Annotated in this window: 54 protein-coding genes and 1 riboswitch (2 of these 55 only partly in view); of the genes, 25 read left to right on the forward strand and 29 right to left on the reverse strand. The window is 51.3% G+C overall.

Features of this window, described 5'->3' with window-relative positions; genetic code table 11:
- From E5354_RS09030 to E5354_RS09045, 4 genes are all read right to left on the reverse strand, one after another.
- Window positions 1-357 carry the beginning of an efflux RND transporter permease subunit gene (locus E5354_RS09030; RefSeq protein ID WP_123396374.1) on the reverse strand. 2,778 nt of this gene lie to the left of the window's left edge, so 357 of the gene's 3,135 nt are visible here — the first part of the coding sequence; the start codon lies at window positions 355-357; its stop codon lies beyond the left edge, outside the window.
- Window positions 358-366: 9 nt separating this feature from the next.
- Window positions 367-1,557, reverse strand: coding sequence for an efflux RND transporter periplasmic adaptor subunit (locus E5354_RS09035; protein WP_123396375.1), 1,191 nt, complete (start codon window positions 1,555-1,557; stop codon window positions 367-369).
- Window positions 1,558-1,662: 105 nt separating this feature from the next.
- Window positions 1,663-2,424: a pilus assembly protein N-terminal domain-containing protein gene (locus E5354_RS09040; RefSeq protein ID WP_135947249.1), complete on the reverse strand. Its 762-nt coding sequence runs from the start codon at window positions 2,422-2,424 to the stop codon at window positions 1,663-1,665.
- Window positions 2,425-2,649: 225 nt separating this feature from the next.
- The gene (locus E5354_RS09045; protein ID WP_123396526.1) at window positions 2,650-2,859 is read right to left on the reverse strand and encodes a winged helix-turn-helix domain-containing protein; all 210 of its coding nucleotides are present in this window, start codon (window positions 2,857-2,859) and stop codon (window positions 2,650-2,652) included.
- A 209-nt stretch (window positions 2,860-3,068) separates the two neighbouring features.
- Here E5354_RS09045 and E5354_RS09050 point away from each other — a divergent pair, with 209 nt between their 5' ends.
- The 5 genes from E5354_RS09050 to metH all read left to right on the forward strand — a co-directional run bounded on the left by E5354_RS09050 (window position 3,069) and on the right by metH (window position 9,821).
- Window positions 3,069-3,482 carry a secondary thiamine-phosphate synthase enzyme YjbQ gene (locus E5354_RS09050; RefSeq protein WP_123396377.1) on the forward strand — a complete coding sequence of 138 codons (414 nt, stop codon included), beginning with the start codon at window positions 3,069-3,071 and terminating at the stop codon, window positions 3,480-3,482.
- 16 nt (window positions 3,483-3,498) lie between these two features.
- Window positions 3,499-4,434: a ribosome small subunit-dependent GTPase A gene (rsgA, locus tag E5354_RS09055; RefSeq protein ID WP_135947250.1), complete on the forward strand. Its 936-nt coding sequence runs from the start codon at window positions 3,499-3,501 to the stop codon at window positions 4,432-4,434.
- Window positions 4,435-4,697: 263 nt separating this feature from the next.
- On the forward strand, window positions 4,698-5,618 hold the full coding sequence (locus tag E5354_RS09060) for a ribonuclease Z (RefSeq protein WP_135947251.1): 921 nt from the start codon (window positions 4,698-4,700) through the stop codon (window positions 5,616-5,618).
- The gene (locus E5354_RS09065) at window positions 5,615-6,064 is read left to right on the forward strand and encodes a nucleoside deaminase (RefSeq protein WP_135947252.1); all 450 of its coding nucleotides are present in this window, start codon (window positions 5,615-5,617) and stop codon (window positions 6,062-6,064) included. Before E5354_RS09060 ends, E5354_RS09065 begins: the two co-directional genes overlap by 4 nt.
- Before the next feature lie 55 nt (window positions 6,065-6,119).
- Complete coding sequence (gene metH, locus E5354_RS09070; RefSeq protein ID WP_135947253.1) at window positions 6,120-9,821, forward strand: methionine synthase; 3,702 nt, start codon at window positions 6,120-6,122, stop codon at window positions 9,819-9,821.
- A 15-nt stretch (window positions 9,822-9,836) separates the two neighbouring features.
- Here the strand turns inward: metH and E5354_RS09075 are convergent, their stop codons facing one another.
- From E5354_RS09075 to E5354_RS09085, 3 genes are all read right to left on the reverse strand, one after another.
- Window positions 9,837-10,202, reverse strand: a complete 366-nt coding sequence (locus E5354_RS09075) for a hypothetical protein (RefSeq protein WP_135947371.1) — start codon at window positions 10,200-10,202, stop codon at window positions 9,837-9,839.
- A gap of 111 nt (window positions 10,203-10,313) precedes the next feature.
- A complete protein-coding gene (locus tag E5354_RS09080; RefSeq protein WP_168353868.1) occupies window positions 10,314-11,045 on the reverse strand; it encodes an N-acetylmuramidase family protein in 732 nt (243 codons plus the stop codon).
- A 112-nt stretch (window positions 11,046-11,157) separates the two neighbouring features.
- Window positions 11,158-12,618 (reverse strand): aminoacyl-histidine dipeptidase, encoded by a 1,461-nt coding sequence (locus tag E5354_RS09085; protein ID WP_135947255.1) that lies wholly within the window; start codon window positions 12,616-12,618, stop codon window positions 11,158-11,160.
- 172 nt (window positions 12,619-12,790) lie between these two features.
- Here E5354_RS09085 and E5354_RS14200 point away from each other — a divergent pair, with 172 nt between their 5' ends.
- From E5354_RS14200 to E5354_RS09115, 7 genes are all read left to right on the forward strand, one after another.
- Window positions 12,791-12,961 (forward strand): hypothetical protein, encoded by a 171-nt coding sequence (locus E5354_RS14200; protein ID WP_168353869.1) that lies wholly within the window; start codon window positions 12,791-12,793, stop codon window positions 12,959-12,961.
- A 37-nt stretch (window positions 12,962-12,998) separates the two neighbouring features.
- Window positions 12,999-13,595, forward strand: coding sequence for an OmpH family outer membrane protein (locus E5354_RS09090; RefSeq protein ID WP_168184347.1), 597 nt, complete (start codon window positions 12,999-13,001; stop codon window positions 13,593-13,595).
- A gap of 194 nt (window positions 13,596-13,789) precedes the next feature.
- A complete protein-coding gene (gene dut / locus E5354_RS09095) occupies window positions 13,790-14,224 on the forward strand; it encodes a dUTP diphosphatase (RefSeq protein WP_123396528.1) in 435 nt (144 codons plus the stop codon).
- 17 nt (window positions 14,225-14,241) lie between these two features.
- Window positions 14,242-15,996, forward strand: coding sequence for a tetratricopeptide repeat protein (locus E5354_RS09100; RefSeq protein WP_135947256.1), 1,755 nt, complete (start codon window positions 14,242-14,244; stop codon window positions 15,994-15,996).
- Between the two features lie 9 nt (window positions 15,997-16,005).
- A complete protein-coding gene (locus E5354_RS09105) occupies window positions 16,006-16,839 on the forward strand; it encodes a DUF4292 domain-containing protein (protein WP_135947257.1) in 834 nt (277 codons plus the stop codon).
- Between the two features lie 38 nt (window positions 16,840-16,877).
- Window positions 16,878-18,269 (forward strand): peptidoglycan DD-metalloendopeptidase family protein, encoded by a 1,392-nt coding sequence (locus E5354_RS09110; protein ID WP_168353870.1) that lies wholly within the window; start codon window positions 16,878-16,880, stop codon window positions 18,267-18,269.
- On the forward strand, window positions 18,266-19,717 hold the full coding sequence (locus E5354_RS09115) for an oligosaccharide flippase family protein (protein ID WP_135947259.1): 1,452 nt from the start codon (window positions 18,266-18,268) through the stop codon (window positions 19,715-19,717). The genes E5354_RS09110 and E5354_RS09115 overlap by 4 nt, the downstream gene beginning before the upstream one ends.
- A 64-nt stretch (window positions 19,718-19,781) precedes the next feature.
- On the opposite strand, the gene E5354_RS09120 is transcribed toward E5354_RS09115, so the two are convergent.
- Entirely contained in the window at window positions 19,782-22,031 is a 2,250-nt protein-coding gene (locus E5354_RS09120) for a polyribonucleotide nucleotidyltransferase (protein ID WP_135947260.1), read from the reverse strand.
- A 197-nt stretch (window positions 22,032-22,228) separates the two neighbouring features.
- Between E5354_RS09120 and dgt the strand changes: the two genes are divergently transcribed.
- Together dgt and E5354_RS09130 are read left to right on the forward strand one after the other, a co-directional pair.
- Window positions 22,229-23,569 (forward strand): dGTP triphosphohydrolase, encoded by a 1,341-nt coding sequence (gene dgt, locus E5354_RS09125; protein WP_135947261.1) that lies wholly within the window; start codon window positions 22,229-22,231, stop codon window positions 23,567-23,569.
- Window positions 23,570-23,620: 51 nt separating this feature from the next.
- Complete coding sequence (locus tag E5354_RS09130) at window positions 23,621-24,877, forward strand: TPM domain-containing protein (RefSeq protein ID WP_135947262.1); 1,257 nt, start codon at window positions 23,621-23,623, stop codon at window positions 24,875-24,877.
- Between the two features lie 14 nt (window positions 24,878-24,891).
- On the opposite strand, the gene E5354_RS09135 is transcribed toward E5354_RS09130, so the two are convergent.
- The 17 genes from E5354_RS09135 to E5354_RS09215 all read right to left on the reverse strand — a co-directional run bounded on the left by E5354_RS09135 (window position 24,892) and on the right by E5354_RS09215 (window position 44,599).
- Window positions 24,892-25,230 carry a DUF4491 family protein gene (locus E5354_RS09135; protein ID WP_135947263.1) on the reverse strand — a complete coding sequence of 113 codons (339 nt, stop codon included), beginning with the start codon at window positions 25,228-25,230 and terminating at the stop codon, window positions 24,892-24,894.
- Between the two features lie 92 nt (window positions 25,231-25,322).
- Window positions 25,323-27,104: a 30S ribosomal protein S1 gene (gene rpsA, locus E5354_RS09140; RefSeq protein ID WP_123396396.1), complete on the reverse strand. Its 1,782-nt coding sequence runs from the start codon at window positions 27,102-27,104 to the stop codon at window positions 25,323-25,325.
- Between the two features lie 129 nt (window positions 27,105-27,233).
- Entirely contained in the window at window positions 27,234-28,157 is a 924-nt protein-coding gene (locus tag E5354_RS09145; RefSeq protein WP_135947264.1) for a ketopantoate reductase family protein, read from the reverse strand.
- Between the two features lie 2 nt (window positions 28,158-28,159).
- Window positions 28,160-28,555, reverse strand: coding sequence for an HIT family protein (locus E5354_RS09150; RefSeq protein ID WP_123396398.1), 396 nt, complete (start codon window positions 28,553-28,555; stop codon window positions 28,160-28,162).
- A gap of 6 nt (window positions 28,556-28,561) precedes the next feature.
- Window positions 28,562-29,032, reverse strand: coding sequence for a transcription elongation factor GreA (gene greA / locus E5354_RS09155; protein WP_123396399.1), 471 nt, complete (start codon window positions 29,030-29,032; stop codon window positions 28,562-28,564).
- Window positions 29,033-29,138: 106 nt separating this feature from the next.
- On the reverse strand, window positions 29,139-30,119 hold the full coding sequence (locus E5354_RS09160; RefSeq protein ID WP_135947265.1) for a glycosyltransferase family A protein: 981 nt from the start codon (window positions 30,117-30,119) through the stop codon (window positions 29,139-29,141).
- Window positions 30,109-31,116 carry a glycosyltransferase family 2 protein gene (locus E5354_RS09165; RefSeq protein WP_168353871.1) on the reverse strand — a complete coding sequence of 336 codons (1,008 nt, stop codon included), beginning with the start codon at window positions 31,114-31,116 and terminating at the stop codon, window positions 30,109-30,111. Before E5354_RS09165 ends, E5354_RS09160 begins: the two co-directional genes overlap by 11 nt.
- A 2-nt stretch (window positions 31,117-31,118) precedes the next feature.
- A complete protein-coding gene (locus tag E5354_RS09170; RefSeq protein WP_135947267.1) occupies window positions 31,119-32,384 on the reverse strand; it encodes a glycosyltransferase in 1,266 nt (421 codons plus the stop codon).
- A 9-nt stretch (window positions 32,385-32,393) separates the two neighbouring features.
- Window positions 32,394-33,485, reverse strand: coding sequence for a DUF4369 domain-containing protein (locus E5354_RS09175; RefSeq protein ID WP_135947268.1), 1,092 nt, complete (start codon window positions 33,483-33,485; stop codon window positions 32,394-32,396).
- A 51-nt stretch (window positions 33,486-33,536) separates the two neighbouring features.
- Entirely contained in the window at window positions 33,537-35,501 is a 1,965-nt protein-coding gene (locus E5354_RS09180) for a DUF4954 family protein (protein ID WP_135947269.1), read from the reverse strand.
- A gap of 37 nt (window positions 35,502-35,538) precedes the next feature.
- Complete coding sequence (hflX, locus tag E5354_RS09185; protein WP_135947270.1) at window positions 35,539-36,792, reverse strand: GTPase HflX; 1,254 nt, start codon at window positions 36,790-36,792, stop codon at window positions 35,539-35,541.
- A 38-nt stretch (window positions 36,793-36,830) separates the two neighbouring features.
- The gene (locus E5354_RS09190) at window positions 36,831-38,426 is read right to left on the reverse strand and encodes a S41 family peptidase (RefSeq protein ID WP_135947271.1); all 1,596 of its coding nucleotides are present in this window, start codon (window positions 38,424-38,426) and stop codon (window positions 36,831-36,833) included.
- Between the two features lie 11 nt (window positions 38,427-38,437).
- Entirely contained in the window at window positions 38,438-38,914 is a 477-nt protein-coding gene (gene coaD, locus E5354_RS09195; protein ID WP_123396407.1) for a pantetheine-phosphate adenylyltransferase, read from the reverse strand.
- Window positions 38,895-40,847: a DNA topoisomerase IV subunit B gene (locus E5354_RS09200; protein ID WP_135947272.1), complete on the reverse strand. Its 1,953-nt coding sequence runs from the start codon at window positions 40,845-40,847 to the stop codon at window positions 38,895-38,897. Before E5354_RS09200 ends, coaD begins: the two co-directional genes overlap by 20 nt.
- Window positions 40,848-41,076: 229 nt before the next feature.
- On the reverse strand, window positions 41,077-42,075 hold the full coding sequence (locus E5354_RS09205) for a class II fructose-bisphosphate aldolase (RefSeq protein WP_123396409.1): 999 nt from the start codon (window positions 42,073-42,075) through the stop codon (window positions 41,077-41,079).
- A 234-nt stretch (window positions 42,076-42,309) separates the two neighbouring features.
- Window positions 42,310-42,480 carry a DUF362 domain-containing protein gene (locus E5354_RS09210; RefSeq protein ID WP_016562641.1) on the reverse strand — a complete coding sequence of 57 codons (171 nt, stop codon included), beginning with the start codon at window positions 42,478-42,480 and terminating at the stop codon, window positions 42,310-42,312.
- 121 nt (window positions 42,481-42,601) lie between these two features.
- A complete protein-coding gene (locus E5354_RS09215; protein ID WP_135947273.1) occupies window positions 42,602-44,599 on the reverse strand; it encodes a protein-disulfide reductase DsbD family protein in 1,998 nt (665 codons plus the stop codon).
- 109 nt (window positions 44,600-44,708) lie between these two features.
- On the opposite strand from E5354_RS09215, the gene E5354_RS09220 reads away from it, so the two are divergent.
- The 6 genes from E5354_RS09220 (at window position 44,709) to rpmA (ending at window position 47,680) form a co-directional block, all read left to right on the forward strand.
- Window positions 44,709-45,482 carry a glycosyltransferase family 2 protein gene (locus E5354_RS09220; protein ID WP_135947274.1) on the forward strand — a complete coding sequence of 258 codons (774 nt, stop codon included), beginning with the start codon at window positions 44,709-44,711 and terminating at the stop codon, window positions 45,480-45,482.
- 25 nt (window positions 45,483-45,507) lie between these two features.
- Window positions 45,508-46,068, forward strand: a complete 561-nt coding sequence (locus tag E5354_RS09225; RefSeq protein ID WP_123396413.1) for a CD225/dispanin family protein — start codon at window positions 45,508-45,510, stop codon at window positions 46,066-46,068.
- On the forward strand, window positions 46,065-46,364 hold the full coding sequence (locus E5354_RS09230; RefSeq protein WP_135947275.1) for a DUF4286 family protein: 300 nt from the start codon (window positions 46,065-46,067) through the stop codon (window positions 46,362-46,364). Before E5354_RS09225 ends, E5354_RS09230 begins: the two co-directional genes overlap by 4 nt.
- A 2-nt stretch (window positions 46,365-46,366) precedes the next feature.
- Complete coding sequence (gene ruvC, locus E5354_RS09235) at window positions 46,367-46,945, forward strand: crossover junction endodeoxyribonuclease RuvC (protein WP_123396415.1); 579 nt, start codon at window positions 46,367-46,369, stop codon at window positions 46,943-46,945.
- 130 nt (window positions 46,946-47,075) lie between these two features.
- Window positions 47,076-47,396 (forward strand): 50S ribosomal protein L21, encoded by a 321-nt coding sequence (gene rplU, locus E5354_RS09240; RefSeq protein WP_123396416.1) that lies wholly within the window; start codon window positions 47,076-47,078, stop codon window positions 47,394-47,396.
- 20 nt (window positions 47,397-47,416) lie between these two features.
- Window positions 47,417-47,680: a 50S ribosomal protein L27 gene (gene rpmA / locus E5354_RS09245; RefSeq protein WP_123396417.1), complete on the forward strand. Its 264-nt coding sequence runs from the start codon at window positions 47,417-47,419 to the stop codon at window positions 47,678-47,680.
- Window positions 47,681-47,895: 215 nt separating this feature from the next.
- Here the strand turns inward: rpmA and E5354_RS09250 are convergent, their stop codons facing one another.
- Complete coding sequence (locus E5354_RS09250) at window positions 47,896-49,269, reverse strand: SLC45 family MFS transporter (RefSeq protein ID WP_135947276.1); 1,374 nt, start codon at window positions 49,267-49,269, stop codon at window positions 47,896-47,898.
- 290 nt (window positions 49,270-49,559) lie between these two features.
- Between E5354_RS09250 and E5354_RS09255 the strand changes: the two genes are divergently transcribed.
- Together E5354_RS09255 and radA are read left to right on the forward strand one after the other, a co-directional pair.
- Complete coding sequence (locus tag E5354_RS09255; protein ID WP_135947277.1) at window positions 49,560-50,324, forward strand: TrmH family RNA methyltransferase; 765 nt, start codon at window positions 49,560-49,562, stop codon at window positions 50,322-50,324.
- 5 nt (window positions 50,325-50,329) lie between these two features.
- Window positions 50,330-51,700 carry a DNA repair protein RadA gene (gene radA, locus E5354_RS09260; protein ID WP_135947278.1) on the forward strand — a complete coding sequence of 457 codons (1,371 nt, stop codon included), beginning with the start codon at window positions 50,330-50,332 and terminating at the stop codon, window positions 51,698-51,700.
- Window positions 51,701-51,712: 12 nt separating this feature from the next.
- On the opposite strand, the gene E5354_RS09265 is transcribed toward radA, so the two are convergent.
- From E5354_RS09265 to E5354_RS09275, 3 genes are all read right to left on the reverse strand, one after another.
- The gene (locus tag E5354_RS09265; protein ID WP_135947279.1) at window positions 51,713-51,931 is read right to left on the reverse strand and encodes a YtxH domain-containing protein; all 219 of its coding nucleotides are present in this window, start codon (window positions 51,929-51,931) and stop codon (window positions 51,713-51,715) included.
- A gap of 37 nt (window positions 51,932-51,968) precedes the next feature.
- Window positions 51,969-52,220, reverse strand: coding sequence for a GlsB/YeaQ/YmgE family stress response membrane protein (locus E5354_RS09270; RefSeq protein WP_123396422.1), 252 nt, complete (start codon window positions 52,218-52,220; stop codon window positions 51,969-51,971).
- A gap of 225 nt (window positions 52,221-52,445) precedes the next feature.
- Window positions 52,446-54,092, reverse strand: a complete 1,647-nt coding sequence (locus E5354_RS09275) for a diphosphate--fructose-6-phosphate 1-phosphotransferase (RefSeq protein ID WP_135947280.1) — start codon at window positions 54,090-54,092, stop codon at window positions 52,446-52,448.
- A 257-nt stretch (window positions 54,093-54,349) separates the two neighbouring features.
- Between E5354_RS09275 and E5354_RS09280 the strand changes: the two genes are divergently transcribed.
- From E5354_RS09280 to glmM, 3 genes are read left to right on the forward strand one after another with little or no spacing between them, the layout of a single operon-like run.
- Window positions 54,350-55,378, forward strand: a complete 1,029-nt coding sequence (locus E5354_RS09280; protein WP_123396424.1) for a DHH family phosphoesterase — start codon at window positions 54,350-54,352, stop codon at window positions 55,376-55,378.
- A 33-nt stretch (window positions 55,379-55,411) separates the two neighbouring features.
- A complete protein-coding gene (locus tag E5354_RS09285; RefSeq protein WP_135947281.1) occupies window positions 55,412-55,990 on the forward strand; it encodes a DUF4827 family protein in 579 nt (192 codons plus the stop codon).
- A gap of 38 nt (window positions 55,991-56,028) precedes the next feature.
- Window positions 56,029-57,414 carry a phosphoglucosamine mutase gene (gene glmM, locus E5354_RS09290; protein WP_135947282.1) on the forward strand — a complete coding sequence of 462 codons (1,386 nt, stop codon included), beginning with the start codon at window positions 56,029-56,031 and terminating at the stop codon, window positions 57,412-57,414.
- A gap of 89 nt (window positions 57,415-57,503) precedes the next feature.
- Window positions 57,504-57,671: riboswitch (cobalamin riboswitch) on the forward strand; it runs 39 nt beyond the window's last position.

The following is a 57,671-nucleotide window of genomic DNA, read 5'->3' on the forward strand; positions in this document are numbered from 1 at the left end:
GAGTCGCGATTCGGCGAGTTTTATGCGGTTCTGTATCTCGACGGCGGCAAGATCGGGATTGGCTGAGATGTCAAATGTCACTGTTGCCGAGAAGCCTCCCGAGTTGGAACTTGACGACTCCATGTAGAGCATTCCCGGCGTACCGTTCAGCTCCTGTTCGATAGGTGTGGCCACGGCCTGTGACACCGTCAGTGCGCTCGCTCCGGGATATGACGCGCTTATCTTGACCACGGGGGGCGTTATTTGCGGATATTGGTCGATGGGAAGCATTGTCAATCCTATTATTCCTATTATAACAATTAGGATTGACAGAACCATCGAAAAGACAGGTCGGTCAATAAAGAAGCTTACTTTCATAGGCTTTTGTTATTCGGTGGCTGTGGGAAGTGAATCGTTGTTTTTTGTTGTAGCCTGATGTTCGGCGGGAACGGTGCCTACACGCACCTTCATGCCCGGCGACAGCTTGTGATGGCCCTCTACTACTATATTTTCATTAGGAACAACACCGCGTTCTACTACAACGTTGTTCTCAAATTCGGGGCCTACTTCGATGAAACGTTTCTCAACGGTAGAGTCGCGACGCATCACATACACGTAGGCTCCACCTTTTTCAATCGTTACCGCCTTGCGGGGTACCACTGTGGCATGCTCGCGCACATCGAGCAGAAGCTTTACTTTGGTGAACTGTCCCGGAAGTATGGTGCGCTCGGGGTTGGGCATCTCGGCTCTCACCGAGAATGTTCCGGTATTGGGGTCTACCTGCGGTTCTGCAAAATCAACAAGTCCCTTGTGGAGATAAACTGTGTTGTCAGCAAGCGTTATCGTTACGTAGGGCTGCCATGAACGTGACGCATCCTGTTGCCCAAGGTCTACGTTACGTTCCTTGCTTTTCAGATAGTCGAGGGCTGTCATGCTGAAGTCGATAAGCACGGTGTCGCTTTTTACTATTGTTGCAAGAAGCGATTTTGCACCGGGGCCCACAAGAGTTCCAAGGTCGGCATTACGTTCGCTGATGTGACCCGACAGTGGGGAGCGCACCGTAGTGTAGCCAAGTTCAAGCTCGGCTTGGGCGAGGTCGGCTTTGCTCATCGATACTGATGCTTTTGCCGTTTCGTAGGCGGCTATTGCGTTATCGAGGTCGAGTTGACTTGCCGCATTCTGCTCATAGAGAGGCCTGATTCTGTCGAGGTCGCGCTTGGCTTTCTGTTCTTGTGACTCGTCCTTTTTCAACTGCGCACGTGCTTTGTCAACCTTGGCCTTGTATTGGTCTTGGTTGATGATGAACAGTACTTGGTTCTTGTCTACGTATGTGCCTTCTTCAAAGAGCATTCGTTCAAGATAACCTTCGACACGTGCCCTCACCTCTACGAATTGTTGTGCACGCACACGACCCACATATTCTCCGTATATTTCAACATCGTCTTCCTGTGATGGCTCGACAGCCACTACCGGGAGTGTTGTTTCGTTTTTTTTGCAACTTTCAAATGTAAGTGAAAACAAAGCGAGCAGCAGGATTAAATTGCGTCCGGCTGTTAGCGGCTTGGTAAATAACGCCATAAAAGACAAGATAAATAGTCAAAAAATAAAATCCCTCATAGTTATTAGGTTCTACAGGCAAGGCGGTTCACAGCCTTTGCCTGTAGAATCAGCTTATACTGTGGTTTATATGCCGAATACACTCGGTGGCAATACGTAAACGGGTGAGAATATTGCCCGAATGTATTTTGAGGATGCTTCGACCTCCGACATCATGAGATACTGGCCGTCGCTTGATGCGTTGTCATTCTTGAAATCCTTCAATGTTTCAGGATCGAGATAACGTTGCAGAATGCTCAACAGTCCGAGCGGAGTTGAGTCAAGCGAGAATTTTACGCTCTTTGACTGGCCTTGGTCCAGAAAATTCATTGTGATGTAGGGGCGGCCGCTTTCAACCGAGAAGCTGTAGGTGCCTTTTGCATATATCTTATCCAAAGAGCTATTGCGCTCAACTACATAGAATTTATAGTCTGAGCCTTCCTTTGCAAGGAATATGCCGTTGCCCGCATTGAAGATAGAATAACCGCTTTGGTTGTCCGTTACGACAAATGCAAGATTCATCGGCACTACATTCACTTTAAGTGTCTTGTTGACGGCGGGGGTGACTCCGTTGTCGCTTACGGCGATGGAGGTGCGTCCCACGGCCTTGCCGGTTACCACAAGACCTTTAAGCTGGCTTATTGATGCTTCAAGAAGGTAGGGATTGGCTACCTTCACCGACAAGTCGTTGGTTCCGCCGGTAAACGGTATGCCCTCGTTGACTCCCACTCTTACCGAATATTCATCACCGTAGAATGTGAGAGGAGTGTCGTCATCGCTGTTGCATCCTGTAAAAAGTACACAGCACAGGAGTAACGCAAAGCCTAAAATCGATTTAGTAATGTTCATAATGTTGTTTTATTGTAACGAAATTTGAGATGTGAAAAAAAATCGGACAAAGTTAATCAAAATCGCTTATAAAACCGGTCTATGTGCCGAATTTAAAGTGATTTAACATAAGTGATGACATCGCAAATTACAATATAACCGATGTGGGAGAAGAGGTTAAAAGAAGGCGATTGGCCCTTACGGTCAATCGCCTTCTGATAAGGGTTTATAATGGATATAAATTCATTATTGAGCAAGTGAAACAATAAGGTCTTTCTCGTCTTCGCCCTCGGCGATGAGGATTTTACCTTCACGTGCGAGCCAGCCTAAGGCTGCATAGAGCTCTTTGTCTTTCAGCTTGGTTATCTTCTTAATCTGCTTCAAGCCAAGAGCGTCTGCTTCATTAAGTGCATTCCATACGGAACCGGCATTAGTGCCAATAGTGTCAATGTTCATTGTTGGGTTTATTTTAATGTTAGACATAATGTTATTTCTCAATAGCGGTTACAAAATTACATATATTTTGCAATTTATAACTCAACTTATTAACAAATTCAACTTATAAAAGTTCTCGATAGTGTAATTTTGAATATAATGAGTCGAACTATCAATCGCTATGATGCGTTTTTGGTAGCAGTTGGAAATTTTGTTACCTTTGCGGCATTATGATTGAACAAACGGAATTTGCACTTGCTCCGCGGCGTCGCGGAATTCATCTCGTGACGGGCGATATACTGCGTCAGCTCCCGGCGCTGCCGCGGAAGGGATTGTTGAATCTGCTCGTAAAGCACACTTCGGCCGCTCTTGCGCTGAATGAAAACGCCGATCCCGATGTGCGTCACGACTTGAATGAGATTTTCAACAGGCTCGTGCCTGAGAACGCTCCTTATTATCTTCACACTCTTGAGGGCGATGACGACATGCCCGCTCATGCCAAGTCGGTGATTGTGGGTGCGTCACTCACGATTCCTATAACCGACGGACGGTTGAATCTCGGGACATGGCAGGGCATATATCTGTGTGAGTTTCGCGATTACGGAGGTTCCCGTAAAATTGTCGCTACGGTCATGGGTGAATAGACATTAATATTTTTATATGGACGGTTTGGTTATTAAAAATACCGGAAGTTGGTATGTGGTTCACACCGATAACGGTGAGGATGTAAATTGTAAGATAAAAGGTAATTTCCGTCTGAAGGGAATCCGTACAACCAATCCTGTAGCTGTGGGCGACCGCGTGACAATATCGGTAAATCCCGACGGTAACGCTTTCATAACTGCCATACAGCCCCGTAAAAACTATATAATAAGGCGTGCAAGCAACCTGTCAAAGGAGTCGCACATAATAGCGGCCAATCTTGATTGTGCGTTTCTTGTCGTAACGCTTGCTCATCCTGTCACCTCTACTACGTTTATCGACCGTTTCCTTGCAACTGCCGAAGCCTACAGGGTACCTGCCGTGTTACTTATAAATAAGGTGGACTTGCTCACCGATGACGACGATAAGGAGTATTGCGAGGCCGTGGCATCGCTATACCGCACGATAGGTTATGATGTGTTGGAGATATCGGCCCTTACCGGTGAAGGCATGACCGAATTGCGAGAGCGTTTGAAGGATAAGATATCGCTATTCTCGGGAAATTCGGGAGTGGGGAAGTCTACGATAATAAATGCGTTGTTGCCCGACCTTGAATTGAGGACCGGTTCGATTTCCGACATGCACGATACGGGTATGCACACCACCACGTTTTCCGAGATGTTTCCGCTCCCTGAAGGCGGATGGATTATCGATACTCCGGGAATAAAGGGATTCGGTACCATTGACTTTGACAAGCATGAGATTGCCCACTTTTTCCCCGAAATATTCAAGATTTCAGCAGAGTGCAAATATGGCGACTGCACTCACACCCACGAGCCGGGATGTGCGGTGCTTAAAGCGCTTGACCAACACTACATTTCGCAGTCGCGTTATGCGTCCTATCTGAGCATTCTCGACGATACCAATCCCGACAAATATCGCAAGCCGTTTTGACATTAGGGCTACCCTATATAAAGACCGATGCGATCATCTCACGACGACCGCACCGCTTGTAAACCTTAAAAATCTAATCCTATGAAAAAACTGATTCAAAAGTAAGTTATAATTCAATTATATCCAAACCGAGAGTTAACTTTTTATCGTAAATTAACCTTAATAATGTTAACATGAACTTGTCGATGGCAAAATGAGTCCTTCAAGGTGTTCCTTTTTTACATTTGCATCGAAATTTCAATAAAAACATTAACTTTGTGAGTATGGCTAAATTTCAGATAAATTATTTAGGATGCGGTTCAGCAACGCCTACACTGAGGCATCTGCCGAGTTGCCAGGTGGTGGACTTTCGCGACAATCTTTTTATGATCGATTGTGGCGAAGGGGCGCAATTGTCGATGCGTCGTCAACGCCTTAAGTTCTCGCGGTTGTCCCACATCTTCATCTCGCATCTTCACGGTGACCATTGCCTCGGATTGCCAGGCCTTGTGTCGACACTGGCGCTTACCGGGCGTGAGGGAGGCGACATAACGATACATACATTCAAGGAGGGTGTCGAGATTTTCAAGACCATGCTTGACTTTTTCTGTCGTGAAACTCCATTCACGATTCACTATAATGTCATCAATCCGCGCGGCAATGAAGTGCTGTTTGAGAATGACTCCATTGTCGTGAGGTCGTTTCCGCTATATCATCGCGTGCCGTGCTCGGGATTTGTGTTTGCCGAGAAGCCGAAGCTGCGTCATCTGCGCGGCGACATGGTGCGGTTCTATAATGTGCCGATACGCCAATATCAGGCTATAAAGGGCGGTGCCGACTTCGTTACCGACGACGGTCGCGTGATACCCAATGAATGGCTCACATTGCCGGCCGATGCTGCGGTAAGTTACGCTTATTGTTCCGACACAGTCTACGACGAGCGCGTGGCGGCTGCAGTCGAGGGTGTCGACACTATATATCACGAGGCGACATATACCGACGAGTATGCCGACAAGGCTCGCTCAAGAGGTCACTCTACTGCTGCGGAGGCTGCACGCATAGCTCGGCTTGCAGGTGCCAACCGCCTTGTGCTCGGACACTTTTCCAAGCGTTACATTGACGAGGCGAAGCATCTTGAAGAGGCCAAAGAGATATTTCCAAACACTATAATTGCTTATGAGGGCATGTCCCTCGATTTGTTATGATTGTAAATGATGAGGATCGCCATTTCATGAAAGTGGCTATTGACGAGGCTCGCAGGGCTTACGAGGAGGATGAGGTGCCCATTGGTGCCGTGGTGGTGAGCAAGGGCCGCATAATAGGACGAGGTCACAATCTCACCGAGAAATTGAACGATGTCACGGCCCATGCCGAGATGCAGGCCATTACGGCTGCCGCCAATTATCTTGGCGGGAAATATCTTGACGACTGCACGCTCTATGTCACGGTAGAGCCTTGCATCATGTGTGCCGGAGCGATAGGCTGGAGTCAGCTGAAGCGTATTGTCTACGGTGCTCCCGATGCCAAGCGAGGGTTCTCCACATTCACGTCACGCACTCCGTTTCACCCCAAGTCGGTGGTCGTTTCGGGTGTAATGGAGGAAGAGTGCGCCGAGATTATGCGCTCGTTTTTCTCGCGTAAGCGCAAATGAATTTTTGCCGTGAATGTTTTTATGCGTAATTTTACGCCTATAAAGTCTTGTTATAATGTTAGGAATAGAGTCTTTGTCTTATAAGGAGAGCTCCGTTAAGTTGATGGAGGCCGCAGGCCGTGAAGTGTTGGTGCTGGATGGTGCCATGGGTACGATGATTCAGCGTTACGGCTTGTCGGAAAATGATTTCAGGGGTGAACGTTACGCCGCTTCCGATGCTCTGTTGAAGGGCTGCAATGACGCGCTTGTGCTGACGCGCCCCGATGTTATTAAGGATATACATCGCAAATACCTTGAGGCGGGGGCTATGATTATAGAAACCGACTCGTTCAATGCCAATGCTGTGTCGCTTGGCGATTACGGACTTCAGCACGATGTGACGGCACTTAATCATGCCGCGGCGAAAATAGCGCGTGAGGCCGCCGATGAATACATGACGCAGCATCCCGGAGCGATGCGTTGGGTGGCCGGAAGCATAGGCCCCACGAGCAAGTCGCTTACTATGGGGCAGGGTATCGACGACCCTTCGGCCGGCGTTGTCGATTGGGATCTGTTAACCGAAACATATATTGAGCAGATGAAGGCGTTGATCGAAGGAGGTGTCGACGCTCTGCTCATCGAAACTATATACGACGGCCTTAATGCCAAGGCTGCGATATGGGCGGCTCGAAGGGCCATGGAGATTGTTGGTGTGAGAGTGCCTTTGATGCTGTCGGTGACACTTACCGAGTCGGGACGAACCCTTTCGGGACAGACTCTGGAGGCAATAATTGCTTCCATGTCGTTTGGCGAACCGATGTCGATTGGACTTAATTGCGGGTTCGGTGCCGATGCCATGATGAAGTATGTCGAGGCTTTGCAACCCTATCCTTACGCCGTTAGCGTCTATCCCAATGCCGGACTTCCTAATGAGATGGGAGAGTATGACGAAACTCCATCAATGATGGCCGACAAGATTCGCGTCATGCTCCAACGCCGATGGGTGAATATCGTTGGAGGATGTTGCGGCACCACACCGCAGCACATTAAGGCACTCGCCGAGTTGTGCAAGCAATATGCTCCGCGCGTCGTCCCCGAGGTTGAACCCGAAATGACGCTTGCAGGTCTTGAACCGTTATGTGTCACCCCGAGGCTTAACTTTGTTAACGTGGGCGAGCGTTGTAACGTTGCCGGCAGCCGCAAGTTCCTCCGGCTGATAAAGGAGGGCAACATTGACGAGGCAATCGACATTGCCCGTAACCAGGTCGATGCGGGAGCCCAGATAATCGATATAAACATGGACGATGCCATGCTCGATGCCAGGGCATGCATGACATCGTTTCTTTCACGCATAGGGGTTGAGCCCGATGTGGCACGTGTGCCGGTGATGATTGACTCTTCCGACTGGAACGTAGTCATCGGCGGACTGAAGTGTGTGCAGGGCCGGCCTATTGTAAACTCCATCAGTCTTAAAGAAGGCGAGGAGAGCTTTATTAAGAAGGCGCGTGACATAAAGGAGATGGGTGCGGCGGTGGTTGTCATGGCTTTTGACGAGAAAGGTCAGGCCGATACCTTTGAGCGACGCATCGAAGTGTGCGACCGTGCCTACCGACTGCTTACCGGGAAGGTGGGCTTCAAGGGGTGTGACATCGTCTTTGACCCCAATGTCCTCGCCGTTGCTACCGGCATTGAGGAGCATGCCGATTACGCTCTTGATTTCATAAGGGCTGTAGAGTGGATAAAGTCCAATCTGCCGGGAGCCAAAGTGAGCGGAGGCGTGAGCAACTTGTCGTTCTCCTTCCGTGGCAACAATAGCGTGCGTGAGGCCATGCACGCACTCTTCCTGTACCATGCAATAGCTAAGGGTATGGACATGGCCATCGTGAACGCAGCAGCCATCATGCCGGTCGATGACATCCCCGATGAACTTCGTGAGGCTATCGACGATGTGCTGTTGAATCGCAGCCACGATGCTACCGAACGCCTCGTGGCTATTGCCGAAAAGATAAAGTCGGGCAACGTGACGGTTGCTGCCGAATCCCCAAGCGAGGAGCCGTCGCTCACTCCCGACAAGCGTGTGGAGCGCATGCTCGTAAAGGGCGTTGTCGACGGAATGGAGCGTAACCTGTCCGATGCAATGGCGATGCTCGGCTCGGCCGTTAAGGTGATCGAAGGCCCTCTTATGGCGGGAATGAACAGCGTAGGTGAGATGTTTGGCGCAGGAAAGATGTTCCTGCCGCAAGTGGTCAAGAGTGCCCGTACAATGAAGCAGGCCGTGGGATGGCTCACCCCTTTCATCGAGCGTGAGCGTCGCGGCAAGGTGAGCTCCAAGGCCGGCAAGATGGTGATTGCGACAGTGAAAGGCGATGTTCACGACATAGGCAAGAACATCGTTGGCGTAATCATGAACTGCAACGGCTACGACATCATCGACATGGGCGTGATGGTGCCTGCCGAGGATATTGTTGACAAAGCGATAGCGGAAAATGCCGACTTCGTCGGCCTCAGCGGATTGATTACTCCGTCACTTGAGGAGATGTGCAATGTTGCGCGCCTCATGGAGAGCAAGAGGATGAAGATACCGTTGCTTATCGGCGGTGCCACAACATCGGAGCTGCACACTGCCGTGAAGATTGCACCGTGCTATAGCGGCCCTGTGCTATACACACGTGACGCTGCCATGATGCCGGCTGCAGTCCGCAGGCTTGGTGATGAAGCGGAGGTGGCCCGGTTGCGTGATTCTCAGGCTGAGTTGCGTCGAAAGCATTCGTCAGGTGCAGGGCTGTTGTCTTTAAGCGAGGCCCGCTCAAAGCGTCCCCGGTTGTCCTATCCTTGCTATCCTGTAGCTCACCCCGGCGTTCATGAGTTGAACATCGACATTGCCGAGGCGCGGGAGTTTATAAATTGGAGAGCTTTCCTTTCGGCTTGGAAGATCGATGCTTCATTGGCATCGGTCATGGACATAAAGGGCTGCGACCATTGTCGCGCACAGTGGCTGGCGTCGGTTCCTTCCGAGAAGGTCAACAAGGCGGCCGAAGCCATGCAGTTGCTTAAGGAGGCGGGTCGCGTGCTCGACAGGCTTCAGCGTGACATCGTGGGCGGCATCAAGGCGAAGGTGGCATTTGTCGAGGCTGCATCCGATGGTGGCGACGACATCCTCTTCAACCATGATGGTGAAACGTTGCGCATAGCTACATTGCGTCAGCAACGACCCTCGGAGCGTGACGGACACTGCATCGCGTTGTCCGATTACATCGCGCCTGTAGAGAGCGATGGCAAGTTGCGCGACAGCATGGGAATGTTTGCCGTCACAGTAGGGCGTGACATTGAACGCATAATCGAAAGTTACAAGAACGAAGGCGACGACTACAGCGCCATTCTGTATCAAACCGTTGCCGACCGACTTGTCGAAGCGGCTACCGAGGTCATGCACCGAAAGGTCAGGGTGGAGCTGTGGGGATACGCTCCCGACGAATCGCTCAGCGAGCGTCACGTGCTTCAACAGTACTACAAAGGCATACGCCCGGCAATCGGTTATCCGTCACTGCCCGACCAGTCGTTGATTTTCCTCACCGACCGCGTGCTCCGATATTCCGATATGGGCATAACATTGACCGAGAGCGGCGCTATGTCGCCTGCCGCCTCTACAACCGGATTGATTATATCGCATCCCGACAGCCGTTACTTCGTCGTGGGTGATGTCGACAATGGGCAGCGTCGCCTCTATGCCGAGCGTAGGGCGATGTCACTCGATGAGCTTAAACGTTTCTTGCCTTAGCACGTAACGCGGCCGTCAGCGTGCAAGACGCTCCGACTCGAGAATAGGAAGATTGGATTCAGTGGGAATGTATATGACGGTCTTGTCGTTAAGGTCGTTCTGCTGTCTTACCCAAAGATACTGAATGTAGGTAGGGGTGAGGCTGCCGTTCTCTATCCTTATGGCCTCGGCTGCTCCCTTGGCTCGTTCTATTTCGGCTTGGGCGTTGAGCTTCTCGGCTTCAAGGTTTGCCTTGGCCTCTTCTATCTTGATTTTGCGGTTCTGCTCTGCTTTTGCAAACTCGGCACGACCCGACATCTCTTGTTGCCATACATTATAATATGGTATGGCTATGAATGCACCTGCTATTACTGCGACTCCCACAATAATGCAGAATGCCATTGAAAGGTATAGTTTCGCTTTGTTCATTGCAATAAATGAAATTGGTGGGTTTGACAACATCGCAAATGTACAAAAAAACAGCATTGGTGGCGATGTTGTCGCAAGTTGTATCTACTTTTTAGATTGTTTTTTGTACTTGCTGTAGGCTTTTGCAAGGCGGGTGTGATAGCCGCGCTTGGCATAGGAAGGGCCGTTGTAACGTAACGCAAATCCGGCCCAGTTTTTGGCTTTAAGGTATTTGGCGAGATTGTTTGACTTTAGGAAGTTGACAAACAGTTCAAGCTGCTCTTTCTCCGATGTCGACATTCGGCGGGCGAAGTCCACGGGTGATTCGGCGCCGCATTTTTTCCAATTGAATCCACCTATCTGGAACATGCCCCAGAATGTTCCCTCTATTGCCGCGATGGAATCGATTGAAAGCGCCGACTTCAGGCGCTCGTATTGCGCGGCCTGGTAGGAGCCGTATTTTTTAGCGTTGGGACGGGCGAAGACAACGGCGTTACTTCGTGAGTATTTGCCGAGTTTTATTCCGTGACGCGCCGCCCACTTCTTAAACATTGGAAGGTCGAAGTTGATTATCGGCTGATTAGGCTTGTAAAATCCCTGATGTGTCTGTCCGGCCTCGATTTCGATTACCGCTTTTATCGATGCTATATCTATTCCGAGTTCGTTGGCGGCTTGCTTGTAGTCGTCGTCGGTAAGGCGATGTATTACGGTTGGATCGATGATCTCCACCTCTTCCTTGACTGTAGCTGAATCGCTGCTTTGTGCTTGTATGGAGCTTCGTGCATGGGAGCGTGAGCACGAGGTTAACAGTGTCAGTATCAGTAAGGCTCTTGTCAATGACAAAAAATATTTTTCAAGCATACGTTTCACGGAAATGATTTTTTTAGGTGATAAAACAACGCCACGGGTGTTGATGTTCACGCGTGGCGTTGTTGGCGTGTTGTATGCGTTAGCCGTTCAGTTCGGCTACCTTCTTCAATATTAGCGTAAGCTGATTCCAGAAGCGTTCAACTGCCGGGATGTGCATCTTCTCCGACGGAGAGTGAACACCGCGCAGGGTGGGACCGAACGACACCATGTCGAGGTGCGGGTACTTGGTGAGGAAAAGTCCGCATTCAAGACCTGCGTGGATAGCCTTGATGGCAGGCTTTACACCGTAGAGTTCCTCGTATGCGTCACTTGCTATCTTCATTATGGTTGAGTCCATGTTGGGTGCCCATCCGGGATATCCGTCACCGTGAGTCACCTTTGCTCCGGCAAGCAGGAAGAGAGCCTCAAGCTGGTTGGCGATGTCCAGTTTGCGTGACTCGACCGAGCTGCGCTGGCTTGTTGTAACGAGTATGGTGGAGTCGGGCTGCATCTTTACCGATGCAAGGTTGGTCGAAGTTTCAACAAGGCCTTCGAGGTCGTGGCTCATTGATATAACACCGTGGGGACATGCATAGAGCGCGCGTATAAGGCGGGTCGTTGTGTCGGAATCGATGGCATATTCGGGCTTGTCGACCGACTTGATGGTGAGCGACATGTTGGGGTCGGTAGTCTTGTATTCGTTCTCTACATCGGCCACATAGCGGTTGAATGCCACAATGATGTCCTCTTTGCGTGACGAATGCACACCCACGATTGCATGGGCTGCACGCGGAATGGCGTTACGCAGGTTGCCGCCGCTGATTTCGCTAAGCACGATGGGCTTCTCCTTCGAGATGTTGAAGAGGAAACGAGCAAGAAGCTTGTTGGAGTTGGCGCGTCCTTCATGGATGTCACCTCCCGAGTGACCGCCGCTGAGGTTGGCTATGTCGATGTGGAACCAATGGCAGTCGGCGGGGGCCATCTCACGCTTGTACTCAAATGTAATGGTAGTGTCGATGCCTCCTGCGCAACCGATGAATATCTCACCGTCATCCTCCGAGTCGAGGTTGAGGAGTATCGAGCCGTTCATCATGTTTTCGCCGAGATTGTTGGCTCCGGTCATTCCGGTTTCCTCGTCGACTGTAAACAGTGCCTCGATGGGGCCGTGTTCAAGCGAGTTGTCGGCCATGACGGCAAGAGAGGCGGCCATGCCTATACCGTTGTCGGCTCCGAGAGTGGTGCCGTCGGCATGCATCCATTCTCCGTCTATAATAGTGGTGATGGGGTTGTTCTCAAAGTCGAAGTTCTTGTCGTTTGACTCGCACACCATGTCCATGTGGCCCTGGAGTATTACTGTGGGGGCGTTTTCGTGTCCCGGAGTTGCGGGCTTGCTCATAACGACATTGCCCACCTTGTCGGTCTTGGCCTGTATATTGTGCTTTTTAGCGAACTCAAGCAGATATTCGCGTATCTTTCCTTCCTTCTTAGAGGGACGGGGAACTTTGGTTATCTCATCGAATATGGACCAGATGAGAGCCGGTTGGAGATCCTTGATTGTCATAATCGAAAAATTTATACTGATGTAGTTAATTATTGGGTATTCAAACCTCGTTGCAATGTATAAAAATGTTAAATTCTTTACATTTCGCACTCTAAGTTACAAAATAAAATTTAGATATTACCAAAATTCTGATTCCTTTCTTATATTTGCACTGTAAAAACGTAATTACACAGTGAGAATCGTAGTAATATCTGTGATTTTTGTCACTTTGGCTGTTTTGCTCCTCGGCGTCAAGGTGTTTTTTGTCAAAGGTGGCCGGTTCCCTTCCGGTCATGTGCACGACGTCCCGGCGTTGCGCGACAAAAATGTGACATGTGCGTTGCGTGATGAGAAGAAAAAATGATTACTCAACAACAAAAAACATCCTTACAATATTTAAAATGAAGAATTTTGCACTTTGTGCCAAGTCACTAATGCTTATTTTGGCGGTTCTTGCCGTGTCGTGTTCCGATAATGGCTCTGCCGATGCTACAAAAACTGAAACGAAAGTAGAAAGCGCTCCTGCCGTAACTCTCAATATCCGTTACATTGACGGCGATTCGATTGCGGCTCACTACAATCTGGCTAAGGATTTCAAGGAAGCTCAGTTGCGTTCGTTCAGCAAAATCGACAACGCTCAGCGCACTCGCGGTGCTGAACTCCAGAAGCTCGGTTCGTCAATCCAGCAGAAGGTCAACAACAACGGCTATCTCAGCGAGGCAAGCTATAAGGCCGATGTAGAGTCGTTCAACAAGAAGCAGGCCGAGGCCGAAAACTACCTCGCAAGCCTTCAGCGCGAAGCCGAGCAGGAGATGATTCAGCAGCAGGTTCAGCTCAATGACTCGATTGAGGCCTTCATCAAGGATTACAATGCCAAGAAGGGTTACGACGCTATTCTGTTCAAGAATGCCGGCGTATACTTCAATCCGGCTCTCGACATAACCGATGAGGTTATAAAGGGCTTGAACGCACGCTACAACAAGGTAAGCGAAAAGTAAGCACGATAGGTGCTGTTGACTATTTGAAGAGCATACGCGGGATCGCCTTTCGATGGCGATCTCGCGCTTTGCTTATTTTAAACCAATGTGACTGCTCGGGCGTTCTATTAAAAAAATGGATTGAAAGTGCCCGAAAAGTGGAGCTTTTTAACTATTTTCGCATAACAATTTATTTATTGAGAATCATGGAGAGAATCAAGGTGAAGATAATCAACAGGTCGGGCCATGAGCTGCCCGCTTACGAAACGCCATCGTCGGCCGGAATGGATGTTAGAGCATGCTTGAAAGAGCCGGTGACACTACAGCCTATGCAGAGGGCGTTGATTCCTACCGGATTGTATATCCAGTTACCTCACGGTTATGAGTGTCAGATGCGACCTCGTTCGGGACTGGCTCTTAAAAAAGGCATTTCTCTTGTAAATACTCCCGGAACCGTAGATTCGGACTACCGTGGCGAGATAGGTGCGATTGTCATCAATCTTTCCGACGAGCCGTTTGTGATAAACGACGGTGAGCGTATATGCCAGATGGTGATAAAGGAATATACACGAGTGGAGTGGGAGCCGGTTGAACGACTCGACCAGACTACACGCGGTGATGGCGCTTTCGGACACACGGGGATTAACTGATTAGAGTGATTGGAAATATGAAGCTGTCGTTTCGTAAAATAACATTGTCGGTTGCTTTGACGGCCGTTGTCGTGCCGCTATTCGTGACTGCGGCGAAAAAGACCGAGGTTGCGCCTAATTCCGATGAATTGAAAGCCGACTACATATTCATGGAGGCTTTGCGCCAACATGCCATCGACAAGGAGGATGCTTACTATGACCTGTTGTCACGGGCCTATCAGCTGGACCCGTCAAACAGTGATGTTGGATTTTTCCTCGGCTATTACACCGTTATGACCTCAGGCGATGATTCAACAATGTTTAAGAATGGTTACGACCTGATGAAGCGACACTTCAACGAAGCTCCGGCCGATTTCTACAGCAACTTTGTGTACGGAAGCATAAACGACCGTCTTGGTTCGCGTGACGAGGCGCTGAAGGTGTGGACTACGCTCGACTCGATATATCCCCACAAGATGGAGATTTCCTACAAACTGGCCGAGGCTCTTGCCTCCTCGGGCGATTCGTCCAAAATAGCCAAGGCAATAGGCGTGTATGACCGCATAGAGAAGACACAGGGTAAGAACATTCCGTTGACCACAAGCAAAATCAGGGCTTTCCTTTCATCGCAGGACACTGCATCCATCTATAAAGAGGTATATTCGTTGCTGAAGTCGGCGCCTCACAGCGTTGAGAACAACGTGTTTGCCGGAAATGTGTTTGCTATGTTCTCCGACAACGATTCGGCCTTGTCCTATTTTGACAAGGCGTGTGACCTGGACTCCACATCGGGACTTGCCTACTACTCACGAGCCAATTTCTATAAATCAATAGGCGACAGCGTAAATTACGACAAGGAGGTGTTCCGTGCCCTGAGCCGTGAAAGCCTCGAACTTGATGCCAAGCTTGAACTGCTCACAGGCTATATCCGTGAGCTATATGACGATCCCAGCCAGCAGGGACGCATTCAGGAGCTCTTTGCAACGCTGCTCGACCAGCATCCCCATGAGGTCGACATTCATGACCTCTACTGCTCCTATCTTATAGCAATCGAGGATTATGCCGGTGCGGCCGAGCAACTTGGCTATGCACTTGACATCGATCCGAGTTCCGAGGAACGTTGGCGCACTCTCTTGAGCCTCTACATGCAGGCCGACGACTATGCAAAGTCGGCCGAGAAAGGTGAAACGGCATTGCGCTACCATCCGTCAAGTGCGATGATACACTTGATGCTCGGAACCGATTACAACCTCATGAAGGAGTATGACAAAGCTCTCGGCAATCTTAACAAGGCCATGGAGCTTACCGATTCGGTCGATTATGACGCCGTTTCGCAGATTATGTCGTCGATGGGCGATGTGTATTACGCCAAGGGCGACCGTGATTCTGCATTTGTCTACTATGACAAGGCTATATCCATCGACCCCGACAATCTGCTCGCACTTAATAACTGCGCCTACTATCTTGCCGTTGAAGGCCGCGACCTTGACAAGGCCGAGGAGATGAGCGCGAGAACTATAAAGGAGCGTCCCGACGACGCTACTTCGCTTGACACTTATGCTTGGGTGATGTTCCGCAAGAAGAATTACACCGAGGCGATGGCCTATATCGACAAGGCGATTGCCAACAGTGAGGAGCCGTCGGAGGAGTTGTATCACCATGCCGGCGACATATACTTCATGAACGGGGAGCCACAGAAAGCTCTTGAGTTCTGGGAGAAGGCTCTTGCCCTCGACCCCGATAACGAGTTGCTGCAGCGCAAAGTCAAGCACAAGACCTATTTTTATGAATAATCATCGATTATGAAGCCGTCACATTTCATCACATTATCAATAATATCATTGCTTGTATTCTCGGGTTGTCACTCTTCAAAGCGAAGTCTGAGGCCCGGTGAGCCGTTGCCTGAAAATGCCACGTTGACTCAGCGTTATGACGCACTTGTCGACGGTTATGGCAATTGGAGCGATGTCACGGTGCCTGTAAGCTTCGTGTTGTCGTCGCCTCAGCGTTTCTCCATATCGGGACGGGCTAAGATGATTCACGACGAGTCGATCGACATATCGCTGCGCATGCTCGGCTTTGAGGTGGGACGCATTTACCTCACTGTCGACTCGGTTCATGTGATGGTGAAGCCCAAGAAAGTGTATATGTCGGAAAGCCTTGCTGAAGTGTCGCGCGTATTTAAGTTCAGTGTGGGCAATGTGCAGGATTTGATAATGGGGCGTCCGTTTGTTCTCGGCGGTTCCACATTGTCGCCCGATACCCGCAACCTGGCATTGCGGTTCATCGAAGGTGATGCGTGGAGCATAATGCTTGCTCCGTCTATATCGTCGGCAAGCTACGGTTACCGTGTGTGCGCCGACAACTTCCTGGAATATCTCGTAGCGGGATACAACAACGGCTATCTGACCGCTTCATGCGGGTACTCGGCTCCTGTCAATGTTGACGGTGTGGGCGTTGTGTCGCCCGATGTCGACATCAATGTTGTCAATCCCAAGCAGAAGATAGAGGCTTCTATTACATGGAAGTGGGATAATGCCCGATGGAATGAGGGCATTGAGTCGGAGTGGACGGTGCCTCGCGGATATAAGCGCATCAAGGCGGCCGATGTAATAAAGAATGTAGCTCAGGATTAGTCATGAAGCAGTGTTGTAGAATCGGGAGTGTTTTCTTAATGATAGTCATGCTTCTGTCGGCGGTCGACATGTCGGCGGCCCGGAAGCGCACACGCAGTGTGACAAGCGTCAAGCAGGAGCAGAAAGCCAACGCTCAGGCCATAAAGAAGACTTCGCAACAACTCGATGAAAATGCAAAGGCTACATCACGCACGTTGAATGCGCTGAACACTCTTGGGGCCGAGATTCGTCAGCAGAACGACTCGATAGCGTCGATAAATCACCAGATTGATTCTATCGACAGCGCGATGAAGCACATAAATGACTCAATTGTCACTCTTGACGGAAAGCTTGCGGCTCTTCGCGACAGTTATGCGCGTTCGGTGACGCGTATAAAAAACTCACAGCAAGGATCGATGGATAAGCTGGCTTTTATCTTTTCGGCCGAATCATTCACTCAGGCTTATAGGCGATTCCGTTATTTGGGCGAATTCTCGAAGTGGCGCAAGCGCCGTAACGATGAGATAAAGGAGGTGCAGGCCCGGCTTGAGAAGCAACGTGACGAGCTCACTCGCCTTCAGGGCGTGAAATCGGGAATGCTTACCCGGATGAATGTCGCCCGAAACGACCTTGAGAAAAAGCAGAATGAAACATCGGCTCTTGTTGCCAAACTGAAGAAGGAGGGCGCATCGCTGAAGAAAGTGCTGCGACAGAAGGAGGCGCAGGCGCGTGCCCTTGATAACGAGCTTGACCGACTGATAGCCGAGGAGCAGCGTCGTCAGGCCGAGGAGAAGCGTAAGGAGCAGGAGCGTCTGCTTGCCGAGGAGAATGCCCGCAAGAAGCAGCAACAGAAAGAACAGGAGGCCAAGGCGGCTGCCAAGAACGGTAAGTCGGACTCCAAGTCCGATAAGGCTAAGTCGGCTCCGGCCAAGGCCGAGCAGCCTGAACGCAAGGCTGTAGCCCAACCCAAGCCGGCATCAACCGCAGCGAAGCCTGCTACAAATTACGCCATGGCCGAAACAAGCCGCAAACTCACCGGAAGCTTTGAAAGCAATAAGGGCAGGCTTCTGTTCCCCGTCAACGGAAAGTATAAGATCGTGCGTCCGTTTGGCCGGCACAAGCATCCCGATTTGCCCCATGTCACTACCGACAACGGCGGCATCGACATCGAGGTGCCGGCAGGAGGAACTGCGCGTGCGGTGTTTGACGGCACCGTTTCGGAAGTGTTCCGTCTTCCCGGCTACAACACTATCGTGATGGTGCGTCACGGCAAATATCTTACCATATATGCCAACCTGAGCAACATCAATGTCAAGAAGGGTGACGCACTGAAGCAGGGACAGACCATAGGTACGATCTATTCCGACCCCGACGACGGAAATCGCTCAATTCTGCACTTCGAGCTGCGTCAGGAGAAGCAGAAACTTAATCCCACGGCTTGGGTTAGATGATTGCGCGTGACGCAGTAACCGAAGTAAGGTCACGGAGGCCGTTGACGGCATCGGTGATGCGTGCGATGACGCTTCTAAGCGGAACGCGTGTCTTGATTTTGCTCTGTTCGGTAGTGCGCGTCAAGCTTGTGGCCCTTTGGATAGGAGCCGCAGGTGTGGGGCTGTTCGGTATCTACAATTCATTCATTGAACTTATGTCGGCTCTCACGCAATTGAATGTGCGCGACTCATCGGTGCGTGACATTGCCGGGGTCGACGACATTTCGATGCGTCACCGCATCATTGGTGTCGTGAGGCGATGGGCTGCCGTTCTCGGTCTTTTCGGCTCATTGCTCACGCTTGCATTGTCGCCATTGTTGAGCCGTGTTACATTCGGTGACGATGCTCATGCCTGCGGTTTTGTGTGGCTGTCGGCGGTCATGCTCTTCAGTTCGGTCACAGGCGGTGAGTTGGCCATATTGCAAGGCTCGCGTCTGTTGGGGCGGTTGGCCGCAGCGTCACTTGCCGGAGCGGTGGGCGGGTTGCTGCTTTCAGTACCTCTGTTCTATTTTCTCGGAATTGATTCAATCGTGCCGTCGATCGGGGTGTATGCGCTGTCGACACTTGTCGCAGCACTTCTGTTGCGTTATAAAGGAGCGGGTACTGCGAGCGGCGGTGTGACATTGCGCGAAACCGTTGCAAAGGGATGCGGCTTCCTTCGCCTCGGGGCATGGATGACGGTAGCCGCATTTGTGACATTGTTGTCGCAGTACATCTTCATCGTCTATGTCAATAACCGTGGCGGTGTGGATGATGTCGGATTCTATCAGGCGGGATTCACTCTTGTCAACAAATATATAGGACTGTTGCTTGTGGGCGTTGCCATGGAGTACTATCCTCGGCTTGCGTCACGTGCCGGGTCGTTGCGTTCATTGGGCGTATATGCCAACCACGAGATAGTCACGTTGTCATGGATTGCGATGCCGTGTGTGTCGCTGTTCATCGTGTTTCGCGGATTGATTGTGGAGATGCTTTACTCTGCCGAGTTTGAGTCCATATTACCGTATGTCACATGGGCCATGGCTGGAACCGTGCTGCGCTGCGTGAGCTGGTGCATGGGTTATGTGATGCTTGCCCGAGGTGACGGAAAGGCCTACGTGGTGTGTGAGTCGGTGAGTGCTGTAGTCTACTTGGTGTTGAATACGCTCTTTTACGAAATGTGGGAAGTAGAATCACTCGGAAAAGCCTATTTCCTGTGGTATGCCGTTTATTGCGTGACGGTGATGACGGTGTGTCGTGTCAGATACGGACTGAGATTGCGTTACGCTGCAATGTCGGTGGTGACGGTGTCGCTGCTTGTCGTGATGCTGACGATGTATCTTACCGATGTGTCGTTGCTGCTCGGCCTTGCCGCAGCCTTGACCGGATGCGTTGTTTCCATCGTTGCGTTACGGCGGATGACGGCATAGAAAAAGCGCTGCATCGATTCCGATACAGCGCTTTCTGCTATAGTTAACTTTATGTTATGGCAAATTAATCTTCGCGGTGGTTGTTGTTACGACGGGGACCACGGTCGTTACGCTGCTGGCGATCGCCGTCACGACGAGGGCCGCGCTCGTTGTTGTTGCGGGGTCCGCGGGGTGCGCGCTGGGGCTCTACGTAGCCTTCGGGCTTGGGTTGGAGGGCACGCATCGACAGACGGTACTTTCCGGTCTTCTTGTCGATTTCGATAAGCTTCACCTCTACGGTGTCGCCTTCATGCAGGCCTGAAGCTTCCATGTTTTCAAGACGATCCCAGCTTATCTCCGAGATGTGGAGCAGTCCGTCACGGTTGGGCATGAATTCAACAAATGCACCGAAGTCGAGTATCGAACGCACCTTACCGGTGTAAACTTTGCCCTCCTCGGGAAGCTCAACGATTGCGTTGATCATTTCAAGAGCCTTGTCCATGGCCTCCTTGTTATTGGCGGCAACTTCGATGTAACCTGCATTGTCGATTTCATCGATTGAAACAGTGGCACCACTTGCTTCCTGGATACCCTGGATAATCTTTCCGCCCGGGCCTATTACGGCACCGATGAGGTCCTTGGGTATTGTCATGGTGACTATGCGCGGTACCTGGGGCTTGTAATCGGCGCGAGGTTCGGCGATAGCTTCCTGGATTTTGTCAAGGATGTGCATGCGGCCTTCACGAGCCTGGAGAAGAGCCTTCTCAAGAACCTCGTAGGAGAGTCCGTCGACCTTGATGTCCATCTGGGTTGCGGTGATACCGTCACGGGTACCTGTTACCTTGAAGTCCATGTCGCCAAGGTGGTCCTCGTCACCGAGAATATCGGAAAGTACGGCATACTTAGCACCGTCGGTGTCGGTTATAAGACCCATTGCAATACCGCTGACGGGCTTCTTCATCTTGACACCGGCATCGAGCAGGGCAAGTGTACCGGCACAAACGGTGGCCATTGACGACGAGCCGTTTGACTCAAGGATGTCGCTCACGATGCGGCATACATAGGGGAAGTTGTCGGGGAACATTCTCTTCAATGCACGGTGGGCGAGATTGCCGTGACCTACTTCACGACGGCCTACGCCACGCACGGGCTTAGCCTCACCTGTAGAGAAGGGGGGGAAGTTGTAGTGGAGGAGGAAGCGCTCCTTGCCCTGGTTGAGCACGTCGTCGAGAATCTTCTCGTCGAGCTTGGTGCCGAGTGTCACGGTGGCGAGAGCCTGTGTTTCACCACGGGTGAACACTGCCGATCCGTGAGGGCCGGGAACGTAGTCGGTTTCAATCCAGATGGGACGGATTTCGGTTGTCTTGCGTCCGTCAAGACGGATGCCTTCGTCGAGGATGCAACGGCGCACAGCCTCGCGCTCAACATCGTGATAGTAACGCTTCACGAGAGGAGCCTTCTCTTCGCGCTCTTCCTCGGGTATTGATTCGATGTATTCATCGCATATTGCATCGAATGAATCGTTACGCCAGTGCTTGTCGGCGCTGCCTGCCTTGGCAACGGCATAAGCCTTGTCGTAGCATTTTTCATGAACATCCTTGCGCAGGTCTTCATCGTTGGTTTCGTGGCAATATTCGCGCTTTACGGTCGAGCCTACGGCCTCGGCAAGTTCCATCTGGGCCTTGCACTGAACCTTTATAGCGTCATGAGCTGCCTTGAGGGCTGCAAGAAGGTCGGCTTCTGAAACTTCGTTCATTTCGCCTTCAACCATCATGATGTTATCGTAGGTAGCACCAACCATGAGCTCCATATCGGCCTTTTCAAGCTGCTCGAATGTGGGGTTGATTACAAATTCACCGTCGATGCGTGCAACTCTGACTTCCGAAATAGGACCGTTGAAGGGTATGTCGCTTACTGCAAGGGCTGCCGATGCTGCAAGTCCGGCCAGTGCGTCGGGCATATCAACTCCGTCGGCCGAGAACATGATGATGTTGACAAATGTATCGGCATGATAATTGTCGGGGAAAAGAGGACGGAGTACACGGTCAACAAGACGAGCTGTAAGGATCTCGTAATCGGATGCGCGACCTTCACGCTTCAGGAAGCCGCCGGGGAAACGGCCGTTAGATGAAAATTTCTCTTTGTACTCCACTTGTAGGGGCATGAAGTCGACCCCTTCGCCGGCTTCCTTTGCCGACACTACTGTAGCAAGGAGCATTGTATTGCCCATGCGTAATTCTACCGCTCCATCGGCTTGCTTGGCCAGCTTGCCTGTTTCAAGTGTGATGGTGCGTCCATCACCAAGCTCGATGGTTTTCTTAATTGGTTGTGCCATAAAAATGTTAGTCAGTTTTTCTAATACAAAAAATCGCACAAAGATACTAAAAATAATTTACAAAGCTATCAGGACACACATATATTTATAGGAAGTGAGCGCCATAATGGCAAAAATGATTGTTTTACAGTCGATTTTTGTTGTAAAATGGATTACTTTTGGTAACTTAGATTTAAATTTTATGACAAGACAGTGATATGATGCATTGGGACAGGCTCATCAATGACAAGCGTTTGGGACTTGAGGATTATCATGACCCCAAGAGTGGTTCGCGAAGTGACTTTCAGCGCGATTTTGACCGGTTGGTGTTCTCGTCGCCGTTCAGGCGCCTGCAGAATAAGACACAGGTGTTTCCCCTCCCTGGAAGCATATTCGTTCACAACCGTTTGACCCACTCAATGGAGGTCGCATCGGTGGGACGCTCGCTTGCCAACGAGATAAGCCGTGAACTTCGGATGAAGTATCGCGACGAGCCTTGGTGTGACAAGCTTGAGGCAATGGGCGAGATTGTGTCGGCTGCCTGTCTTGCCCACGACCTTGGAAATCCTCCTTTCGGACATTCGGGCGAGAAGGCCATCTCGACATTTTTCAGCGAAGGGGCCGGAGCGGAGATACGCAACGAACTGACCGAGGCGCAGTGGGCCGACCTTATCAACTTTGAAGGTAACGCCAACTCGTTCCGGTTGCTCACCCATCAGTTCAAGGGGAGGCGCAAGGGCGGCTTTGCCATGACCTATTCGATGCTTGCTTCGGTCGTGAAGTACCCCTATGAGTCGCGTCTGGCCGGAGGCAAGAGCAAATTCGGCTTCTTCTCCACCGAGATTGACACATTCAAGCGCATAGCCGAAGAGCTTGGCCTTGAGATGCGTAACGATGTCGGTTGCGGGGCGGTGAGCTATGCACGCCATCCGCTTGTCTACATCGTGGAGGCGGCCGACGACATCTGCTATCAGGTTATGGACATCGAGGATGCCCACAAGCTGCGTGTAGTCGGCACCGATGAAGTGATCAGGCTGTTTCTCGGATTTTTTGATGAAGAGAAGCGCCGTCACATGGTCGATGTGATGGATAAGGTGGAGGATCCCAACGAGAAGATAGGCTACCTCCGCTCATGTGTCATAGGCACTCTTGTAAAGCAGTGTGCCCGCACGTTTGTCGACAATGAACCCGCCATACTTGCCGGCGAATTTGAAGGCTCGTTGCTTGACAACATCGCGCTTCACGAGCGTGAAGGCTATAGGCGTTGCTCGGCGCTTGCATGGGATAAGATATACAGGGCGAGCGATGTAGTCGATGTGGAACTTGCAGGTAACCGCATCATAACGTTCCTGATGGAGAAGCTCATACATGCCGTGCGTTATCCCGAGCTTAACTACTCGTCGCTCCTGTTGAGCAAGGTGCCCGAGCAGTATGACATAGAGGCTCCGACGCTGTTTGGAAAGATTCAGGCCGTGCTTGACCACATTTCGGGAATGACCGATGTCTACGCTCTCGACCTCTACCGTAAGCTCTACGGCATGAGCCTGCCGGCGGTGTGAAGTAAACAATGTCACTCCTATTATGGTTAATGATTTAAGATATAGAATGAAATGAAACGTTATGCAATATTGATGTTATGCCTTGTGGCGACTGTGCTGTCGGGACTTGCCGGAGCCTACAAGGTCGATGAGATACCCAACGTGCATGTAGCAAACCGCACGCGTTACGTGAGCAATCCCGATAACGTGCTGTCGCCTGCGGCTGTCGCCACTCTTGACTCCACGCTTTCACGGTTGTGGCGCGACACCTCGTCGGAGGTTGTGGTGGTGGCCGTGAACTCGGTTGACGGCGATCCCGACGAGTTTGCTACCGAGCTGTTTACGAAGTGGGGTGTAGGCAAGAAGGACAATGACAACGGAATGCTCGTACTGATAGCCAAGGACGACCGTAAGGCCGTGATACGCACGGGATATGGCATGGAGGGTGTGTTGCCCGACATTCTCGCAGGCCGTATAATACGCAACATAATGGCTCCGCATTTCCGTAACGGCGATTACGATAACGGAACGATAGCCTCGCTCACCGAGATTGCGAGAATCACCTCGACCCCGGGGGCCACCGAGGAGCTGATGTCGAAGTACGGTAATGATGAGGGTGCCGGCGGTAGCGACGGCGCCGATTTGTTCAAGGGTTGGCTTGCAATAGGAGCCATACTCGCCGTGGTGCTGTTTGTGTGGTTCCTTTACGAGATGTTCAAGACGAGGCGTCTTGACCGATACGAGCGTTATCAGGTGCTCAACAAGATGAAGATGCCCGCGCTGATACTCGTGTTTGTCGGTCTTGGACTGCCTGCCATATCCTATCTTATATTGTGGCTCACGATGCGCGGATTGAGATTGCGTCATCGCAATTGCCCCAATTGTCACAACAAGATGCATCGTATCGACGAAGCTAACGACAATAAGTACCTCACCCATCAGCAGGACATCGAAGAGCAGATTAACTCGGTTGACTACGATGTGTGGCTGTGTGACCACTGCGGTGAAACCGACATATTGCCCTATATCAACAATGCGTCAAGCTATACGGTGTGTCCGCGATGCGGTGCGCGTGCCTGCTCGATGCGCAGTCAGCGCATCGTAATACGTCCCACCGAGAGGCGTGAGGGGCAGGGTGTCAAGGAGTACATCTGCCGTAGCTGCGGCAACCGTAACGAGATACCCTACAGCATTCCCAAGGTAGTGGTGCCGCCTGTGGTAATTGTAGGCGGCGGAGGCCGTGGATTCGGTGGCGGTGGCGGAGGCTTCTCCGGCGGTTCATTTGGCGGCGGTATGACCGGTGGCGGCGGTGCCAGCGGCGGCTGGTGACATTAATCCTGACCTTATGCCGAAGCGTCGTTATCCCATGGGTAGCGGCGCTTTGGATTACGTGGAAACCAGCCTTTCCTTACACGCTCCTGCTGCTCGAATATCTCCTTTATCGTCCAGAACGAAGAAAATCCCACCACTCCGAGTATTGTCGAGCCGAGGATGTCGCTTATGATCAGCGACAGGATGGTGCATGCGCAGCCCAGGAGCAAGAACCACCACCAGCATGATGTGCCGTAGTGATATTCGCATTTCACTACTACGGGATGGAAGAGTCCTATGACCAAGAATGTGCATATTCCTATTACGAGGCCGAGCAGGTGATAGTCCTGCAGTGTCGATGTTATATCCATTGTAGGGTTGTTTTTATGAGTAATATAAATAAGGAGGCATAATGCCGTGCATCATGCCTCCCTTTATAGGATGTATTATTTCAATCCTTTGATTATTTCTTGCCTGAGAGCTTCTCCTTGAGAGCGGCAAGTTCTTCGAGGTCACCGAGGGTTGTACGCTCGATAGGAGTGTTAAGGGCGGGCTGCTCTTCCTTCTTGGCCTGACGGCGAGCCTTGCGGGCTTCGTTTTTCTCGGCCTTAGCCTCATCTTCAAATATGCGGCTGTGAGAAAGGAATATGCGCTTGTTGTCCTTGTTGAACTCGATTACCTTGAAGTCGAGCTTCTCGTCAACCTGAGCCTGAGTTCCGTCTTCCTTAACGAGGTGCTTGGGAGTGGCAAAGCCTTCAACTCCGTAGGGAAGTGCTACTACGCCGCCCTTGTCCTGCATTTCGATGATGGTTCCGGGGTGGATGCTGCCTACAGTGAACACTGTTTCAAGAACATCCCAGGGATTCTCTTCAAGCTGCTTGTGACCGAGGCTGAGGCGACGGTTGTCCTTGTCGATTTCGAGAACCTGAACATCGATGTCCGAGCCAACCTGAGTGAATTCCGACGGATGCTTGATCTTCTTGGTCCAAGAGAGGTCGCTGATGTGGATGAGTCCGTCAACGCCTTCCTCGATTTCAACGAATACGCCGAAGTTGGTGAAGTTGCGCACCTTGGCAGTGTGCTTGCTGCCGATAGGATACTTAACCTCGATGTTCTCCCAGGGATCGTTCTTGAGCTGCTTGATGCCGAGTGACATCTTGCGCTCCTCGCGGTCGAGTGTGAGGATGACTGCTTCAACCTCGTCGCCAACCTTCATGAAGTCCTGAGCTGAACGGAGGTGCTGTGACCAAGACATTTCCGATACGTGGATAAGACCTTCGACACCGGGGGCGATTTCAACGAATGCGCCGTAGTCGGCCATAACGACAACTTTACCCTTAACCTTGTCACCAACCTTGAGGTCAGCGTCAAGAGCATCCCAGGGATGGGGCTGGAGCTGCTTAAGACCGAGGGCGATGCGCTTGCGCTCGTCGTCGAAGTCAAGTATTACTACATCGAGTTCCTGATCGAGTTTAACCACTTCTTCGGGATGGCTTACGCGGCCCCAAGAAAGGTCGGTGATGTGGATAAGACCGTCAACGCCTCCGAGGTCGATGAATACACCGTAGGTGGTGATGTTCTTAACGACACCCTTGAGCACCTGACCTCTTTCGAGCTTGGAGATGATGTCCTTCTTCTGCTGCTCGAGCTCGGCTTCGATAAGAGCCTTGTGAGAAACGACAACATTCTTGAACTCCTGGTTGATTTTTACAACCTTGAATTCCATAGTCTTACCAACGAAGATATCGTAATCGCGGATGGGCTTTACATCAATCTGTGAGCCGGGGAGGAAGGCTTCGATGCCGAATACATCGACAATCATACCACCCTTGGTGCGGCACTTGATGTAACCCTTGATAATTTCGTCATTTTCAAGAGCCTGATTTACGCGCTCCCATGAGCGTGACATGCGGGCTTTGCGGTGAGAGAGGATGAGCTGACCTTTTTTGTCCTCCTGGTTTTCGATGAAAACCTCAACTACATCGCCAACCTTGATGTCGGGATTGTAGCGGAATTCATTGACGGGGATGATACCGTCGCTTTTGTAGCCGATGTTAACCACCGCTTCGCGCTTGTTGAGGGCGATGATGGTACCTTCGATTACTTCTTTGTCTTTAACGGTGTTAAGCGACTCATCGTAGGTCTTGGTGAGTTCTTCGCGGCTCTTGCCACCGTTGTTTTCGCCGTTTTCGTAGGCGTCCCAATCGAAATCTTCGATTGGCGAATTCTTTAATTCTTCGTTCATTTAATGGGTTAATAAATAAGTTAATTAATTCTGGCGCATGATTAACACGATGTAAGCGTGCGCACATTGCTGCAAAGATACAACTTAATTTTCACTCCTACAATTAAATGTGGAGATATGTGAAAATTTTTATTTGCATTTATTAAATTCCCGGAAGTGACCGGCGACGGTGTCGTAGACCGGCGTGTCGATGCCGAGGCGACGGGCAAGGTCGATGAAGTTAAAGAGCTGCCCCTGGATTTCGCTTTCGTGACATGCTTTCAGGTCCTTCTGGAGCGAAGCCGTGCTTTCGGGGTTGAGGCTGTCGATCACTTCAAGATGATGCTTCACGAGGTCGCATCCGAAGTCGATTCCAAGCTTGCTTCCCATCAATGCGCTTTCACGTGACAGGCCTATGAATGTGTCACGCTCCTTTCCGGGATGCTGTATCGGGCCCATGGGTATGTCGTAATAGGCTCCGGTGAGCGCCATTGCCGAGATAAACGACCATTTGATAAAGGTGTCACGGTCGATGTTGTCGCTTAGCGTCACCTTTATTCCTGCACGGCGCAGGTCGCTGTTGATTCGGTCGAGAATTTCGGGTGCCACCGAGTGTCCTTCGGGAACGCCGTAGACGATGTGGAATATGTCGCCCATCTGGGTTATCTCGCCGATGCCCGACTTGAAGCCCACGATGTAGATGCATCCGTCGAGCACGTTGGCGTCGGGCGACAGCGCGGCAATGCGCGGCCCCGTGCCGTAGACATTGAGCAGCGGTATCACTACCGTTTCGGGTGATGAGGCGCGGCTTATTACTGGCGCTATGCTGTCGATGGAGTAGCCCTTGACGGTTACGAATATCACATCGGCTTTGTCGTTATACTCCTCGGCGCTGAATGCTTTGAGGGGAACGGCGTGTTCGCCCTTCAGCGAGGAGTGGAATATGAGTCCGCGATTTTTTATCGATTCAAGGGCTTCGCCTCGTGCTATGCAGCTGACATCGCACCCCGATAGTGCAAGAAAAGCGGCAATGCTGCCGCCTACTCCTCCTGTACCTATTACAAGATATTTCATTGTTATTTAAATGCTTTGGCAATGCTTTGGGCAATATCGGCCATGTCCTTGGGGTCGAGCGAGAGTTTCTCCTTGAAGAAGTTCATGTCGCTCTCCTTGTTGATGGGCACAAGGTGTATGTGGGCGTGAGGAACCTCAAGTCCCATTACGGCCACGCCTATGCGCTTGCACGGGAGGGCTGATTTCATTGCCGCGGCAACGCGTTTGGCAAAAAGCTGTAACGATTCATACTCGTCGTCGGCGAGGTCAAACAGGTAGTCAACCTCCTTCTTGGGGATAACCAGGGTGTGACCGGGAGCTACGGGTGAAATGTCGAGGAAAGCGTAGTGCTTGTCATCCTCGGCAACTTTGTAGGAGGGTATTTCGCCTGCTACGATGCGTGAGAATATCGATGCCATAATCTGTTAGAATGATATTTCAACAATTTCAAACTTCATCAATCCCGAGGGTACGCGTATTTCAACCACTTCGCCTATCTTGTGGCCGAGGAGGCCCTGCGCGATGGGAGTGCTTGATGCTATTTTCTTCTCCTTGAGATTGGCTTCGCTGTCGGCTACGATTGTGTATTCGACAACCATGCCGTTGGCGATATTCTTGATTTTTACTTTATTCAGAATTTGAACCACTTCATTGTTCAGCTTGCTGTCGTCGATGATGCGAGCGTTGGCAACGAGATCCTTGAGCTGTGAAATTTTCATTTCAAGCATTCCCTGAGCCTCCTTGGCTGCATCGTACTCGGCATTTTCCGACAAGTCGCCTTTGTCGCGAGCCTCGGCTATAGCACGTGATATTTCGGGACGCTTAACTGTTTCAAGATAAGCGATTTCATCCATTTTCTTTTTGTATCCTTCACGAGTCATGTAGGTGATGGCCATGGTAAAAACAATTTTAGAGTTGAGTAAAAAATTAAAGAATCTCAACCGTTAGGCGAGACCCTTATAGATAAATTCTTGTGTAATGTTTACTTTGCAAAGATAGTGATTATTTTGATTGGGGGCAAGCGCGGTGTGATTTTAAACATTTTTTAAGAGAGTGCCGAAAATATGCTATGCGGTGTGCGCCGCGACCTCCAAGTGCGGTGTATAGATAGCATGCGCATCGCCCGATTTTTTCAAATGGGCCGTCGGCGAAGTCGAGTATTTCAACCAGCAATCGTCGCCCTTCGGGCGATTTGGCGCGGGTGAGGTTGCCGGCGAGGATGATGCCTTTAAGGTCGAGCATCTTCAGGTCGCGCAACGGCATGTTGCCCGAGAGCATTTCATTGCATATCAGGAACGACTTCATCAGCTCCTTGTCCCTCTTTGAATAGCTGTCGGTGGTGATTGAGTCGGGTTGCTGATACACATCCACCGCAGGCGCTCGGTCGATTCGTTTTACTTTGGGATTCTCCAAGATGAGTCTTAGGCCGAGCTCGTAGTCGGTCCACACGGTTACTTCTTCGTTCCAGCCTCCGGCTTTGCGCAGCAGTGATGTCGACACGGCGTAACGCTGAGTCGACAGGATGCTGTAGAATATGTGCTGAAACAGCAGGTCGGAGTCGGCAAAAGGAAGTGTGCGAGTACGGCCGTTAAGCTTGTGAAGCCTCACGTCACGGCCTACGATGTCGAGCGTAGGGTCGGCGGCAAATTCCGTCATTATATCCTCGACATGGTGAGGCGACATTGTGTCGTCGGAGTCGAAAAACATTATGTAAGGTGTGACAGCTTCCCTAAGACCGAGATTGCGGGCTTTTGAAACTCCCTTTTCGGGCATGTCGAGAAGCGTTATGTCGAAGTCCGATGCCTTGTGACGGCTCATCCAGCGCGAGGCTATGTCACGGCTATTGTCGGTTGAGCCGTTATCGACAATGATGACGCTTAATGGACGCGCTGTCTGGCTCGATATTGAGTCGAGTGTGCGCTGTAACGTTGCCTCACGATTTAGTACGGGAACAACGATTGTCATTCTTGATTCACTGTTCATGGCGATGTATCAGTCCGTTTAGTTTTACACTTGCTTTCCACATGATGTAATTGCTGCTCAACAGCTTCATTAAGCCTGTTTTGACCGTGGATGTCACCTCGTGCTCTTTCATCAATGCGATTACTGTGTCCATCAGCGGGCGGTCGAGGCTGTTGAATGACAATGTCGACGCGTAGCGAAGCCTTTCGTCGATGAATGGACGAAGGAGGGAGCGGTCGATTGCGTAACGGTCGGCCAGCTTCAATGTCAGCTTGAATATTCCGAGGTGATAGTTAAGCTGCTTCTTGAATCCAAGCGGATTGGAGAGTGACCTGTGGCCAACGCTGTAGTTAAGCGTGACATCGGGCAGATAGCCGATTTTTCCGGCATCTGCGAGCGCGGTCATTATCTGCAGGTCCTCGCAAGGATAGGACTTGTCGCGGAAAAGATGCGGCTCGGCCATGAGAGCGTTACGTATAGTGTCGGCGCGATACATTGCCGTGGCGAGATGAATCACGGGAGGATGAGTGTGACATAGCAGCGGGATGAGCAGCGATCGACCGTCGTCTATGGGGCTATGGTAACGGGCGTTGGCGTTATCGGCATCGGCCGGCGTCACGTTGCCGGTAGTGTAATCCAGGCGGTTCCACGCCGTATGTACCAGTGTGACATCGGGGTCGGCTGCAAGTATGTCACGCTGTTTTTGCAGCTTGTGACGGTCAATCCAGTAGTCGTCGCCGGGACAGTCGGCTATGTATTTACCGCGACACTCCATGATGCAGTCGAAGTAGTTGTCGATGACACCCTTGTTGACGGTATTGTGCAGCAACCTGATTTTGTCGGGATGTGCGGCGGCATATCGGCGGCAGATGTCAAGAGTGTCGTCGGTCGAGCAATCTTCGCCTATTACGATTTCATAGTCGAAGTCACACTCCTGAGCAAGTATTGAGTCGAGAGTGCGGGCTATCGTTAGGGCCTGGTTGTATGTGACCGTTATTACTGATACTTCGGGATGCATTGTCATGGCAGTAGTTGTGATATTTCGGAAGCAAAACTGTCACGCAGTTGCTGTGAGTTGAAACTGTTGCGCCAACGTTCACGCGCATTGACGCGCAATGTTCCCGCGGTTTCTCGGCCGCCGATGAATCGGTTGATAGCCGTGAGAAATTCGTTGTCGTCAGGGTCGTGCGACAACAGCAGTCCCGTCGAGGAGTCGACTATTTCGGGGATGGCCCCTGATGACGCGGCTATTACGGGAACGCCGTGTGACATGGCTTCGCAGATGCTTACGGGCACTCCGCCTTCGGTTTCGCTCATGAGCATGAACCAGTCGACACGGTTGTCGTGATAGAACTGATGCACGTTTTCATTGTCGATGCGGTCGCTTTCTATTGTCACGCTAAGATTGGCGGGGCATTGGTGCGTTATTTCGTTGATCAGTGAGGCGAGTTTGTCGCCGGTGCCGATGTGTGTCCATCGGAAATTCATGTCGGGCCGACTGATAGCGAGTGCGCGTATCAGCCTGTAGTTCAGATGTACACGCTTCTCTGCTGCGATTCGGCTGCATGAGAAGAAGGTAATGTCGTTGCCGTTGCCTGCCGGGGTGGGCAAGTCGGTCAGTAGGGCCGGCGATCCAAGGTGTGACATGACTGTCTTGGCCGAATGTGACGGATGCCGTTCAATGAGGTATCGGCGCGCGGTGTCGCTTGCGCAATATACTTTGAGCAGGCGTGACATGGTGAAGTCACGTAACTTTGCCGACCTGTAGGTGACGCGGAAGTCATAGAGGTCAACACCGTGTACACGGGTGATGATGTTAAGCGGAAGCTTGTCGCAAAGTAACGCAAGCGCCGATGTGATGTGGTCAAACCAAAAGGTGTAGAACAACGTGTTGTCGGGGCGCAGGGCATGGCGCTTCATCAGTCGCTTTATGCAGCCGGCAAAACACACTGCATTTATGTTGAAGCTTAATCCCGAAGCGAGTTGGTTGATATTACTGTAGGTCGACAGGTCGGATAACGTGAGCGACATGACCTTCCGGTTAAGCAGATGTGACGCTTTGAGCAGCCGGTGGCGGGAGTAGGGCAGGCGTGACATGCTGTCGTCGACCGTGATGCCTTGAAGCGACTCCGTATAATTGCAAATAGTCCCGGACGCACGTTCCGGGACTATTATGATGTTGTCAAATTTATTTCTAAGAGCGTCAAGCTCGGGCATGATGAAAGAACTCTCGGTCGGCGTCCAATAGGGAAAAGAGGATGTGAAAATGACGAGGTTCTTTGTCATCGAAGCTTGTTACAGATAGGGCGCAACGGCCGAGTCGAGCTTGGTGATGTCGTCGACGCGTTCTACAAGCTCGCCGTTGGCGATGATGTAGGTTGTGGGGAGAGTGCCCACGTTGTAGTTAAGCAATATCTGCGAGCCTGTCGACGGGGGATTGTAGACGGTAATCCAAGGGAGGTTACGTGCCGATTGCTTCCACTGGAACTCGTCGTTGTCAACGGCTACCTGATATATTTCAAGACCCTGGTTGTGACGCTTTTCATACACCTTTGCGAGGTCGAGGTTGAAGGCGGGTGAGCCTTCGGCGCTGTAGATGGTGAAGTTGAGCACTACCACTTTGTTGTTCTTTGTCACCTCCTCAAGATTGTGGGGCTTTCCCTTGTTGTCGGTCAGGGTTATGTCAAAGAGCTTAATCTCGTTGACAAGCATTGTGTCGATGCCGGCCGGGCTGACAAGCTGGCGGTTGGCGAGGAACACCTGACGGAGATAGCGGGTGCGCGGGTCGTTGGGACGGAACTGGTCGAAAGCGTTGGCCACGGCTCCTACGATGCGATTGTCGCGAGGATTGGCGGGGTCAAAGAGATACTGTCCGTTGACTTTCTTGCAAATGATGTAATAGGACACAATTCCTGCGGGATCGCCGAGAAGCATTCCGGCAAGCTCACGCTTAAGTACTGAGTCATTGGCTACCGATGTCTTGCCGTTGACCGACGCCGAATTGCGGATGCGGTTGTCGACGGCCATAAGCATCTCGGCGGCGGTGGAGCCTGACAGCTCGTAGTCGGAGTCAAAAGCGTCGGCAGTCGAGGTGATGTTGACGGTTTCCACGCTGTCGATGGGGAAGTATATGCTCTTGCCGTCGAGTACGAGGCGGAAGATGTCGGGATAGCCGATCGGGTCGTGAGAATATTTGAAATTTCCGTTTTTGTCGGTGGTGATTGAATCGAGAGTGTACCAACGACCGTTGTCGGAAGCCTGCAATATCATTGTCTTTGAATCGGCTCCTTCGATTGAGCCGTTTACATTCCATTTCAAGCCTGAATCGCAACCGGCGGCCATGACCGTGAGTATTGCGACAAGGGCAATCGAAAGTAGTTTGTTCATCGGTGAGTTATTGTTTGTTTAGTAATTTAATGCAAAGGTAATGTTTTTGGATTAAATACCAAGAGCCTTTTCCAATCGCTTTATTGCCGTTGTGGCATTTTTGAGAGCAATGTGGTAGTGGCGGTTCATCTCGTCCACGTTGGGGTCCTGTTCGGGCAGGCCTCTCACGGCAATGAAGTCGGCCTCTACATTTTGTCCGTCGCTGTCGACACCAAATCCCACTTTCATGCTTTCGGAATAGTCCTTCATGGCGTCATGATAGCGGAATTTCGATATTGCTACTATGCTTTCACTCCACCTCTTTGATATAGCGATGAAATCCTGCAAATTCATTGCATCCAGCTCCTTGCTGTAACATTTCCTCAGATTATCCACTACGAAGCTCCATTTCATGGCCTCGTAATTGTCATATAGCGATTTAAGCCTTTCAACAATGCCTTCAAGCGAGTTGATCGTGCCGTTTACAATGTCGTCGATGATGAATCCTACCTTTTTACGCGGTACGATCAATCCGGCAAGGTCGATCCACTGGTCAAGTCCCGAGTATTCGGGCTTGAGTTGTTGCTCAATAGGGGTGGATGAGTCAAAATCGAGCGACAACAGCTTGTTTACCACCGATTCGCCCATGAAGTAGTCGGCGGCGAGGGCATATAGTTCGCGACCTCGGCGCAGTGCGTGATACTCAATCGTGAAATTTCGGGTAAGCGGATATTCGGGGTCGACTTCACATCGGTCGAGAGTGTTTATGGCCTGATATACGCGCCATGTTATGAGCGGGTTTAGGGCATCGTAGTTTATCAGGTCGAGTCGCTCGATGTCACGGCTGCGGCGGTCGCGCTTGCCCCATTTAAGGATGTCACGTATGGTGCCCGAAGTCTTCAGGTTGGCGGCCGGAATCAGCAGGCTTTTGCCTTTGCGCTCCATGAGATAGGAGTAGGGAAGCTCCGTTGTGTCGGGGTGGGAGGTGTGGCTGCCCGCCACGAGGGTGAAGGGGCCTATGTGAGCCGGCCAGGTGATGTAGGCGTTGCTTGCGGTTTTGCATCCGCGCTCCATAATGCCGTGATGCACCGGTCCGAGCTTATAAAGGTGATTGCTTTCATTGGTTCCCGAACCTGCGTTGAAGAATGAGAACATTCCGCCTATGAGCAGGGTCGATTTGTGCATCGACACGGTGTGTGGGCCGGCGAATACGGCGCATGCCTCGCCACATTCACATGCACAGTTGGCGAAGAACAGCGAATCATGGGCTATGAATCCGTTGGCGAGCGACGAGGCTTGTCCCACAAATACGCGCTCGATTGTGGAGCCGCTGTCGACTCTTGCCTGTGACGCCATTATGAAGTGTGACGCTATCACGTTGTCGCCCACCTTGCAGTCACGGCCAACGGTTCCGTCGAAAAGGTGTGTGGCTCCTTCAATGCAGGCACCGGTGCGCACTATCGTGTCGGATATCGTGCCGCATCCCGCTATTGTGACATTGCTTTCGATGAGCCCCGTGGCACATCGCTGTCGATCGGAATACTCCTTGGCTAATGCCTTGATGCGGGTAGTAAATGCCTCGTTATGGCGGTACATGGCCGTGAGGTAGGCTATCTGGGAGGTGAGGCCCTCATATATATACAGGCTGCGTGAGCCGGTTTCGCTCATCACATTCACTTCGCATCCGTTGCCAAACGATGACGCTCCGGTGGCAAACATAGCTTTCACATTGGCGATGTAGCAGTTGTCGCCTATACGGTAATTGGCAATGGCTTCTCCAATTTTGCTTATGTGTACATTGTCGCCTATCTCACAATTATGGATTGTCGCGTCGTATATTCCGCTCCTTACCGGAACACCGTTGCGCACAAACAGCTCCCGGGTGTTGCCTAACTTGACATTTCCCGAGAAATTCACCCTGATATAGCATGACGGATTGAATCCGTCCTTTACACTTACGGTGTTCCAATTAGTGGCAGTGCATCCCGAAGCTTCAAGCTGTGCTATTTCATATTCAAGAAGATTGCGATATTCCATTATCGATAATCAATGGTTTGACATAAAACGTGGTCGTTTACTTGTCGGTCGACGGCTCGCTGTAGCCCGGGTCGTCGCCTTCGTCGTATTTCTGGAAGAGGAAGTCGTTGTAGGGGAAGCGCGTTATGTGCACCTCCTTGGCTTTCTCGTAAATCTTGTTTTTCAGTTCATCGATGTTGATTTGCTCCTTGGCCGAGATGAATACGCAGTCGTCGTTCATTTTGGCCATCCATGTAGCTTTCAGTTCGTCGAGCGAGATGTTTTCGCGAGTGCGCGGGGTGAGGTCGTCGTCATCCTTTGGCTTGTAGGTGAATGCATCGATTTTGTTGAACACCACAATCATCTTCTTGTCGCTGTCCTTGCCGCATATCTCGGCGAGTGTCTTGTTCACGATGTCGATCTGCTCCTCAAATTGCGGATGGCTTATGTCGACTACATGGACGAGTATGTCGGCGTCACGCACCTCGTCGAGGGTCGACTTGAAGGAGTTTACAAGATGGGTGGGAAGCTTGCGGATGAATCCTACGGTGTCGGTGAGCAGGAAGGGGAGATTGTCGATGATGACCTTGCGCACGGTGGTGTCGAGAGTGGCAAAAAGCTTGTTCTCGGCAAATACATCGCTCTTGCTGAGCAGGTTCATCAATGTCGACTTGCCCACGTTGGTATAGCCTACCAATGCTATGCGGGTAAGTTTTCCGCGATTCTTGCGCTGTATCGACTTCTGCTTGTCGATGCTTTCAAGCTCGGCTTTCAGGCGTGATATTTTGTCGAGGATTATACGGCGGTCGGTTTCTATCTGCGTTTCACCGGGGCCTCTCATGCCGATACCTCCGCGCTGGCGTTCGAGGTGAGTCCACATTCGGGTGAGTCGGGGCAGCAGATACTGGTATTGCGCGAGTTCGACCTGGGTCTTTGCGTTGGCGGTTTGTGCGCGTTTTGCAAATATGTCGAGAATCAAGCTCGTGCGGTCGAGAATCTTCACCTGAAGCTCGCGCTCGAGGTTGGCGACCTGCTTGGTGGTGAGGTCGTCGTCGAATATCACGAGTCCTATTTCGTTTTCGTCGACATATTGCTTTATCTCGTCAAGCTTTCCCTTTCCCACATAGGTGCGCGGGTTGGGGTAATCGAGTCGCTGCAGGAATGTCTTTTCGGTGATCGCTCCCGCCGTGTCGGCGAGAAAAGCGAGTTCGTCGAGATACTCCTTGGCCTTAGCCTCATTCTGCTGAGGGGTTATGAGGCCCACGAGTACGGTCTTTTCAGAAGTTTCGGTGCTTATTATGTTCTCTTTCATGCTTAATCTTGTTTTTAGGCAACCTCGTTTTGCCGTTGTCAGTCACCGAGGAGTTTTTTGTACTCGTCGGGTGAATTTATGACTTTCAATCCTTCGTGATAGATGGGGTTGAGGTCGTTGGCAATCCGGTAATAGGAGCCGTTTTCGTATATGTCACGAGCAATGAGTGCTTTCAGCACAGTGCGCATGTAGTTTTCGCTCTGTTTGTATTGCTCTTCATTATATTCAACATCGGTTTTCTTGCCCTGTTCAATGAGGCCGTTCATTATTTCGGATGTCACCTCAAATCGTTCGGCAAAATCCTTCTCGGTGGGATACTCGGCTTTTAGCTGCTGGCGGTGAGTGTCGACATAGCCCAATACATACTGGTAGAGCGCACCCTTTGCGAGGATGTCACGATAGTAGGGGGTGTACCATGTGGTGTCGAGAGGAGAGAAGCGGTCGGGCATGATTCCGCCACCGCCATATACGACACGCTTGTTGCGCAATGTGGTGTAACGGAGCGAGTCGGGGAAGTGTATCGAATCGGAGTGCATCAGTTCGCCGGCATCGTATCGGTGCTTGATGTCCTCGATGTAGTCGTCGATGTCGCCCTTCACGTAGGGCTTCTGGATGCATCGACCCGACGGAGTGTAGTAGCGTGACACCGTGAGGCGAATCATCGAGCCGTCGGGGAATGGGAAGGGACGCTGTACGAGGCCCTTGCCGAATGTGCGTCGGCCTACGACTACCGCACGGTCGTGATCCTGCAGCGCACCGGCGAGAATCTCGCTTGCCGATGCCGAATACTGGTTGACGAGCACTACGATGCGGCCATCGAGGAAGTCGCCGTTACGCTCGGCCACGTAGGTGTAGCTCGGAGTGCGCGGAGCCTCGGTGTAAACTATAAGATCGCCCTTTTTCAGGAATTGCGCGGCCAGTTCCTGGGCTGCATTAAGATAACCGCCGCCATTGTCCTGAAGGTCGATGATGAGATTCTTCATGCCCTGCTTACGCAAGTCGTTCATGGCTTTGCGGAACTCCTCGGGAGTTTCGGCGGCAAAGCGTGATATGCGTATGTAGCCGGTGGTGGGGTCGGCCATGTAGGCGGCATCGACGCTGTAGATGGGAATGTCGTCGCGCGTTATGTTGAAGTAGATGAGCTCTGGCACGCCGGTACGTTTCACAGCAACGTTGACCACGGTGCCCTTGGGGCCGCGCAAGCGTCGCATGACATCGTTGTTTTTCATCTTCACTCCTGCTATGAGTGTGTCGTTGACCTCGATTATGCGGTCGCCGGGCAACAGGCCGACACGCTCCGACGGGCCGCCGGCCACGGTCTGTATCACATACAGGGTGTCGGTTGCCATGTTAAACTGTATTCCCACGCCGCTGAAGTTGCCGTTGAGGGGCTCGTTCAACTCGCGTGTTTCCTCGGGTGTCGAGTAGGCCGAGTGGGGGTCGAGTGTGTTGAGCATTGCACGGATTGCTTCGTCGACAAGCGTGTCGGCATCCACTTTGTCAACATAGTAGTTGTTGATTATCCCTTGGGCATATTGCAGCTTTCGCTCGGGTGTCAGTTCAAATTTCTGTTGTGCCTTGATGCCTGACGAGGCGAGGATGAGTGCTGAAACGAATAGTAGCAGGTATTTCATAAATGTATTTCTTATTGTCTTAGTTGGTCGGAGTCGGGGACAAACTGGCTTATGTCGTAGCCGTAGCGGTCGAGGTCGCGCACCATTGTGGAGCTTACGTATTGCAGTTCGGGCAGGGTGTAGAGCAGTACTGTTTCCACTCCCGAAATCTGTCGGTTGGCATAGGCGAGGTTGCGCTCATACTCGTAGTCGGCAACCGTTCTCACGCCTCGCAGAATGAATTGCGCTCCGCAGTCACGCGCCACGTCGGCTGTGAGCCTGTCGTAGCTTATCACTTCCACGCGCGGCTCGTCGGCCATTACTTTTTCGATGTGACGCACGCGAGCTTCGGTGGGCCGATAGCAACGCTTGGCGTCGTTGATTCCTACTGCGATTATGATCTTGTCAAACAGTGTGAGTCCACGTTCGACTATCGATTTGTGGCCTATAGTAAACGGGTCGAAAGTTCCCGGATATATGGCTATTCGTTCAAGATATTTGGGAGTCATCTTCAACTACGAGATTGTCAATAATAAAGTTTTGTCGTTCAACAGTGTTCTTACCCATGTAAAACTCAAGGAGCTCAGCCACCGCATCCTCTTTGCGGAGCGTCACGCGGTCGAGTCGCATGTCGGGACCGATGAATCCGCGGAATTCCTCGGGCGAGATTTCACCAAGGCCCTTGAATCGTGTTATCTCGGCATTTGCCCCAAGCTTGTTGATGGCTGTAACACGCTCTTCATCAGTATAACAATAATACGTGTCATCGGTTGATTCCTTGCCTGACTTTTTTGACTGGCGGGTGCCTGCGCGGCGGGTGGTCTTCTTGTTGCGTACACGGAACAAGGGGGTCTGCAGCACGTAGACATGGCCTTTCTTTATCAGGTCGGGGAAGAATTGCAGGATGTAGGTGAGCAGCAACAGGCGTATGTGCATTCCGTCGACATCGGCATCGGTGGCTATGATTACTTTGTTGTAACGCAGGTCGTCGATGCTGTCCTCGATGTTCAAGGCTGCGCGAAGAAGCGCAAACTCATCGTTCTTGTAGACATCGACAAGCGGCATTCCATAGGTGTTGAGCGGCTTGCCTCGGAGCGAGAACACGGCCTGGGTTTCAACATCGCGTATCTTGGTGATTGAACCGGCAGCCGAGTCACCCTCGGTGATGAATATCGATGAGGCTTCCTTCTTGTCCTCGTCGCCTTTGGGGTCGCTCAGGTGCACGCGACAGTCGAGAAGCTTCTTGTTGTGGATCGCTATTTTCTTGGCTTTTTCCCTCACGGCCTTGGTGACGCCGGCCATTGCCTTGCGCTCCTTCTCGTTTTCGAGAATCTTCTTCTGCAGAATGTCGGCGGTGTCGAGGTTGATGTGGAGGTAGTTGTCGAGCTCTTTCTTGATGAAGTCGCCGATGAACTTTGCCACCGTAGGCCCTTCGGGTCCCATGTCACGCGAGCCGAGCTTGGTTTTGGTCTGTGATTCAAATACCGGCTCCTCGACTTTAATCGATATAGCGGCGACGATGCCGTTGCGAATGTCGGAGTACTCAAAGTTTTTGCCGAAGTACTCCTTGATGGTGCGTGACACAGCCTCGCGGAAAGCCGACAGGTGGGTTCCGCCCTGAGTCGTGTGCTGTCCGTTGACAAATGAGTAGTACTCTTCACCTATCTGCTTGGTGTGGGTTATCACCGCCTCGATGTCGTTGCCTTTAAGGTGTATTATGGGGTATAGCGGCTCGGTGGTGAGGTTCTCTTTCAGTAGGTCGAGCAATCCGTTGCGCGAGAAGTAACGCTTGCCGTTGAGATATATCGAAAGTCCGGTGTTGAGGAATGTGTAGTTCTTTACCAGGGGGACAACATACTCTTCACGGTAACGGTAGTCGCGGAATATTGAGTTGTCGGGGGTGAAGCGCACGAAAGTTCCGTTGGGTTCGTCGCTCGGCATTATGCCCGAGTCGCTGACTATTTCACCGCAGGAGTATTCGATGGCTATCGACTTGCCGTCGCGCACGCTCTTGATGTAGAAGTCGGTCGACAGGGCGTTTACCGCCTTGATGCCGACACCGTTAAGTCCTACCGACTTCTTGAACGCCTTGGAGTCATACTTTGCTCCGGTGTTCATTTTCGATGACACATCGACCACCTTGTCGAGGGGAATGCCTCGTCCGTAGTCACGCACCCCCACCGTGTATTCACTGACTTCGATGTCGATTTGCTTGCCAAATCCCATCATGTATTCATCGATGGCATTGTCGAGCACTTCTTTAAGAAGCACGTAGATGCCGTCGTCGTTTTGCGAGCCGTCGCCGAGTTTTCCGATGTACATTCCCGGTCGCAGGCGTATGTGCTCCTTCCAGTCGAGAGTCTTGATGTCGTCGCCGGAATAGCTTGTTTCAACGGTTTCGCGCTTTTCTTCAGGTAATATGGTTAGTTCCTCTTCAGTCATATCAGTGATTGGTGGCAAGATGTTAATTGTTGTCGGTCAACTTGCAAAGTTACAAAAAACATGGCAAAAGTCATGCAAAACAATCGTGAATAATTATGTCGTAGTTTTTATGTCATGATTTAGAGCCGGCTCTTATCATTGCAAAGGCACCCTGAGCGATAGGTGTAAAAATAAACCGGCTCCGCAGTTGATTCTGCGGAGCCGGCTATGTCATAAGGATTGCGGTCTATTAGAGAGCCTTGTCCTTGCTGCCGAGAACGGCTTCGATTTTGTGCTTGTAGAGCTTCTCCATGTTGTCGCGAGCCGGGCCGAGGTACTTGCGGGGGTCAAATTCTTCGGGGTGCTCGAAGAGAGTCTTGCGAACTGCAGCAGTCATGGCAAGACGGCTGTCGGAGTCGATGTTGATTTTGCAAACAGCGCTCTTTGAAGCCTTGCGGAGCTCTTCTTCGGGGATACCGATTGCATCGGGAAGCTTGCCGCCATACTTGTTGATGGTGTCAACCTCATCCTGGGGAACTGATGAAGATCCGTGAAGAACGATGGGGAATCCGGGGAGCTTCTCCATAACGGCGTCGAGCACGTCAAATGCCAAGGGCGGGGGAACGAGCTTGCCGTCGGCGTTGCGGGTGCACTGCTCGGGCTTGAACTTGTAGGCACCGTGTGAAGTACCGATTGAGATAGCGAGGCTGTCGCAACCTGTGCGGGTAGCGAAGTCGATAACTTCTTCGGGGTCGGTGTAGGTGTGGTGGTCAGATGATACCTCATCTTCAACACCGGCAAGTACGCCGAGCTCGCCTTCTACAGTTACATCATACTGGTGAGCGTAGTCAACTACCTTCTTGGTGAGGGCGACATTTTCCTCGTAGGGGAGGTGAGAACCGTCAATCATCACTGACGAGAAGCCGTGTTCGATACAGTCCTTGCAGAGCTCGAAGCTGTCACCGTGGTCGAGGTGAAGCACGATTTGGGGATGTTCCCAACCGAGGGTCTTGGCGTATTCAACAGCGCCTTGTGCCATGTAACGAAGAAGAATGGGGTTGGCGTAGTTGCGAGCACCCTTTGATACCTGAAGGATTACAGGTGACTTATCTTCGGCAGCAGCCTTGATGATAGCCTGAAGCTGCTCCATGTTGTTGAAGTTGAAAGCGGGTACTGCGTAGCCACCCTTGATAGCCTTAGCAAACATCTCACGGGTGTTGACCAAGCCAAGATCTTTGTAACTTACCATTGTTTTGTTGATATTTAAGTGAATAAATTAAAAGTTCGGTTATGTTGCGCCCTTTCATGGGCATTTTACATCTGCAAAGATAAGCATAATCGCTCCATGTCGCAAAAAAATTCAGACAAAAAACGTGTAAACTTTCTATAATTGAGCATGTCACACGCTTGACGCTATGAAACGTAAAAGCGGAACCGCCTGTTGACGATTCCGCTTTTGTATTCCGGTAATATGTGCAGTTTATTATTCTCCGGGAACGATTGCTTCGCTGGGGCAAACTTCAGCGCAGCTGCCGCATTCGATGCAAGTGTCGGGATCGATGTGGTAGATGTCACCTTCAGAGATTGCTTCAACGGGGCAAACAGGAAGACAAGTTCCGCAAGCTACACATTTATCAGTGATTACGTAAGCCATGATAATTAAAATTTTAGATTATTATACGAATTAGTTTATTGCTTTACGTTGCAAAGTTAAATGTTTTATTCTAATTACGGCTATTATTGTATGAAAAATTTGTCAATAATTTCCAACTGCCTCATTCCTTGTAGTTTTTGATGCCTTTTTCAAGGAACATGGTGAATTTGGGGATGTTTTCGTCGTAGGAGAACGGGCCTGAAATCAACTCTCCGTCATCGTTGAGGATAACGTAGTAGGGCTGTGCGTTGGCGTTGAATTTATAACGTTGCAGATAGCTCCAACGATCGCCGTAGGTGTCGAGGCGCACTTTCTTTCCGTTCTCTTCAACGTAGACGGGTTCGGGCAGGCTCTTTTTCTCGTCGACCATCAGCTTTATCACCACGAAGTTGTTTTCGATCATGGCGTGTACATTGGTGTCGTCGAGCACCTTGCCTTCCATCTTGCGGCAATTCACGCAGCCGTAGCCCGAGAAGTCGATAAGCACGGGCTTGCCCTCCTTGCGGGCGGCGGCCATACCCTCGTCGTAGTCGTCATATTCGGTGAATCCGCCTCCGTAGAGGTTGAAGTCCTGGGTGTAGAGCGGCGGCACGAATGCGCTGACGCCCTTCAGGGGTGCGCCCCAAAGTCCGGGCACGAGGTAGACGCTGAACGACAGCGATGCCATGGCGAGGAAGAATCGCACGGTGCCTATGCTTGAGTTGGCGGGGCCGTAGTGTGAGAAGTTGAACTTGCCGAGGAGATACATTCCGAGCAGCGCGAAGATTACAATCCACAGGGCGAGGAATGTTTCACGGTCGAGTATGTGCCATCCGTAGGCGAGGTCGGCTACCGAGAGGAACTTGAGCGAAAGGGCAAGTTCGATGAAGCCGAGCACCACCTTGACGGTGTTCATCCATCCTCCCGAACGGGGTGCGCTCTGGAGCAGTGACGGGAACATTGCAAACAGGCAGAAGGGTATTGCCAGTGCGAGCGAGAAGCCGAACATGCCTACGGCCGGGCCGAGCTTGTCGCCTGTGCTTGCGGCCTCCACGAGCAGTGTGCCGATGATGGGGCCTGTGCAGGAGAATGACACCAGAGTGAGGGTGAACGCCATGAAGAATATGCTCAGCAGGCCGGTTGTGCGCTCGGCCGAGCTGTCCATCTTGTTGGCCCACGAAGCGGGGAGTTTTATGTCGAATGCTCCGAAGAACGATATTGCAAACACTACGAGCAGCAGGAAGAAGATGATGTTGCAGGTGGCGCTTGTCGAGAGCGCGTTGAGCGAGCTTGCGCCGAATATGGCAGTTATGAGCAGGCCGAGCAGCAGGTAGATGACGATGATTGAGAGTCCGTAGACAAATGCGTCGGTTACCGAGCGGGCTCTTGATTTGCCCTTCTTGAGGAAGAAGCTTACCGTGAGGGGAATCATGGGCCATACACAGGGGGTGAGCAGGGCCACGAATCCGCCGATGAAGCATGCGAAGAATATGTACCAAAGCGATGTCGACGAATAGTCGTCGTGGGTGTCGGAGTCGCTGTAGGTGACGGGCGCCCACAGGCGGTCGGCATCGACTTCGGGTTTCACCTCGTCGTCGGCGATTACCTCGTCAAGAGTGGCGGTTTCTATGGTGTCGGGTGCAGCTTTTTCCTCAACCGCGGGCTGTGCGGCGGGGAGCTTGGCTGTTCCGCTCAATATCACAGTTTCCTTTGTGGGCGGGATGCAGTTTTCATTGTTGCAGGCCGAGTAGCGTATCGTTGCCTCGATTGCAAATTTGGCCGCTGTGGCGGTGAAGGGCTGGCGCAGGACTACGCTTTCGGTCCACCAGCTCAGGTTGGCGCCAAACAGTTCGTCAAATTCGGTGTGAACCGCTTTGTCGGCCTTGAAGTCGCCGTCGAGCTTCACGCCGTCGAGCTTGTCCCACTGTATTGACAGCGGGGTGGGGCCTATGTCGGGGTCGACGTCGTGGGAGTACATGTGCCAGCCGGAGTTGATTTTAGCCGACAGCACAATCGTGCCGTGAACGCCGTCGGTCATTTCAATTGACGAGGTCCACTTTACGGGATTGACTATTTGTGCCGATGCACTGAGTATGGAAAAGTAGATTAAAGTGATGAAAAACGCTATCTTACGCTTCATGTTTATTGGTTTTATTTTATTTTGATGCAAAGATACTGAAAATATTTTGATGGAATTCGATTTTTATGCTATATTTGCTTTCTGAACCGAAAGCACGTTATGCTGTATTATGGCTCCATTATTTTCAATCATAACCGTCACTTACAATGCCGCTTCTACGTTGCCTGCCACTCTCGAAAGTGTAGCGGGACAATCGTGCAAGCTGTTTGAGTATATAATAATGGACGGAGTGTCCAAGGACAAGACTCTCAAGCTGGCCATTGATGCAGGAATACCTCAGGCTCGCATCTACTCAAGTCCCGACAAGGGCATATATGATGCGATGAATAAGGCAATGGCAGTGGCGCGGGGAGATTATCTGATATTTCTCAATGCGGGCGATGCTTTTCACTCGTCCGATACGCTTGAGAAGCTCGCTTCGGCGATAATGGACAACGACTATCCCGGAATCGTCTACGGGCAGACTGACCTTGTCGATTCGGAGCGTCGGTTCATAGCTCCGCGTCATCTCACGGCGCCTGATGAGTTGACGCTGCAGAGTTTTGCTACGGGAATGGTTGTGTGTCATCAGGCATTTGTAGTGTTGCGAAAGCTTGCTCAGGACTATGACCTGAAATACAGGTTCTCGTCAGATTACGAGTGGTGCATAAGGTGCCTTCAGCGCTCGCGGCGCAATGTCTACGTGCCTGCGGTGATAATAGATTATCTGAGCGAGGGAGTCACCACGGCCAATCGCAAGGCTTCGCTCATGGAGCGATTCAGGATAATGTGCTATTACTACGGCTTCTTCCCCACGCTGATGAGGCACTTCGCTTTCCTGCCCCGATTCCTGAAGCAGCGTAAAGTAGAGGCTCGCGGCAAGGCGCTGACATGTGCCGATTAGTTGAAATTACATTAATAATTTAATTATGAGATATTACGTTGTAGAAAATGAAAAGCCCGTCGGACCCTATGAGGTTGACCAGCTTGTTGCTCGCGGGTTGAAGGGAGATGACCTTGTGTGGTGTGACGGAATGGCCGACTGGAAGCGCGCCGACAGCATCGAGGAGATTCGTTGCGCTCTCGGCGGAGCCATGCCTCCGGTACCTCCTGTTGATTATAGCTCGGCATGCCAGGCTGAGGGCTCGATGCCTCCCGTGCCTCCGTGCGAACCCCAATATCAGCAGCCCTACCAGCAGCCTCAGTATGCAGCCGGCGACAATCCCATGTCGATGGGCGTTCCTCCCAAGAACTGGCTCGTGGAGTCGATTCTGTGTACGCTCTGCTGCTGTCTGCCCTTCGGTATCGTGGGTATCGTGAAGGCCTCCAATGTCAACAGCCTTTGGAATGCCGGCCGTTACGATGAGGCCTATAAGGCTTCGGCCGATGCCAAGAAGTGGACTTTGATAGGTGTCGGAGTGGGCTTGGCTGTAAACATCATCTACACGATTGTCATGTTTGCAACCGGATTTATAAACAATCTGCAATGATAGTAAACACCACCTTTTACGTGGAGCCCGCTCTCAAATCGGAATTTGAAGGGTGGGCTCGCGATTGTTATGTGGCTGCTGCCGTCAAGTCGACGGGCTATGTGTCGTCGATGGTTATGCGACTGCTTGTCGAGATTGAGGCCGGTGCGGGTTATGCCGTTCAGCTTCGGTTTGCCGACGATGATGCGGCACGGCATTGGGACAACGCTGTCGCTCCCGAGCTTCTTTCCGCTGCCGCCAAGCGATGGGGCGAGCGCATGGTTCATTTCACCACATTCATGGAGGAACTTGTGTGACGATGCAGCGTAACGAATCACTTGCCGAGTGGGACCGTATTATAATAGGTATAGACCCTGGCACCAATGTTATGGGCTACGGAATCCTCGGCGTCAAGGGCTCCAAGCCGGCCATGATAGCGATGGGTGTCATAAAGCTTAACAAGTTTGACAGTCACTATCTGAGGCTTGGCCACATATTCAACCGTGTCACGGGCATAATCGAGCAGTATCTCCCCGACGAGATGGCAATCGAGGCCCCTTTCTTCGGCAAAAACGTTCAGTCGATGCTCAAGCTTGGCCGCGCCCAGGGTGTGGCCATGGCCGCCGCGATAAGCCGCGACATATCCATAACCGAGTATGAGCCGCGAAAAATCAAGATGGCCATAACCGGCAACGGTGCCGCCGCCAAGGAGCAGGTGCAGGATATGCTGAGGCGCATCCTCAACATCCCTGCCGAGAACCTGCTTCCCGAGCTCGATGCCACCGATGCGCTCGGAGCCGCATTGTGCCACTTCTATGAGTCGGGAAAGCCCGAGATTGCACGCGGCCCTCGCTCGTGGAAGGAATTTATTGCGAAAAATCCTGATAGAGTGCATTGAAGGTGTTGCATTATTGAAAAATAAGTAGTAACTTTGTGCGCTATTTTTCCGCGCAGGCCCGGAATAAAGAAGCCAATCATGCATGATTGCTCGCCTGACGGAGTTAACCTGTAATATTTTTTATAAACAGATGTACGCTATTGTAGAAATTCAAGGACAGCAGTTTAAGGCCGAAGCCGGTAAGTTCTTGTATGTTCACTATCTCGGCGAGGACAAGAAGCAGGGCGACTCAGTAGAGTTTGACCGCGTTCTCCTCTGCGAAGCCGACGGTAACGTTAAAGTTGGTGCTCCTACCGTTGAAGGAGCAAAGGTTGTTTGCGAAGTGGCTGAGCCTCTCGTAAAGGGTGACAAGGTACTTGTCTTCAAGAAGAAAAGACGCAAAGGCTATCGCCGTCTTAACGGACATCGCCAGTACTTCACCAAGATTGTGATTAAAGAATTAGTAGCTTAACCCATTAAAATCTTAAAGAAATGGCACATAAAAAAGGTGTAGGTAGTTCTAAGAACGGACGTGAGTCGGAAAGCAAACGACTCGGCGTTAAGATTTTTGGCGGTCAGCACGCTAAGGCAGGTAACATCATCAAGCGTCAGCGCGGTACTGTTCATCACCCCGGTCTTAATGTGGGTATGGGTAAGGACCACACAATCTATGCGCTTGTTGACGGTGTTGTTCTCTTCACCGAGGGTAAGAATGGACGCCAGTTCATCAACGTAACTCCCGACGAAAAGGCATAAATCCTGTCGGCTAATCAGCAAAGACGAATATCGGTGCGGCTTCGGTCAACGAAGCTGCACCGTTTTCTTTTATAGACTTTTGAGTATGTTCATGTAGCCGTCGCTTGCATGGCCGCCTCTTTCCTTTTAGATATAAACGAAACCGCGGATTGGCTTATGACCAATCCGCGGCTACTGATAAATTTACACTGTGCAATCAACGGGATTGCATATTTTTATATTTCGGCGTTCTCGTCGATGTAAGGATCAACTTCCAGTTCATGCTTCTCGGCGTAGGTTTCCTTGATGAAGAATACACACACGGCTCCTATTATAAGCAGTACACCGGCAAGCACTATCATGTTGAGCTGATGCTGACCGCCAAGCAGTCCGAACACGGCACCTCCAAGGGCTGCGGCTACAATCTGGGGTATGGTTATCGTGCCGTTGAACAAGCCGAGATATGCACCCATGTGCTTGCCCGAGATAGAGTTGGTGAGGATGGTGAAAGGCATTGCGAGCATTGCGGCCCAGGCTGTTCCCACAAGGAAGTAGCTGATGAAGAGCATCCATTTGTCGTGGAAGCAGAGCGTCGATATGAATCCTATGCCACCTATTAGGAGGCTGAGGCAGTAGGCAAAACGGCGATTCTTGAAGTTGGGAAGTACGGCGGCCCACACTACCGAACCGATTGCCTGGACTGCAAACAGGATTCCGTTCCAGTTGGCAGCCTCCTGGTAGTTGGCTACCTTGGTGCCCTGCGAAGCGTCCCAGCCGAAAGCCTGCTCGGCTACACCGCCGGTGTTGTAAGTCCACATATACATGAATGCGGCCCAGCAGAAGAACTGCACAAGGCCCACTGTCCAGAACACCTTGGGCGCTTTGACAAGCAGCTGCACGAAGTTGCTCTTTTCGTTGTCCTGCTCCTTGGTGATGCCGTGGTAGGCGGCATACTCCTTTGGAGGCATCTCCTTCACCTTGCAGAAGGTGTAGATGACGCAGGCTATGAGGATGGCCGCGCCGAGATAGAATGAGTAGGTCACCGAGTCGGGTACCTGATTGCCTTCGGCGGTGTTGCTTATGCCTATCCATGCCAGAACGAAGGAGAACACGAAGCCCACAACCGAGCCTGCGTTACACAGGAAGCTCTGTATGGAGTAGGCGAGGCCCTTCTGCTTCTCGTTGACCATGTCGCCTACGAGCATCTTGAACGGCTGCATGGATATGTTGATCGACAGGTCGAGGAACATCAATGCGAATGCTCCGAAGATGAGTGCGCCGGCCACGGCGAAGTGGAAGCTTCCGGCATTGGGAAGCAGTGCCATGACGATTACGGCGAGTATTGCGCCAAACAGGAGGTAGGGAAGGCGGCGACCGAAGCGATTCCATGTGCGGTCGCTGAGTGTGCCCACGATGGGCTGAATTATCAAGCCTGCCAAAGGCGGCAGAATCCAAAAGTAACTTAGTTCATGAGGGTCGGCGCCAAGAGTGGCGAATATTCGCGATATGTTTGCGCTTTGCAACGCGTAGGCTATCTGTACGCCGAAAAACCCGAAGCTTAAATTCCATAATTTCCAAAATCCGAGGTCTGGTTTCGTTTTTGCTTCCATGAGTAATAAAAATGGTGATAAAAAGTAGAAATAATAATTAGAGACACAATCTAAAAAGACTCGTAGAAATAACGAAATCGCCTCATGCGTTTGGTCGCGGGTGAGCGATGACGCATCAGTTGAACGTGGAATTTACAAGTATCTTTAGAATAACTTTACAAAGATAACATAAATTTGGGTGTTGTCGGAGCCTTTTATATTTAAAAAAACGCATTTATAAATGTTTTTTAAACAAGAATTTGCCGGAATATGCACTTTTGCCTAATTTCGTGTGTGAAATTTTAATTATCATGGTCGAACTCACCAATAATCTTCGCAAACTCGTTGCATCGCTTGACAACGCCCGGGCGCGTCGCGACAACGGCCTGTTTGTGGCTGAAGGCACTAAATGCGTGCTCGACACGCTGCACAATTTTTCATGCCGTTATCTATTTGCCACATCGGCATGGATTGAGCGTCATCATGCCGAAATCGGCGCCGTGGAGCCGGTGACGGTGAAACGTGCCGACATGGAGCGCATGAGCCACCTCTCCACTCCGCCCGAAGTGATGGCCGTCTACGACATACCGAGCAATGAGCTGGACGAGTCGGAGTTCAGGCACAACCTCACGATAGTGCTTGACCGTGTTCAGGATCCGGGCAATCTCGGAACCATAATGCGCATCGCCGATTGGTTTGGCATCCGCCAGATTGTATGCAGCCACGACACTGTCGATGTCTACAATCCCAAGGTTGTACAGGCTACCATGGGTGCCATTTCAAGGGTGAAGGTGTGCTATGAGTCGCTTGTCGATATGCTTGGACGGCTCGACGATGTGCCCGTGTTTGGCACCTTCCTTGACGGTGACGACATCTACAGCTCCGAGCTGTCGGGTTGCGGCATGATAGTGTTTGGCAACGAAGGTCAGGGCATATCGCCCGATGTCGAGCGACTCGTATCGTCGAGGCTCACCATCCCGTCGTTTCCTCCCGGAGCGGTGACAAGTGAGTCGCTTAACGTGGGGATGGCTGCGGCTGTGACCGTAGCCGAGTTCCGTCGTCGTATTTATTGTTAAGGATTATGGCTAATAAGGTAAAGTCGATGTGGTATTGCAGTAACTGCGGCAACGAGTCGCCCAAGTGGATAGGCCGATGCCCCGGTTGCGGCGAGTGGAACACCATGATAGAGGAGCGGGTGAATGTCAAGGGAAACAAGAGCGCCACATTTGAGCGTGACAGCAAGGCTGTCCCTCTGCCCATATCGCAGATAGAAACACGGCAGGAAACGCGGCTCCACATGCCAAGCGAGGAGCTCAACAGGGTGCTCGGCGGCGGTCTTGTGGCGGGTTCGATAGTGCTTATAGGCGGTGAACCCGGCATAGGCAAGTCGACGCTTGTGTTACAGAACATTCTGTCGATACGCGGCAAGCGCATCCTTTACGTGTCGGGCGAGGAGAGCGCGAGTCAGCTTAAGATGAGGGCCGACCGCATAGGGCGGCTCAGCGACAACTGCTACATTGTGTGTGACACATCGCTTGAAAACATTCTCGGTCACATCAAGCAGGTGGAGCCTGAATTGGTGGTGGTCGATTCGATACAGACGATTGCCTCCGATGCCATCGAGTCATCGGCTGGCAGTGTGAGTCAGGTCAGGGAGTGCGCCGCCCAGCTGCTGCGTTACGCCAAGGCCTCGGGCACACCGGTTATTCTGATCGGTCATATAAATAAGGAGGGTTCAATTGCGGGCCCCAAGGTGCTGGAGCACATTGTCGATGCCGTGCTTCAGTTTGAGGGCGACCGCCACTACATGTACCGTATATTGCGATCGATAAAAAATCGTTTCGGCTCGACTTCAGAGCTTGGCATATATGAGATGGTGCAGCGCGGATTGCGCGAGGTATCCAATCCTTCGGAACTGCTTCTGTCGCAGTCGGCTGACGACGGTGAACTTTCGGGCATGGCCATCGGCGTTACGCTTGAGGGTGTCAGGCCGTTTCTCATCGAGGCTCAGGCGCTGGTGTCGACAGCCGCCTACGGAACTCCTCAGCGCTCGGTTACGGGATTTGATTCAAAGCGCATGAACATGCTGCTTGCGGTGCTGGAAAAGAGGGTGGGGTTCAAGCTCGCCCAAAAGGATGTGTTTCTCAATATAGCGGGTGGACTCAAGGTCAACGACCCGGCTCTCGACTTGAGCGTTATATGCGCGATTCTGTCGTCCAATGTCGACATGGCCGTGCCACGCGATGTGTGCATGTCGGGTGAGGTGGGCCTTTCAGGAGAAATCCGCCCCATCACTCGCATAGAACAGCGAGTGCTTGAGGCGGAAAAGTTGGGTTTCAGCACAATTCTTGTGCCTAAGAACAATATGAAAGGCTTCGACACATCCCGACTTAAAATTAAGATTGTCGAGGTAGCTAAAGTCGAGGAGGCCTTTCGCGCTCTATTTGCATAAATAAAAAAGCTGCTATTTTGCTGCGTCGGCTATTTCGTCGACTTTGTCTTCGACCGATTCCTTTACACGGCCTATGCGCTCGCGTGCGTCACCGTATAGGTCGCGCAGGGTGCGGTTTACCTCTCGGCGTATCTTGCGTCCGCGTGAAGTTGTGCGTGAATACCGCTCAGCGTAAATACCGGTCAAAGCGCCGAGAATGAGGCCTGTGAAAAATAGATGACAATTCTTCATAATAAATTATATTTTAATGTTAGAACGTGGGTTGTCGTCACTTGTTTATGCTTCGGTTGACGAGCGACGCAATCCATAGCACTACAATGGCGCCTACGGTCGAGGTGATGAGGCTTCCTATGAGGCTGTCGGTATATATGCCGAACAGTCCGAACAGCCATCCGCCAAGTACACCGCCTGCAATACCGAGCAGCAGATTCAGAATCCATCCGAATCCACCGCCTCGCATCAGCTTGCCGGCAAGAGCTCCGGCAACGATGCCGATAAGTATAAACCAGATAAAATTCATAGTCGGGTATAGTTGTTGTTTAATTATTTACCATATAACCCCCCGGGCTGTGAAAATGTTTGACCCTCTTCGATTGGTTTTAACATCTATTAGATTGTCATGTGCATATAAAAAGAGATCGCCCGAGAGCGGAAGTGCTCCCCCGAGGGCGATCTCTGCAAGCTGTGAGTCGGGTTTTATGCGTTGGCGATGCGGGTGACTTGTGTAGGTCACCTCACAACGGGCTTAGCGGCTTTCGTGCTCGTAGCGAAGAGTGAGTGAGGGCTGGTCGCACACTTCAGCCGGACCGAAGTACTGGATGGGGCCGGGGTAGATGAAGTCGGTGTTGATTGCCCATGTGTCACGCTGAGCGGCATACTTGAGGAAGGGTGCTCCGTCAAGTTTTACGAGAGCCTTTTGTATAACAGGCTTCATGGCACCGTGACGGCGCTCCATGTTCATCATCATGGTGATGGGTATACCGCCTGTTGTCCACTGTACCGAGGGCTTGGTGAGTCCGCGCACACTCGACATGTAACCGGTGACTCCTGCGTTGATGAGGCAAGCGGCATTGAATCCGAGTGCGTAGCAGTAGTCGGCGTCGAAGTTTGAGGGATCGGCGCAACGGCCTTCATATCCGAAGAAGTGGAACATCGAAGCGAATTTGCCTACGTAGCGTCCTTCGGCCTTCATCTCGTTCAGGCGACGGCCCACCATCTCGCCGAGCAGCTTCTCGGTTTCGATGAGCGATACCTGTACGTTGCCGTGGGGGTCGCGGTCGAGGCAGAGCTGACGGGCGACGCCTTCGGGAAGTGAGTTGAATATCGATGCGTTTTCGCTCGACAGACGGTCAACAATCCAGCTGAGCTGATTCTGACGGTCGATCTTGGCAAACTCTTCGGCGTTGTCGGCGAGGAGGTCGTTGAGTTCGGCGATAAGAGCCTTCATTGCGGGGATGAACTCGATAAGACCTTCGGGAATGAGGACGCTGCCGAAGTTGTTGCCGTTGGCGGCACGTGCTGCAACCACATCGGCGATTGAGTTTACGATGTCGTTGAGGGTTTCCTTCTTGGCTTCAACCTCTTCCGAGATGATGCACACATTGGGCTGGCACTGGAGTGCGCACTCAAGGGCGATGTGACTTGCCGAGCGGCCCATCAGTTTGATGAAGTGCCAGTATTTCTTCGATGAGTTGCAGTCGCGCTGGATGTTACCGATTACTTCGCTGTAGACCTTGGTTGCGGTGTCGAAACCGAATGAGGTTTCGATCATCTCGTTCTTCAGGTCGCCGTCGATAGTCTTGGGGCAGCCGATTACCTGAACGCCTGCGTTGATCGACTTGTAGTATTCGGCAAGGATGGCGGCGTTGGTGTTGGAGTCGTCACCGCCAATGATTACGAGTGCCTTGATGTTGAGCTTCTTGAGGATTTCAAGACCTTTGTCAAACTGTGCCTTTGTTTCAAGCTTTGTACGGCCTGAACCGATTATGTCAAATCCTCCGGTGTTACGGTATTCGTCGATGTATGATGCCGTAAGTTCCATGTATTTGTGATCAACAAATCCGCCGGGACCCATAAGGAATCCGTATAGACGACTGTCGCGATTCACCTTCTTTATTCCGTCAAACAGACCGCTGATTACATTGTGTCCGCCGGGAGCCTGACCTCCTGACAGAATTACACCTACGTTGATGGGCGCTGACTTTACGGCAGGACCTTTCTCGAAATGTATTTCGGGTAGACCGTAAGTGTTGGGAAACAGTTTTTGGATATCCTCCTGATCAGCAACTGAATTTGTGGCTTTGCCTTCTACGGCCTTAACCGCACCGGTGAGCACTATCGGCAACTTGGGCTGATAGGCCGCACGAGCTTTTTGAAGTGCACTCTTCTTCATTAGTAAGTTGTTATAAATTAATAATATATATGTTTCAAGTATGAAAATACAATTTGACTGCAAATTTCGCAAAAAAATATCAGATTATCAACCTTTTCATTAACTAAAAATGCCTATTTGTATTATTCGTAGCGGCGCTGATGTCGATTGTTTAACTTACATTCACTTGCCGATAGTCGGTATTTGTATAATTTTGGTGGTGTATGTCGAGTGTTTTGAGTATATTTGCACCTTAAAATTATGAAAGCCATTCTTGCATGTTACGACAAATAATTCAAGAATCCAAGGTTAAGGCTGTGCGTGAGCTGCTTGGCCGCAGTGAACGCATAGTGATTACATGTCACATGTCGCCCGACGGCGACGCTATCGGTTCGTCGCTCGGGCTTATGCACGTTCTTGCGGCCATCGGCAAGGAGGCACGTGTTGTCACGCCCGACATTCCGCCGCAGATTCTGCGCTTCCTTCCCGGAGCAAAGGATATTGTGCCTTATTCAAAATATACCGACTTTGCTCGCCAGTTGCTGTGCGATGCCGACCTTATATTCTGCCTCGACTTCAACTCGCTGTATCGTGTCGACCACATGCGCGACGATCTTGCATCATCATCGGCTCCTAAAGTGCTTGTGGACCATCATCAGGACCCCGAGGATTTCGCCGATGTCATAATATCGCATCCCGACCAGTCGTCGACTGCCATCCTGATGTTCAGGCTTTTGTGCCGTCTTGAGTTGTTTAACCTCATTGACCGCAAGGCTGCAATGTGCATCTATACGGGCATGATGACCGATACGGGCAACTTTTCTTACAACTCCAACGACCCCGACCTCTACGTGGTGATTGCCGAGCTTATCCGCAAGGGAATCAACAAGGACGAGATATACAAGCGTGTAATGGACACCAAGACAGTGTCGACATTGCGCCTTAACGGATATGCCGTAGGAACGAAGATGCAGATATTCCCCGAGCACAAGGCCGCGTTGATTACATTGACCCAGAAGGAGCTTGACGACTATGACTATCAGAAGGGTGACACCGAGGGACTTGTAAACGCGCCTTTGGCGATACCCGAGGTGACCTATTCAGTGTTCTTGCGCGACGACAAGCGTTATATAAAGGTGTCGTCACGCAGCAAAGGCGACTTCCCTGTCAACAAGCTGTGTGAGAAGTATTTCAACGGCGGGGGCCATGTCAATGCCGCGGGAGGGGAGTTTGAAGGCACTCTCGATGAGGCGGTTGAGGTGTTCATGTCGTCACTTGCCGAAAACGACCGATATTTGCACGATTGATTTAATTGAAACTATATATAATTTGAAATAAATATGAAAATAACTCGCAATTTTTTCATCTCATTGTTCTCAGGAGTGCTCATAGCCCTCTCGGCAATAGGATGTAGCGATCATGAAAGCTATTCCGACGGACTTAACAACGAAACCAAGTCAATAAATGCATTTCTCGCCGATCAGCGCGTAGTTGGATCGGTTCCCGCCGATTCAGTGTTTGAGGTGGGTAAAGACGCTCCTTATTATCGTATGGACGAGGACGGCTCGGTATATATGCAGGTCATCAATCGCGGTGACATGAACAATCGTGCCAAGGCCGACGACCTGGTATATTTCCGCTTTATGCGTTATAATCTTCACACTTATGCCGCCACGGGCGAATTGGAAAAGGAGTTGAACAACTCCGAGAATGTCAACAACAACGCATCGTTCCGCTACCTCAATTTCCACACTTCAAGCTCGTCGGCATGGGGTCAGGCACTTCAGATGCCTTTGAACTATCTCGGCTACGGCTGCGAGGTGAACATCGTTGTGCGTTCGGCCTACGGCTTGACCGATGAGATTGCCTCGGTGATTCCTTATCTTTATAATGTGCGCTACTACAAGAGCAAGATTTAACGCAGAGTAATCGCTTTTTTGAATCTAAACATATAATCATGTCGCTAATCAAATCGATTTCAGGTATACGCGGAACAATCGGCGGTCGTCCCGGCGAAGGTTTGAGTCCGCTTGACATTGTTAAGTTTACGGCTGCCTATGCACGTTTCATAAGCGGCAGCACTACTCGCAAGTCACGCACTATAGTGGTTGGCCGTGACGCACGCCTTTCAGGCCCTATGGTCAGCGACCTCGTGACGGCAACTCTTACCGGCATGGGCTTCGATGTTGTCAACATCGGACTTGCTTCAACCCCTACCACCGAGCTTGCCGTAGTCATGGAGAAGGCCTGCGGAGGTATCATCATAACCGCTTCGCACAATCCCAAGCAGTGGAACGCTCTCAAATTGTTGAATGAGAACGGTGAGTTCCTGAATGACGCTCAGGGCAAGGAGGTGCTTGCAATTGCCGAGGCCGACGACTATTCGTTTGCTGAAGTAGACGCTCTCGGTCATGTATACAGCAATGAAACCTACAATCGCCGTCACATCGACTCGGTGCTTGCGCTTGACCTCGTTGATGTCGACGCTATCGCCAAGGCCGACTTCACCGTGGCTGTCGACGCTGTCAACTCGGTGGGCGGCATCGTTATCCCGCAGTTGCTTCGCGCCCTCGGTGTGAAGAACATCATTGAGCTGAATTGCGAGGCTACAGGAAAGTTTGCCCACACTCCCGAGCCCATCCCTGAAAACCTCACTCAGATTGCCGACCTCATGCATGACGGTAAGGCCGATGTGGGCTTCGTTGTCGATCCTGATGTCGACCGTCTTGCAATCGTGATGGAAAACGGTGAGATGTTTGTCGAGGAGTACACTCTTGTGGCCGTGGCCGACTATGTACTCAGCCACACTCCCGGCTCTACTGTTTCCAATCTCAGCTCGTCACGCGCATTGCGTGATGTCACCCGTCGACACGGCTGTGAATATTCGGCCGCTGCTGTGGGCGAGGTCAATGTAGTGACAAAGATGAAGGAAACCGGAGCCGTGATAGGCGGTGAAGGTAACGGCGGTGTCATATATCCCGCATCCCACTATGGCCGTGACGCACTGGTGGGTGTGGCTCTGTTCCTCACACTGCTGGCCAAGAGCGGCAAGAAGGTGTCGGAGCTCAAGGCTACCTATCCCGAATATGCCATAGCAAAGAATAAAATACAGCTTACCCCCGACATTGATGTCGACGCAATACTCGAGGCTGTAAAGAAGCGTTACGCTTCCGAAACGATAACCGACATCGACGGTGTGAAGATTGACTTTCCCGACTGCTGGGTTCATCTGCGTAAGTCCAATACCGAACCCATAATACGCATCTATTCCGAGGCGTCGACCATGGAGAAGGCCGATGCTCTTGCTCAGGATATAAAATCGGTTATAGCTTCGCTTGCATAAGGGGCTGTAAATCCATGAGTTATTTGAAATCAAGGGCGTTGAATCAGTTCAGCACCCTTGATTTTTTTGCACAGTTAGCGGAAAAGTTATAAATTTGCGCTCGCATTGGTTCGCTGTCGCGTTATCTGCGTGCGGCGATAAAAAGGGAACACGGGTGAGAATCCCGGACAGTCCCGCTGCGGTAATTTCCGGCAATGCATCGGTATCTTAGGCCACTGAAGCTCTTATGTCGGCTTTGGGAAGGCGTCCGATGACAG

Origin of the sequence: Muribaculum sp. NM65_B17 (assembly GCF_004793735.1) — a bacterium.
Classification (GTDB): Bacteria; Bacteroidota; Bacteroidia; order Bacteroidales; family Muribaculaceae; genus Muribaculum; species Muribaculum gordoncarteri.

Bases quoted from the DNA above. Each gene is read 5' to 3' on its own strand.
- E5354_RS09105 (WP_135947257.1), top strand. From the start codon at position 16,006: ATGAAGCCGTCACATTTCATCACATTATCAATAATATCATTGCTTGTA.
- E5354_RS09045 (WP_123396526.1), bottom strand. From the start codon at position 2,859: ATGAACATTGACACTATTGGCACTAATGCCGGTTCCGTATGGAATGCA.
- E5354_RS09180 (WP_135947269.1), bottom strand. From the start codon at position 35,501: ATGGAATATCGCAATCTTCTTGAATATGAAATAGCACAGCTTGAAGCT.
- rpmA (WP_123396417.1), top strand. From the start codon at position 47,417: ATGGCACATAAAAAAGGTGTAGGTAGTTCTAAGAACGGACGTGAGTCG.
- E5354_RS09255 (WP_135947277.1), top strand. From the start codon at position 49,560: ATGGTCGAACTCACCAATAATCTTCGCAAACTCGTTGCATCGCTTGAC.
- E5354_RS09090 (WP_168184347.1), top strand. From the start codon at position 12,999: ATGAAGAATTTTGCACTTTGTGCCAAGTCACTAATGCTTATTTTGGCG.
- E5354_RS09115 (WP_135947259.1), top strand. From the start codon at position 18,266: ATGATTGCGCGTGACGCAGTAACCGAAGTAAGGTCACGGAGGCCGTTG.
- rsgA (WP_135947250.1), top strand. From the start codon at position 3,499: ATGGACGGTTTGGTTATTAAAAATACCGGAAGTTGGTATGTGGTTCAC.
- E5354_RS09225 (WP_123396413.1), top strand. From the start codon at position 45,508: ATGAGATATTACGTTGTAGAAAATGAAAAGCCCGTCGGACCCTATGAG.
- E5354_RS09085 (WP_135947255.1), bottom strand. From the start codon at position 12,618: ATGACAATCAAGGATCTCCAACCGGCTCTCATCTGGTCCATATTCGAT.
- radA (WP_135947278.1), top strand. From the start codon at position 50,330: ATGGCTAATAAGGTAAAGTCGATGTGGTATTGCAGTAACTGCGGCAAC.
- ruvC (WP_123396415.1), top strand. From the start codon at position 46,367: ATGCAGCGTAACGAATCACTTGCCGAGTGGGACCGTATTATAATAGGT.
- E5354_RS09270 (WP_123396422.1), bottom strand. From the start codon at position 52,220: ATGAATTTTATCTGGTTTATACTTATCGGCATCGTTGCCGGAGCTCTT.
- E5354_RS09110 (WP_168353870.1), top strand. From the start codon at position 16,878: ATGATAGTCATGCTTCTGTCGGCGGTCGACATGTCGGCGGCCCGGAAG.
- E5354_RS09220 (WP_135947274.1), top strand. From the start codon at position 44,709: ATGGCTCCATTATTTTCAATCATAACCGTCACTTACAATGCCGCTTCT.
- E5354_RS09275 (WP_135947280.1), bottom strand. From the start codon at position 54,092: ATGAAGAAGAGTGCACTTCAAAAAGCTCGTGCGGCCTATCAGCCCAAG.
- E5354_RS09040 (WP_135947249.1), bottom strand. From the start codon at position 2,424: ATGAACATTACTAAATCGATTTTAGGCTTTGCGTTACTCCTGTGCTGT.
- rpsA (WP_123396396.1), bottom strand. From the start codon at position 27,104: ATGAACGAAGAATTAAAGAATTCGCCAATCGAAGATTTCGATTGGGAC.
- E5354_RS09205 (WP_123396409.1), bottom strand. From the start codon at position 42,075: ATGGTAAGTTACAAAGATCTTGGCTTGGTCAACACCCGTGAGATGTTT.
- E5354_RS09075 (WP_135947371.1), bottom strand. From the start codon at position 10,202: ATGGCATTCTGCATTATTGTGGGAGTCGCAGTAATAGCAGGTGCATTC.
- E5354_RS09145 (WP_135947264.1), bottom strand. From the start codon at position 28,157: ATGAAATATCTTGTAATAGGTACAGGAGGAGTAGGCGGCAGCATTGCC.
- E5354_RS09130 (WP_135947262.1), top strand. From the start codon at position 23,621: ATGAAACGTTATGCAATATTGATGTTATGCCTTGTGGCGACTGTGCTG.
- E5354_RS09190 (WP_135947271.1), bottom strand. From the start codon at position 38,426: ATGAAATACCTGCTACTATTCGTTTCAGCACTCATCCTCGCCTCGTCA.
- E5354_RS09135 (WP_135947263.1), bottom strand. From the start codon at position 25,230: ATGGATATAACATCGACACTGCAGGACTATCACCTGCTCGGCCTCGTA.
- E5354_RS09210 (WP_016562641.1), bottom strand. From the start codon at position 42,480: ATGGCTTACGTAATCACTGATAAATGTGTAGCTTGCGGAACTTGTCTT.
- E5354_RS09065 (WP_135947252.1), top strand. From the start codon at position 5,615: ATGATTGTAAATGATGAGGATCGCCATTTCATGAAAGTGGCTATTGAC.
- metH (WP_135947253.1), top strand. From the start codon at position 6,120: ATGTTAGGAATAGAGTCTTTGTCTTATAAGGAGAGCTCCGTTAAGTTG.
- rplU (WP_123396416.1), top strand. From the start codon at position 47,076: ATGTACGCTATTGTAGAAATTCAAGGACAGCAGTTTAAGGCCGAAGCC.
- dgt (WP_135947261.1), top strand. From the start codon at position 22,229: ATGATGCATTGGGACAGGCTCATCAATGACAAGCGTTTGGGACTTGAG.
- E5354_RS09060 (WP_135947251.1), top strand. From the start codon at position 4,698: ATGGCTAAATTTCAGATAAATTATTTAGGATGCGGTTCAGCAACGCCT.
- E5354_RS09160 (WP_135947265.1), bottom strand. From the start codon at position 30,119: ATGAACAGTGAATCAAGAATGACAATCGTTGTTCCCGTACTAAATCGT.
- E5354_RS09250 (WP_135947276.1), bottom strand. From the start codon at position 49,269: ATGGAAGCAAAAACGAAACCAGACCTCGGATTTTGGAAATTATGGAAT.
- E5354_RS09100 (WP_135947256.1), top strand. From the start codon at position 14,242: ATGAAGCTGTCGTTTCGTAAAATAACATTGTCGGTTGCTTTGACGGCC.
- hflX (WP_135947270.1), bottom strand. From the start codon at position 36,792: ATGAAAGAGAACATAATAAGCACCGAAACTTCTGAAAAGACCGTACTC.
- greA (WP_123396399.1), bottom strand. From the start codon at position 29,032: ATGGCCATCACCTACATGACTCGTGAAGGATACAAAAAGAAAATGGAT.
- E5354_RS09230 (WP_135947275.1), top strand. From the start codon at position 46,065: ATGATAGTAAACACCACCTTTTACGTGGAGCCCGCTCTCAAATCGGAA.
- E5354_RS09035 (WP_123396375.1), bottom strand. From the start codon at position 1,557: ATGGCGTTATTTACCAAGCCGCTAACAGCCGGACGCAATTTAATCCTG.
- E5354_RS09120 (WP_135947260.1), bottom strand. From the start codon at position 22,031: ATGGCACAACCAATTAAGAAAACCATCGAGCTTGGTGATGGACGCACC.
- E5354_RS09175 (WP_135947268.1), bottom strand. From the start codon at position 33,485: ATGAACAAACTACTTTCGATTGCCCTTGTCGCAATACTCACGGTCATG.
- E5354_RS09200 (WP_135947272.1), bottom strand. From the start codon at position 40,847: ATGACTGAAGAGGAACTAACCATATTACCTGAAGAAAAGCGCGAAACC.
- glmM (WP_135947282.1), top strand. From the start codon at position 56,029: ATGTCGCTAATCAAATCGATTTCAGGTATACGCGGAACAATCGGCGGT.
- E5354_RS09265 (WP_135947279.1), bottom strand. From the start codon at position 51,931: ATGAAGAATTGTCATCTATTTTTCACAGGCCTCATTCTCGGCGCTTTG.
- E5354_RS09170 (WP_135947267.1), bottom strand. From the start codon at position 32,384: ATGACAAAGAACCTCGTCATTTTCACATCCTCTTTTCCCTATTGGACG.
- E5354_RS09050 (WP_123396377.1), top strand. From the start codon at position 3,069: ATGATTGAACAAACGGAATTTGCACTTGCTCCGCGGCGTCGCGGAATT.
- E5354_RS09215 (WP_135947273.1), bottom strand. From the start codon at position 44,599: ATGAAGCGTAAGATAGCGTTTTTCATCACTTTAATCTACTTTTCCATA.
- E5354_RS09165 (WP_168353871.1), bottom strand. From the start codon at position 31,116: ATGCATCCCGAAGTATCAGTAATAACGGTCACATACAACCAGGCCCTA.
- coaD (WP_123396407.1), bottom strand. From the start codon at position 38,914: ATGACTCCCAAATATCTTGAACGAATAGCCATATATCCGGGAACTTTC.
- E5354_RS09150 (WP_123396398.1), bottom strand. From the start codon at position 28,555: ATGGCATCGATATTCTCACGCATCGTAGCAGGCGAAATACCCTCCTAC.
- E5354_RS09280 (WP_123396424.1), top strand. From the start codon at position 54,350: ATGTTACGACAAATAATTCAAGAATCCAAGGTTAAGGCTGTGCGTGAG.
- E5354_RS09285 (WP_135947281.1), top strand. From the start codon at position 55,412: ATGAAAATAACTCGCAATTTTTTCATCTCATTGTTCTCAGGAGTGCTC.